Raw genomic sequence first — 56,069 nt, 5'->3', positions numbered from 1 at the left:
TCAGTTTCCCCGAGGTCATCTCGAAGCCTCGCGTCACTCGTACCGCCTCCAGCATCCGCCGGTCATGCGTGACCAACAGCAACGTGCCCTCGTAGGAGTCCAGCGCGGACTCCAGTTGTTCGATGGCGGGCAGGTCGAGATGGTTCGTGGGTTCGTCGAGGACCAGGAGGTTGGTGCCTCGGCCCTGAAGGAGGGCGAGCGCGGCGCGGGTGCGTTCGCCCGGGGAGAGGGTGATCGCGGGGCGTAGGACATGGTCGGACTTGAGGCCGAACTTGGCGAGGAGGGTGCGGACCTCGACCGGCTCGGTGTCGGGGACGGCCGCCCGGAAGGCGTCGAGCAGGGACTCGGAGCCGTGGAAGAGCCCCCGCGCCTGGTCGACCTCGCCGACGAGGACACCGGAACCGAGGGAGGCATGGCCCGCGTCCAGGGCGATCCGGCCGAGCAGGGCGCCCAGCAGGGTCGACTTGCCCGCACCGTTCGCACCGGTGATGGCGATGCGGTCCGCCCAGTCGATCTGCAGCGACACCGGTCCGAAGACGAAGTCGCCCCGCCTGACCTCCGCGTCACGCAAGGTGGCGACCACGGCACCGGAGCGCGGGGCCGCCGCGATCTCCATGTGCAGCTCCCACTCCTTGCGCGGCTCCTCGACGACCTCCAGCCGTTCGATCATGCGCTGCGTCTGCCGGGCCTTGGCGGCCTGCTTCTCGCTGGCCTCGCTGCGGAACTTGCGGCCGATCTTGTCGTTGTCGTTGCCCGCCTTGCGCCGCGCGTTCTTGACGCCCTTGTCCATCCAGGAGCGCTGCATCTGGGCGCGGTCCTGGAGGGCGGCCTTCTTGTCGGCGTACTCCTCGTAGTCCTCGCGGGCGTGGCGGCGCGCGGTCTCGCGTTCCTCCAGGTAGGCCTCGTAGCCACCGCCGTAGAGGCTGATCTGTTGCTGCGCGAGGTCGAGTTCGAGGACCTTGGTGACCGTGCGGCTGAGGAATTCGCGGTCGTGGCTGACGACGACCGTGCCGGCGCGCAGGCCGCTCACAAAGCGTTCGAGCCGTTCCAGGCCGTCCAGGTCGAGGTCGTTGGTGGGCTCGTCGAGGAGGAAGACGTCGTAGCGGGAGAGGAGGAGGGAGGCGAGGCCGGCGCGAGCCGCCTGGCCGCCGGAGAGGCCCGTCATCGGCTGGTCCAGGTCGACGCCGAGGCCCAGCGTGTCGGCGACCTCCGCCGCCCGTTCGTCGAGATCGGCGCCGCCCAGGTCGAGCCACCGCTCCAGACTGGTCGCGTACGCGTCGTCCGCGCCCGGCGCCCCGTCGACGAGTGCCTGGGTGGCCTCGTCCATCGCCCGCTGGGCCTCGGCCACGCCCGTGCGTCGGGCCAGGAAGTCCCGTACGGTCTCGCCCTCCCGCCGCTCCGGCTCCTGCGGCAGATGGCCGACGGTCGCCGTGGGCGGGGAGAGCCGTAGCTCCCCCTGCTCCGGCGGGAGCAGCCCCGCGAGCAGCCGCAGCAGCGTGGACTTGCCCGCGCCATTGGCGCCGACCAGCCCGATCACATCGCCGGGGGCGACAACGAGGTCCAGCCCGGAGAAGAGCGAGCGGTCGCCGTGGCCGGCGGCGAGATTCTTGACGACGAGGGTGGCGGTCACAGGGGGCGATCCTAACGACCGGCGGCGGGGCAGCGCCCCTCCAGGGGCGCGGCGCCGGTGAGGGCGGCGCCCCGTACGGGGCGCGGGGCTGCATCGATGTGCGGCTCCGCCGCGATGGGGCCCTCCCACTCAGTGGGGCCCCACCCTTGGGGCCCCTCCCGCCTATGGGCCCCTCCCGCTCAAGCGAAGCCGAGAGCGGAGGCGAAGCCGAGAACGGGAGCGAAACCCAAAGCGGAGGCGAAACCCAGAACGGGAGCGGAGCCCAAAGCGGAGGCGAAACCCAGAGCGGGGAGCGGAGCCCAAAGCGGGAGCGGAGCCCAAAGCGGGAGCGGAGCCCAGAACGGGAGCGGAGCCCAGAACGGGAGCGGAGCCCAAAGCGGGGGGCGATCAGCCCTCACCGACCAGCCCCCCCTCGACCCGCAGTCACCCGACCACCTGCCAGCCCCCACCCCTCAGGTCACCGGCCCATCGGCTCCACCAAGACCGTCCCCGACGTCCGAGCCACAATGAACGATTCGCCCTTCGCGGCCTTCGGGTCCAGCCCGATCCGGTGCTGCCCCGCCGGAAGGATGCCGTCGAAGAACCTGTAGGTGTGGGGACGGGAGAACCGGTCCAGGCGGTACGCGGTCAACTCCACACGACACGTGGAGGTGATCTCGATCCCGGCCTGCCCGCTCGCGGCGACGAGGCGGGTGAGGCGGCGCTGCCGGGCGGGACTGCGGTCGAGGGCGTGCTCGATCTGGGCGACGAGGAGCGGGATGATCGGCGCCAGCCCGTCGACGTACGCGACCTCGACCCCGGCGCGGTCGAAGGCCCGCCGTACGGCTTCGCGGTCCGCCTGCCCCACGGCCCGGCCGAAGGCCACGGCGCCGTAGGTGCGCAGTTCCTCGGCGGGCACGCCGTCGGCGCCGTGCGCTATGTCGGCGCCGATGCCGATCGCCCGCAGCGCGGCGGCGAGTTTGGCGAGCACCGCGACACGGGCACCGATGAGGAGGACCCTGCGGCGGGGCGACACCTCGTCGGCGGACTCCCGCAGCAGGGACTGCAGTGCGCTCCGGTACTCGGGGCCGTGGAACCGGAAGGGACCGATGCCCGTGTAGCCGTTCAGCCTGAGGTCGGCCTCCTCCTCCGTCTGCCAGGCGAAGTCACGCCACACATAGTCGTCACCGACCCGCTCTATCACCGCCGTCACGGCGCCACAGGCGAGGTCGGCGCACTCCGGGCAGCCGTAGATGACGTAGCGATCGCCCCTCAGCGGTGCCTCGGCCTCCAGCAGCAGGCTGCGCACCTGGGCGCCGAAGATCGACGGCGGGACGTCGGAGGCGAGGGGAGAGACGGCGTCGAGGTCGGAGAGCTGGTACAGCAGCGGGCGTCCGTCGACGATGAAGTCCACGAAGTCCCGGTGCGCTTGGTAGGCGCCGTTGGCGAGGACGCCACCGGCTCGCATCGCCGGTGCCAGGCCGAAGGTCGCGTACTCGGCAGACATGTTGTGAGTATCCCCACAAATTCCGACTTCTGAGCACGGCATGACATATTCCGCTAACGTCCCTTCGTGACCAGGAATTCGAACAGTGATGTGATCGTCGTCGGTGGTGGAGTCGTCGGGCTGACGACGGCCGTCGTCCTCGCGGAGCGCGGCAGACATGTACGGGTCTGGGCACGGGAGCCGGTGGAGCGCACCACGTCCGCCGTCGCGGGCGGGCTGTGGTGGCCGTACCGGATCGAACCGGAAGCTCTCGCCGGTGACTGGGCGCTCGAATCGCTCGCCGTGTACGAGGAGTTGGCGGCACGCTCCGACGAGACAGGCGTACGCATGGTCGAAGGCGTACATGGCGAGACCGCGCTGGACAGGCTCGGCGAGTGGGCCTCACGCGTGCCGGGGCTGCGGGCCGCCACCGCCGAGGAGTACCCCGGGACGGGGCTGTGGGCACGGCTGCCGGTCATCGACATGCCGGTCCATCTGCGGTGGCTGCGCGACCGGTTCGTCGCGGCGGGCGGGACGGTCGAGGAGCGTACGGTCACCGACCTCGCGGCGGTCGACGCGCCGGTCGTGGTCAACTGCACGGGGCTCGGTGCGCGGGAGTTGGTGCCGGATCCGGCCGTACGGCCGATTCGGGGGCAGTTGGTCGTCGTGGAGAACCCCGGGGTCACCACATGGCTCACGTCGGTGGATCACGGGGACGGCAAGAGTACGTATTTCATACCGCAGCCGGGTCGGTTGATCCTCGGGGGTACAGCGGAGGAGGACGACTGGTCGCTGACGCCGGATCCGGTGATCGCCGAGGAGATCGTGGCGCGGTGTGGGGAGATTCGGCCGGAGATCACCGGGGCGCGGGTGCTGGAGCATCGCGTGGGCCTGCGCCCGGCTCGTGAGGCCGTACGGCTGGAGCGAGTGCCTTCGGCGGATGGCCGCGTGGTGGTGCACAACTATGGGCATGGTGGGGCCGGAGTCACCGTGGCCTGGGGTTGTGCGCGGGTCGCCGCGGGGCTGGCCGAGTAGGTTCGGGGCCCGACAGGTAGTCGGCGGGCTGCGGGTCGTGGGGGCTGGTCGCGCGGTTCCCCGCGCCCCTTACGGGGCGCGGTCCCGCCCCCGAGCTGGATTCCTACTCGGTGCGATGGCCGACCGGGTCGCCCTCCACCTCCGTTCCCCGGCCCGGCCCCACCCTGATCTCGAACTCGCCGTCGTAGCGCGTGTGACCCTGGACGACGGCGAGTTCGACGGCCGCGGAGGCCATCTCCTCACGGACGATGATCGGGTCGCGCCGCAGGTCCCGCATCAGCGCCACGCACATGCCGATCATGACCAGTACGAACGGGGCGGCGGCCAGGATCGTGAGGTTCTGCAGGCCCGTGAGGGCGTCGCCCCGGCCGCTGCCGACCAGGAGCATGATCGCGGCGACGGCTCCGGTGACCACGCCCCAGAAGACGACGACGAGGCGGCCGGGTTCGAGGGCGCCGCGTTGGGAGAGCGTGCCCATGACGATGGAGGCGGCGTCGGCGCCGGAGACGAAGAAGATGCCGACGAGGATCATCACGAGCAGGCTGGTGACGGTGGCGGCGGGGAACTCGTGGAGGACGGCGAAGAGTTGACCCTCGGCGGTCGATTCGTCGCCGAGCCGGCCCTGCTCCTGGAGCTTCATCGCCGTACCGCCGAAGACCGCGAACCAGACGAGGCTGACCGTGCTGGGGACGAGGATGACGCCGCCGATGAACTGGCGGATGGTGCGGCCACGGCTGATGCGGGCGATGAACATGCCGACGAAGGGCGTCCAGGAGATCCACCATGCCCAGTAGAAGACGGTCCAGCTGCCGAGCCAGTCGGCCACCTTCCCGCCGCCGGACGCCTCGGTGCGGCCCGCGAGCTGGGTGAGGTCGCCGAGGAAGGAGAAGACGGAGGTGGGGAGGAGGTCAAGGACCAGGATCGTGGGGCCCACGACGAACACGAAGACGGCGAGCAGCAGGGCCAGCACCATGTTGATGTTGGACAGCCACTGGATGCCCTTCTCCACACCGGACACGGCGGAGGCCACGAACGCCAGGGTCAGTACGGCGATGACGGCGACGAGCAGCCCGGTGCTCACCTTCTCCATCCAGCCCAACTCCCGGGCGCCCGAGCCGATCTGGAGCGCGCCGAGGCCGAGGGAGGCCGCCGAGCCGAAGACGGTGGCGACGATCGCGAGGATGTCGATGATCCGGCCACCGGTGCCGTTCGCGTGTTTCTCGCCGATCAGCGGGGTGAAGACGGCGCTGATGGTCTGGCGGCGGCGTTTGCGGAAGGTGCTGTAGGCGATGGCGAGGCCGACCACCGCGTAGATCGCCCAGGGGTGCAGCGTCCAGTGGAAGAGGGTGGTCGCCATCGCGGTCTCCATGCGCTCGCCGGAGCCCTCGGGGTTCGTGCCGGGCGGTGGCGAGGTGTAGTGCGCGAGGGGCTCGCTGACGCCGTAGAACATCAGGCCTATGCCCATGCCCGCGCTGAACATCATCGCGACCCAGGACACCGTGCGGAACTCGGGCTTCTCCCCCTCGACACCGAGGTGGATCCGGCCGTAGCGGCTGACCGCGAGCCACAGGGCGAAGACCACGAAACAGGAGGCGGCCAGGATGAAGGCCCAGCCACCGTCGCGGATCAGGCCGCTCAGCATCTTGCCGGAGACGTCTTCGAGCGAGTCCGTCGCGATGGCGCCCCAGAGCACGAAAGCCAGGGTGAGCGCGGCCGTCACGCCGAACACGGCACGGTCCGTCCGGGGCCGCCCGCCGCCGGGGAGACCCGCCTCCGAACCCGGAAGCGCGCCTCCCCCATGGTGGGTGGTTTGGTGATCGTGCGTCACTGGTGCAACCTTTCAGCAGTGGCTGGAACTGAGCTACTCCTGCCCGCTGAGCCCTACCCCATGTGACGCAGATCCTTTCTTGTTCAAGTTGTGTTCAACAGCCGGTGTCGGGCTCCCCCACCGTCAGGTGGTACGGCGCCCGCTCGTCGAGCAGCAGCGGCACGAGGGCGCGCAGTTGCTGGCGCAACGGGACGAGTACGCCGTCGCCGTCCCCGGCGGAGCGCGTGCGGACGCCGTGCAGGGTCAGCTCGTCCGCGAACTCCTCGTACTGCTGTGCGGTGAGCCGATAGCCGCAGGGCGGGTCCTGGATCACCTCGGCGGGTTCGGCGGGGTCGTTGTCGGCGCCCCCGACGTAGACCGGGCCGGTGTCGCGCAGTCCGGCGAGCCGGGCCGCGCCGGTCGCCGCGTCGACCTGTCGGCCGCGTTCACCGGCGAAGCCGAACAGACCCTTCAGCGCGGCGAGTTGGGAGTTCACCCGGCGCAGGTTGTTGTCCTGCTCCGTGGTGTCGTCCGTCAGCGGTTCCACTCGGCTCTCGATGAGCAGGCCCACCGCGTGCTTGACGCCGGTCATGTTCCGCAGGATCCGTTCCTGTCCGTCGCCCGCGACCTGGCGGATCGGGTCGCCGGTGACGGGGTCGGTCCAGATGCCGTACGTGCCCGTCGAGTACCCCGCCGCCCGCGCGGCCGGACGCACGTAGTCCTGGGACAGCTTCGTCGCCTCCGCGTGCACGGCCGCGTCGGTGTTGAGGTTGCGCGGCCAGAGGTCGAACAGGTCCTTGTCGTAGTACTGGGGCGTGGCGCCGTACTCGTGCAGGTCGTAGACGACATCGGGCCCGCGGTCGCGGACGACCGCGGCGAGCGCCCGGGCCTCGGCGGTCTTGAGGGCCAGGTGGTCGCGGTTGATGTCGACGCCGTCGCTGTTGCCCCGGGTGTCGGCCGCCCGGCCGTCGGGGTTGGCGGTGGGCACGACGAGGACGGTGGTGTTCTTCAGCAGCCGCTCGGTCCGCTCGTCCTTGGCGTGGGCGAGGTCGCGGATCGTGGTCAGGCAGGCCTCGCGGCCGGCGGGCTCGTCGCCGTGCTGGCTGCAGACGAGGAGGACCGTGCGCGAGGTGGGGCGGATGCCGATGCGTACGAGTTGCAGCGGGCGGTCCTGCTTGGTCGTGCCGATCCGGGTGATCGACACCCGGGCGCTCGCCCGGTCCACGGCGGCCAGGAAGTCCTGCTCCTCGGGCTGACCGGTCCAGCGGGCGCCGCCTGACTGCTCGAATCCGGTACGCGGCGGGGTGGTGGTGGCGTCCGCCGCGTACGCGGGTGCCGAGAGCAGGGGCGCGGCGATGGCGACGCCGGCGATCAGCGTCGCGATACGGGCCCTCACGCACCGCTCCCCGGGACACGGGCGGCCCTGCTCGGGTCGCGTACACCGTCGAGGACGGCGGCCCCGGGTGTCCTGTCCCCGGCGGCCGAGGTCGCCTTCTTGAAGGCGGTGGCGCCGCCGACCAGGGGTATCTGCGCGGAGGTGCGCTCGAGGTCGATGGTCAGGGTGGAGGTGGTCGACGGCGGGTCGATGAGGTCCTTGTCGGTGCCCGCGAGGATCAGCGCCAGGCGGTGGCCCGCCGGGACGACGTGATCGGTGGCGTGCAGATCGAGGGTGATGGTGTACGGCGTGCCGGGCGTGAGCGGGGCTCCCGTGGCGGAGGAGTGGTTGCCGAGGTCGGCCCAGCCGCGGCTGACGATCGTGTAGTCGACGTCGGCGGTCTTGGCCCGGGTCTCCCGGAAGCAGGAGCTGTCACCGGTGGTGCTCGGACCCCAGCAGGTGCGCTCGGTGAGGGTGGTGATGCCCTCGCCGGCGGTGGAGTAGTCGCGGATGGTGTCCGGGCCGAGGTCCACGAGGACCGCCGAGAGGTGGGCGGTCGAGGTGGTGGGCGTGGCGGTGACGGTCACCTTGGACGAGCCGGACACCCGCAGGTCCTCGGTCAGGGGCGGGGTGACGAAACCGGCCTTGTCGGGGGTGGACCGGTCGACGTACGCGGCCCAGTCGGTCTCGCTCAGCGCGGGGTTGTCGGTGAAGGTCTCGGTGCCGGACCGCTTGCGCAGGCCGAGGGTGCCGACGCCGGGCAGACTGCCGCCTTCGGGGCGGAGAGTCGTGGCCTGGGTGCCGCGCGGGGGCCAGACCTTGGAGGTCTCCCACTGGTCGGGGTGGCGTTCGATATCGGCCATGGGCTCGTCGTCGATGCCGTTGTCGTAGCCGAGGAGTTCGTGGTCGAACCAGCGGTGCAGGGTGTCGACCCACTCCGCGCGGCGGAAGTCGAAGGGGTCGACGTGGCCGGTCTGGGAGAGCCAGATCTTGCGCTCGACGCCGTGCTTCGCGAGGGCGTCCCACCACTGGCCGAAGTGCTTGGGGCGGACGTTGAGGTCCTGTTGGCCGTGGATGACGAAGACGCTGGCGTCGATCTTCCCGACGTCCTTGACGTAGTCGCGTTCGGTCCACAGCCGGGTCCAGTCACCGGTGCGCGGGGCGCCGTCGACGAGTTCGCGCTGGACCGCGGCGCACTTGGCGCGGGCATCGGGGCTCTCGACATAGTCGGACAGCCAGTCGGGGCCGGAGTCGTAGAGCGGGGCGCCCTTGGCGAAGTAGTAGTCGTACCAGGAGGAGATGGCGCCGATCGGGACGATGGTCTTCAGGCCCTCGACCCCGGTGGCGGCCACGCCGTTGGCGATCGTGCCGTCGTAGCTCTTGCCGATCATGCCGGTCCTGCCGTTGGTCCAGCCGGCCTTGGCCTTCGTCGAGCCCGTGCGGGTGGTGTACGCCGTGCCACGGCCGTTGAGCCAGTCGACGACCGCCTTCGCCGACTGGATGTCGGAACGGCCGCCGACGTCGACGCAGCCGTCGGAGCGGTTGGTTCCGGCGAGGTCGACGGCGACGAAGGCATAGCCCCGGGGCACGAAGTAGTTGTCGTAGAACAGCGGCATCTGGACGACGTTCCCGTTCGCGTCGTACGTCTTGCGCTGCCCCTCGTTGCCACGTCCACAGCAGGAGTAGTACGGGCTGGCGTCCATGATCACGGGGACTTCGCGGCCCCGCTGGGCGGGTTCACTCGGGCGGACGATGTCGACGGCGACGCGGTCCGCCCTGCCGTCGCGGTCGCCGTCGAGACCGGTGTCCACCCACACCGCTTCGCGGATGGCGTTGTCGTACGAGTAGACGGGTTCGCTCTTCCGAGGCGTCGTCGCGGTGTCTGCGACCGCCGGGGTGAGGAAACCGGCCGTGAGGGCCGCGGTCGTGGCCACGGTCGCGAGCGATCTCCAGGTCGTGAAGCACATGCGTCGCACAGGTATCGGCATGCGCGGACGGTACTGCGGTCAACTCCCGTGCAAAAGAGGGCACTTCGGGGCTCGCGAGGGCTTCGGCCATGGTGTGGCCGGAAAGGAGCGCCCACGCGGCGGAGCCCCCTGTCGATGCAGCCCCGCGCCCCTGAAAGCAGGGACTGCGCCCCGTTTCAGTGGCGCGGCTGCGGCTGAGTCCTCGCTTCGATTCGTTCTCCCAGGACCTTGCTCGCCAGGTTCGAGGCCAACTCCGAGGCATAGGTGCGGAGTTCGGCCTCTGCTGTCGTGCGGTCCGAGGCGATGCGGGCATGGCCCTCGGTGAGGATTCTCTGTTGTTCGCGCAGGCCTTCGGCGCGGGCGGCGGAGATGAGGGCGGTGCCCTCCTCGAAGGCCTGTTGGCGGATGCGGGCGGCGTCGTGGCGGGCCTCGGCGAGGGCCGCGGCCAGCTCCGCCCGCTTGGTCTCCGCCTCCTCCCGTACGGCTTCGGCCTGTGCCTCGACCCCCTTGGTCGCGGTTTCCCGCTCGTCGAGGACGCGCTGGACCCGGGGCAGCAGTCGGACGAAGAAGAGGAACAGCAGCGCGAACAGCAGCGCCGCGACGACGAGTTCCTGAACCTTGGGGTTCAACGGGCCGATGTCCATCGGGATGAGGTCCATACCGGTGACTTACCCGTTCACCCGCGCGAGGCATCGCACATGTGCGCCAGAGTTGACCGATAATCGACCGCCGTTCACTCCGGCGGCCGTCACTCGGTTCCCGTCAGTCCCCGTGGTCGTACACCGTCACGGATATGCCGCGTTGAATGAGCCGGTCGGTTATCAGCGGTTCGACGCGGGACCACTTGCCGCCGGCCAGGCCGCAGCCGATGCGGGGCATGTGGACCGAGGCCTCCAGCTCCAGCGCCTTGTCGGCGAGGAGGCCGAGGGCCGTGTCGATGGCCTCGTAGCGGACGGGGACTCCCTTGCTGCCCGTGCGTGTGCCCCGCTGGCCGATCAGGTTGGCGACCCACGTGTACGGGCCCACCTGGACGAACTGGGCGGCGCCGAGCCCGAAGTCGTTGTGGGCCCGGTCGCGGTGCCAGGCGCGGTAGGCCGCCTCCGGTTCCGGCCAGCGGCGGGACAGGGCGAGGACGAAGCCCTTGCCCCAGCCGCCGCTGTCGTTGCTGACATGCGCGATGATCTTGACGCCCTTGCCCAACGGCACGGTGGCGTCCCCCCGGACGTAAGTGATCCCCGACATGCCCCCACCGTACGGGCCACCACTGACAACGCCCCCTGAGCCGGGGGCCGCCGAGGGGCGCAGGAGGTGTCACAGTACTGGTGGGACAGTGATACTGCTGTGCATGACGACCGAGAACGGGGACAGCGCGGCGGCAGGCACCGGAGAGAACGTCCTCACCGTCGACGAGCTGGCGGCGCGGGCCGGTGTCACGGTGCGCACGGTCCGCTTCTACGGCACCAAGGGCCTGCTGCCGCCGCCGGTGATCGGTCCGCGGCGGGTCGGGCACTACGGGCGGGACCACCTCGCGCGTCTCGCGCTGATCGAGGAGCTTCAGCGGCAGGGCATGACCCTGGCCGCCATCGAGCGGTATCTGCGGCAGCTGCCGCCGGATCTCACCCCACGCGATCTCGCCCTGCAACGGGCGGTGGTCGCCTCCTGGGCGCCGGACGCGGTGGCGGCGGTGACACGGGAGGAGCTGGACCGGCGGGCGGGGCGGCCCCTGGCCGGGGGCGAGGTGGACCGGCTGGTGGCCATGGGTGTGGTGGAGCGGGACGGTGACGGGTTCCACGTCGACCCCGGTCTGCTGCGGCTCGGGGTCGAGCTCCTCGACGTACCGCTGTCCGAGGAGTCGATCCTCGCCGCCCGGAATGTACTGATCGAGCACTCGCGCACGGCGGCCCACGAGTTGTCCCGCCTCTTCCACGACGCGGTGGCGGAACGCGACCCGCAGGCGGTCAAGTCCCTGTCGGCCCGTATGCAGCCGCTGGTCGTCCAGGCCCTGTTGACGACCTTCCAGCGGTCGTTGCGGGAGGAACTGCGGAAGTGGCCGACAGAGTCGGACTGAGGAAGGCGGGGCAGTGGGGTGTGTGCGGTGCGTTGACGGGTGCGGCTGAGTGGGGGCTGTTCGCTCCCCCACTCTCGGCTTCGCTCGGGCGGGAGGGGCCCGCAGGGCCGTGTCTTCAGGGGCGCGGGGAACTGCGCGATCAACCACACACCACCCGCACCCGCCGACCCACCCCCTCCCCCCGAGCTGGAAGGCGAAGCGGGGGCGAAGGGGCAGCCGCCCCTGAGGGATGGGACGGGTAGGGGCGGCGGGGGCGAGGAAAAGGCCCGCCCCCCGGCGTCACTCGTCCCCGAAACGCTCGCCCCTCTCCGCCTTCTCCACCAGCAGCGCCGGAGGCATGAAGCGGTCGCCGTAGCGGTCGGCCAGTTCCCTCGCCCGCGCCACGAAGCCCGACAGGCCGCCCTCGTAACCGTTGATGTACTGAAGGACGCCACCGGTCCAGCCGGGGAAGCCGATGCCGAAGATCGAGCCGATGTTGGCGTCGGCCACGGAGGTCAGGACGCCCTCCTCCAGGAGGCGGACCGTGTCCAGGGCCTCGGAGAAGAGCATGCGTTCCTGCATGTCCTCGAACGGGATCCGATAGCCGGGCTTGGTGAAGTGTTCCCGCAGGCCGGGCCAGAGCTTGGCGCGGCGGCCGTCGGGGCCGTAGTCGTAGAAGCCGGCGCCGCCGCTGCGGCCGGGGCGCCCGAACTCGTCGACCATGCGGTCGATGACGGCCTCGGCGGGGTGCTCCTCCCAGGTGCCGCCCGCTTCCTCGACGGCCCGCCGGGACTCGGCGCGGATCTTGCGGGGGAGGGTCAGGGTCAGCTCGTCCATCAGGGAGAGGACCTTCGCCGGGTAGCCCGCCTGGGCCGCCGCCTGTTCGATCGACGCGGGTTCGATGCCCTCGCCGACCATCGCCACGCCCTCGTTGATGAAGTGGCCGATCACCCGGGAGGTGAAGAAGCCGCGGGAGTCGTTGACGACGATCGGGGTCTTCTTGATCTGCCGGACGAGGTCGAAGGCGCGGGCCAGGGCCTCGTCGCCCGTCCGTTCGCCCTTGATGATCTCGACGAGGGGCATCTTGTCGACGGGCGAGAAGAAGTGCAGGCCGATGAAGTCGGACTGGCGCTGCACGCCCTCGGCGAGTGCCGTGATGGGGAGGGTGGAGGTGTTGCTGCACAGCAGCGCGTCCGGTGCCACCACCGACTCGATCTCCTGGAAGACCTTGTGCTTGAGCGCGGTGTCCTCGAAGACCGCCTCGATGACCGCGTCGCAGCCGGCGAGATCCGTCACGTCGGCGGTGGGGGTGATACGGGCGAGGAGCGCGTCGGCCTTCTGCTGGGTCGTACGGCCCTTCGACACGGCCTTGGCGCAGAGTTTCTCCGAGTAGCCCTTGCCCTTCGCGGCCGCTTCGAGCGACACGTCCTTCAGTACAACCTCGATGCCGGCTCGGGCACACGAGTACGCGATACCCGCCCCCATCATCCCGGCGCCGAGGACGGCCACCTTGCGGACCTGGCGCGGCTCCACGCCCTTGGGGCGGTTCGCGCCGGAGTTGACGGCCTGGAGGTCGAAGAAGAACGCCTGGATCATGTTCTTCGAGGTCTGTCCGGCGGCCAGCTCCACGAAGTAGCGGGCCTCGATGACCTGGGCGGTCTCGAAGTCGACCTGGGCGCCCTCGACGGCGGCGGCGAGGATGCGGCGCGGGGCCGGGTAGGGCGCGCCGCCCGTCTGCTTGCGCAGGGTGGCCGGGAAGGCGGGCAAGTTCGCCGCGAACTTGGGGTTGGCGGGGGTGCCGCCGGGGATGCGGTAGCCCGGCTTGTCCCAGGGCTGCTGGGACTCCGGGTTGGCGTCGATGAAGGCGCGGGCCTTCGCCATCAACTCGTCCCGGGTGGTGGCCACTTCGTGGATCAGGCCGTTCTGGAGGGCGCGTTGCGGGCTGTACTGGGTGCCCTGGAGCAGCACCTTCAGCAGGGCGTCGGCGATGCCCATCAGCCGTACGGTGCGGACGACACCGCCGCCTCCGGGCAGCAGGCCGAGGGTGACCTCGGGGCAGCCGATCTTGGTGCCGGGGGCGTCGAGGGCGATGCGGTGGTGGCAGGCGAGGGCGAGTTCGTAGCCGCCGCCGAGGGCCGCGCCGTTCATCGCGGCGACGACCGGCTTGCCCAGGGTCTCGATGCGGCGGAGGTTGCGCTTGATCTCCATGCCGCCGTCGAACAGTTCCTGTGCGTTCTCGGGGGTGACCCGGATGAGGTCGCGCAGATCGCCGCCGGCGAAGAAGGTCTTCTTCGCGGAGGTGATGATGACGCCCCGGATGGTGTCCTTCTCGGCCTCCAGGCGGTCGGCGATCACCGCGAGGGATTCGCGGAACGCCTGGTTCATGGTGTTCGCGGACTGGTTCGGGTCGTCGAGGACGAGGGTGACGAGGCCGGTGCGGTCCTGTTCCCAGCGGATGGTGGTGCTCTCGGTCATGACGGGGCTCTCCGTAGAAGTCTCTTGGTTCCGCCGGGGTTCAGACGCGCTCGACGATCGTCGCGATGCCCATGCCGCCGCCCACGCACAGGGTGGCCAGGCCGTAGCGCTTGTCCTGCCGCTCCAGTTCGTCGATGAGCGTGCCGAGGATCATCGCGCCGGTCGCGCCCAGCGGGTGGCCGAGGGCGATCGCGCCGCCGTTGACGTTGATCTTGTCCAGCGAGAGCCCCATGTCCTTCGCGAAGCGCAGGACGACGGCCGCGAAGGCCTCGTTGATCTCGACGAGGTCGATGTCGTCGATGGTCAGGCCGGCCTTGGCGAGGGCCTTGCGGGTGGCGGGGGCGGGGCCGGTGAGCATGATGGTGGGCTCGGAGCCGGAGACGGCGGCGGAGACGATCCGGGCGCGCGGGCGCAGACCGTGGCGCTCGCCGATCTCCTTGGAGCCGATGGCGACCAGCGCCGCGCCGTCCACGATGCCGGAGGAGTTGCCCGCGTGGTGGACGTGGTCGATCTCCTCGACCCAGTGGTACTCCTGCAAGGCCACCGCGTCGAAGCCGCCCAGCTCGCCGATGTCCGCGAAGGACGGCTTCAGCTTCGCGAGCGAGTCGGCGGTGGTGCCGGGCCGCATGTGCTCGTCGTGGTCGAGGACCACGAGGCCCGCACGGTCCTTGACGGGCACGACGGACCTGTCGAACCGGCCGTCCTTCCAGGCCGTCGCCGCCCGCTCCTGGGACAGCGCCGCGAACTCGTCGACGTCCCGCCGCGAGAATCCCTCGATCGTGGCGATGAGATCCGCGCCGATGCCCTGCGGTACGAAGTTGACGGCCAGGTTGGTCATCGGGTCGTTGAACCAGGCGCCGCCGTCCGAGGCCATCGGCACGCGTGACATCGACTCGACGCCGCCCGCGAGCACCAGGTCCTCCCAGCCGGAGCGGACCTTCGCGGCGGCCATGTTGACGGCCTCCAGGCCCGAGGCACAGAAGCGGTTCTCCTGGACGCCGGCCACCGTGTCCGGCAGTCCGGCGGCGATGGCGGCGATCCGGGCGATGTCGGAGCCCTGGTCACCCACCGGGCCGACGACACCGAGCACGATGTCGTCGACGGCGGCCGGGTCGAGGCCGGGGAAGCGCCGCCGGATCTCGTGGATCAGCCCGACGACCAGGTCGACGGGTTTGGTGCCGTGCAGGGCGCCGTTCGCCTTGCCGCGTCCGCGCGGGGTGCGGATCGCGTCGTACACGTACGCTTCGGTGCTCACGGGTCTTGCCTTTCACGTCGCGGGAGGGTGGGGCCCGGGGGCCGGTGTCAGTCGGTGTGCCTCAAGGAGAAGTCCTTCGCGGGAGCGCCCTTCGCGTGGGCGCCCTCTGGAGAAGTGCCTTCCGGTGAGACGTCCTGCGAAGAGGCGTCCTCGAGGAGGCCGGGTATGCCCCAGTCGTGGGCCACGTCCGTCGTGTCGGCGCCCGGCTGGGCGGGGCCGCCGCGGACCGAGGTGTGGGTGGCGGAGAAGCGGGGCGCGGGGGCGGGCTGGGTGATGCCGCCGAAGTCGGTGAAGGTACCCCGGGCCGCGAGATGCGGGTGGTGCGGAGCCTCGCGCAGCGACAGGACGGGGGCCACACAGGCGTCGGAGCCCTCGAAGACGGCCGTCCACTCGTCCCTCGTACGGGTCTTGAAGCGGGCCGCGACCGTTTCGCGCAGTTCGCCCCAGGCGGCCGTGTCCTTGCGGGCCGGCGCCCGGCCCTTGATGCCGAGGAGGTCGACGAACTCGTCGTAGAACTGCTGCTCGAGGGCGCCCACGGCGACGTACTGGCCGTCGGCGGTCTCGTAGGTGCCGTAGAAGGGGCAGCCGCCGTCGAGGAGGTTGGCGGCGCGGCGGTCCTGCCAGCCGCCGGCGGCGAGCATGCCGTGGATCATCGCGGAGAGGTGCGCGGTGCCGTCGACGATGGCCGCGTCGACGACCTGTCCGGCGCCGGTGGCGCGGGCGTGGTGCAGGGCGGCGAGAACGCCGACGACGAGGTAGAGCGAGCCGCCCGCGTAGTCGCCGAGGAGGTTGGCGGGGGCCATGGGCGGGGTGCCCGGGGTGCCGATCATGCCGAGGGTGCCGGTCAGGGCGATGTACGCGATGTCGTGTCCGGCGCGCGGGGCGAGCGGGCCCTGCTGGCCCCAGCCGGTCATGCGCCCGTAGACGAGCCCGGGGTTGCGCGCGTGGCAGGTCTCCGGGCCGACCCCGAGGCGCTCGGCGACGCCCGGGCGGTAGCCCTCGATGAGCACGTCGGCACGTTCGACGAGGTCGAGGACGGTGTCGGGGCCCTTCGGGGACTTCAGGTCGACGATCACCGACCTCTTGTTGCGGTTGGTGACGTCGTACAGGGGGTTGACGGCGAGTCCCGCGCCGCCCGGCCGGTCGACGCGGACGACATCGGCTCCGAGGTCACCGAGGAGCATGGCGGCGAACGGTCCGGGGCCGATGCCCGCGAGTTCGACCACGCGGACACCGGCGAGCGGACCGTGTCCGGGCGTCTTCGCCACTGCCATCGAGCCCCCAGCCTTTGTGACACCAATGCTGTAACACCAGTGATGCTAAGAACGCGTTCCACCCCGCACAAGCCTGGGTGAGCAAACGCTTAGTCATTGTGCCCAATGTCTCGGCACACGTCAGCCCTCCCTCGCCCGACCCGCGGCACGGACTCAGCCCGGCGGAATGGTCACGCCCCGCAGCTTCTCCCACCTTTCCGGGCGTTTTCGGATTCCGCCACGGCCACCTCCGGATCCCACGCGTTCGGCTGCTCGTTCCTCACGCTAGCCTCAGCCACCGACAACGGCGCGCGGACGGGTCGCGGGCGAGTGCTGAGGGGTGCCATGGGCAGACAGGACAAGGCGGATCGGGCGTACGACATCGTGCTCTTCGGAGCCACGGGGTTCGTCGGGGAGCTCACCGCGGAGTATCTCGCCGCACACGCGCCCGAGGGGCTGCGCTGGGCGATCGCGGGGCGCAGCGAGGAGAAGCTGAGGGCGCTGCGCGAGCGGCTGCCCGGCGGCGCGGAGATCGACGTCCTGCGGGCGGACGTGTCCGACCCGGAGGCCTTGCGCGAACTCGCCCTCCACGCGCGCGTGGTGGCCACGACGGTCGGCCCGTACATCACGTACGGCGAGGAGTTGGTGGCCGCCTGCGCCGACGCGGGCACCGACTATCTGGACCTCACCGGTGAGCCGGAGTTCGTCGATCTGACGTTCGTCAGGCACGACGCACGCGCGCGGGAGACCGGCGCGCGCCTCGTGCACGCGGCGGGCTTCGACTCGATACCGCACGACCTCGGGGTGTACTTCACGGTGCGACAGCTCCCGGAGGACGTGCCGATCACCGTGGACGGGTTCGTACGGGCCTCGGGCATGTTCTCGGGCGGTACGTTCAACTCCGCGCTCACGGGCTTCTCACGCACCCGGCAGACCCTGGCCGCCGCACAGGACCGCAAGCGGCACGAGCCACGCACCGTCGGCCGGCGAGCACACGCGCCGGTGAGCGCGCCCCGGTTCGCCAAGGAGGTCGGCGCCTGGGCGATTCCGCTGCCGACCATCGACGCGCAGGTGGTGCAGCGCTCGGCGCGCGCCCTGCACCGGTACGGGCCGGACTTCCGCTACCGCCACTACGCGGCCGTCAGAACCCTGCCGTTCGCGGTGGGCGGGGTCGCGTTCGTCGGCGCGCTCTTCGCCGCAGCCCAAGTGCCGCCCGCGCGGCGCTGGTTGGGCGACCGGCTCAAGCCGGGTGAGGGGCCGAGCGCGGAGAAGCGGGCGAAGAGCTGGTTCTCGGTGCGGTTCGTCGGCGAGGGCGGCGGGCGGCGCGTCTTCACGGAGGTCGCGGGCGGCGACCCCGGTTACGGCGAGACGGCGAAGATGTTCGCGGAGTCCGCGCTGTGCCTGGCCTTCGACGACCTCCCGGCCACGGCGGGCCAGGTCACCACGGCGGTCGCGATGGGCGACGCGCTGATCGAACGGCTGCGCGCGGCGGGGATCACGTTCCGGGTGGCGGCCTCGCGGTAGGAGGCGCGGCAGGAGCTACTGCGCCCATCCCGTCAGCGTGTAGATCATCCCGCCTATCCAGGCGAGTCCGGCGATCAGGGCGAGCAGCAGTCCAGCCGTGACAGCACGCTCGATGGACTGGGTGGGGCCGGCGGTGGACTTCGGAGCTCGGTGCGTCGTCATGCGGCCAGCCTGCCGATCATGACGGCGCACCGGTATCCGTACAGATACTCAGTTCGTACTCACGTTTGGTGGCGTACCCCGACCCCCGAAGTCGCTACTCGGTCAGCCAGCCGGGGGTGACCATGCCCGACTCGTAGGCGAGGACGACGAGTTGGGAACGGTCGCGGACGTCCAGCTTGGTCATGATGCGGCTGACGTGGGTCTTGACGGTGGCGGGGCTGAGGACCAGCCGGGCGGCGATCTCGTCGTTCGTGAGCCCGCCGGCCACCAGCCGCATCACCTCGCGCTCCCGGTCGGTGAGGGCGTTGAGGCGCGGGCCGGGGTCGGGGCGGGCGAGCCGGCCGGCGAACTCGGCGATCAGGCGGCGGGTGACGCCGGGGCTGATCAGCGCGTCCCCGCGCGCGGCGACCCGGACGGCGTGGACGAGTTCCTCGGGCTCGGTGTCCTTGACCAGGAAGCCGCTCGCTCCGGCGCGCAGGGCGCCGTACACGTAGTCGTCGAGGTCGAAGGTGGTCAGGATGACGACCTTGACGGCGTCGAGGCGTTCGTCGACGGCGATGCGGCGGGCGGCCTCCAGGCCGTCGGTGCCGGGCATGCGGATGTCCATGAGGACGACGTCGGGGCGCAGGTCGCGGCAGACGTCCACGGCCGCGTCGCCGTCGCCCGCCTCGCCGACCACCCGTATGTCGTCCTCGTCCTCCAGGATCGACCGGAACCCGGCCCGCACGAGCCGCTGGTCGTCCGCCAGTACGACGTCGATCATGACCGCGTGATCACTCCGTTCTCGTGCTGCCTCGTCCCACTCCCGCCCGCCTGCCGCCCGTTGCCGTAGGGCAGCCGCGCGCGTACGGCGAAGCCGCCGCCCTCCCGGGGGCCGGCCGCGAGATCGCCGCCCAGTGCGCGGGCACGTTCGCGCATGCCGCCGATGCCGCTGCCCGGGGTGCCTCCGGGGGCCGGGCCCTGGCCGTCGTCGGTGACCTCGACGGTGACCTCGCCGGGCGTGCGGCCGACGTGGATGGTGACCGCCGAGGCGCGGGCATGGCGGGTGACGTTCGTCAGGGCCTCCTGGACGATGCGGTACGCCGCCCGGTCCACCTCGGTGGGCAGCGGCCCGGTGTCGCCGCTGACTCGGATGCGTACGTCGAGGCCGGTGCGGCGTGCGGAGGCGGCCAGGTCGGTGAGGCGGTCCAGGCCCGGCAGGGGTCCTGTGGGCGCGCTCTCGTCGGCCTGACGCAGGACACCCAGGGTCGCCCTCAGCTCCCGCAACGCCTCGCGGCTGGACTCCTTGATCGCGGCCAGCGCCTCCTCGGCCTGCTCGGCGCCGCTCGCGGGGTTCTTCCTCAGTCGGCGCAGGGCGGCGGCGGACTGGACGTTGACGAGGGAGATGTGGTGCCCGATGACGTCGTGCAACTCGCGGGCGATGCGCAGCCGTTCCTCCGTGGCCGCGCGCCGTTCGACCTCGCGGGCGTGGGCCAGTCGGCTGTGCCGGAGCCGGCCGAGCGCCACCATGGCGACGAGCCAGCCGGTCAGCATGAACACGGAGAGCCCGTTGACGTCCCGGTTCCCGGCCAGGGTGCCGAGCCCGGTGCCGATGACGGCGACCGAGGCCAGGGCGACCGCCGCCCGGAGGTGCCCCTCGGCGGCGACCGTGTACAGCGCCACCACGACGGCGATCATGAGCGGGCCGTCGTAGGTGCTGGTGAGGTAGTACGCGGCGCTGCCGGCCAGCACGGCCGCGGCGACGGCCACCGGATGCCGGCGGCGGACGGAGAGCGCGCCGCAGACGACCGCCATCAGCGTCCAGCTCAGCGCGGTGGCCTGCCAGGGCTCCTCCCAGGTGCCCCTGGCGAGGGGCAGGCTGCCGACGCCGGACAGCGCGAACACGCCCACGGCCAGGGCACCGTCGGCCACCCGCCCGCGCGGCAGCCGCGCCCTGCCGACAGCACCTCGCCCCATGCGCTCAGCGTAAGTCGACCGCCCCTCCCCCGCCGTCGTCCCGACGAAGGAACCCGCATCGGATCCACCGCAACTCCTGGGGTACGCCCGGCCGGAGACCCGCAACCCCTGGGGTAGGCCAACTGCCCGCCACGGGCCGACGCCCCGACGGCTCCCACCGGTCCACGCTGACGCCATGAACGCGAAGCGCCCCACGCCGGGCCCCTTCGAACCCGCACGCCCCGCCCCGGGGCAAGCCGACCCCGACCCCGGCCGGGCACCCGGTGCACCCCCGGCCCCCGGCCTCCGTACCCGCCTGCGCGCTCTGCGTCTGCCCCTGATCGGCGGCCTCACCGCCATCGCCCTCGTCCGGCCCCTGTTCTCCGTCGTCGGTCTCTCGGACGCCCTCGGCAAGCCCGTCACCCCGCTGGTCCTCACGGCCGTGATCTCGCTGGCGTGGATCGTGCTGGTCGGTCTGCGGCGGGTCCCCGAGCCGGTGCTGACGCTCGTGGCCGCCGGGGTGGCCTACTCGCTCGCGGCGGTCGTGCTCAGCGGCATCCTGTCGCCGATCCTGCTCGGACGGCTGGAGGGGCCGTTGGCGAGGCCGTACGCGATCGTGCCGATGACCGTGTTCAACGCGGTGTGGGGCGCCGTCTGCGGGCTGCTCGCGCTGGCGGTTCAGTCGGTGGTGTCGCGCAGGGCCCGGCGGCAGAGGGCGTCCGCGCGGCGGGTGGACTCCGGGAGGCGGTAGTCGGGGGTGAGGGCGAGGGTGTGGGCGCACGCGTTGTCGAGGCTCACCCGGTGGCCGACGGAGACGAAGACCGGTTTGACGCCGGCGCGGGTGCGCAGGGCGCGCCCCACCTCCTCGGTGCCGGAGAGCAGCGGCGAGGCGCTGCCGCGCGGGGCGTCGGGGTCGTCGTACGTGAAGGTGAAGGGATTCTTGGCGACGCCGATCGTGGGGAGCCCGGTGAGGACGCCGAGGTGGCTGGCGAGGCCGAAGCGGCGCGGGTGGGCGAGGCCGTAGCCGTCGCACACCACGAGGCCGGGGTCGCACGGCAGGGCGTCGAGGGCGGCCAGCACGGTCGGGATCTCGCGGAAGGCGAGCAGTCCGGGGACGTAGGGGAACGAGACCTGACCGATCGCCGTGGCCTCGGCGACCACGTCCAGCGTCGCCGCGTCCAGGACCACGGCCGCCGCCGCGACCACGTCCCGCTCGTCGTCATACGCGACGTCCACGCCGGTGACGTGACCGGTCCCGGGCGGCGGCCCCGTCTCGTCGCGGACCACCTTCCCCCGCAACTCGTCCTGCACGGCTCGGGCTTCGTCCTCGGTGGCGGGCCGGCGCGTTCCCGGGCCGGGTTACTTGCCGAGCGCCTGCTTGAGCTGGCTCTTGTTCATGTCGGAACGGCCATGGATGTTGCGTCGCTTGGCCTCCTCGTAGAGCTGGTCGTACGTAGGCCCCTGGGCCCCCTTCCCGGAGCGCTGCCCGCCGCGCTTGCCGGAGGACATGTCCTGCGTGGAAACACGGCTCGCGGACTTGGACTCGCCGGACCGGGCGCGTTCCTTGTTGACGGTGCGGCCGGCGATCTCCTTGGCGCGGGACTCGCTCTCACCGCGGTCCTCGGCGCTCTTCTTGATGTGCTCGTACTGGCGTTCCCGCTTGGGGCTCGAACCGCGTGGCATGGTCGATCACTTCCCTTCGCGACCGCTCGTCGCGCACACCGACCGGGGCGCCCCGCATGCGTCGATGCGCGAACGAACACAGTCCAAGTATCCCCTTCGGGACGAGCAGTCCTGAGGGCCGTCACTTCTCCAGCCGGGCCACCCGCCCCTGTTCGCCGGAGGCCCAGCAGCTCAGGTCGGGTGCGCAGTCGACCGTGTCGTACGAGCCGGTGTCGACCGTGCGCCAGGTGCGGCCTGCGTCGGTGGTGAGGTCGGTGCCGGTGGGGCCGACGGCGAGGGCGGTGGTGCGGCTGTACGGCAGCCAGGTGACGCCTGAGCGGTAGGCGGGCGGCGGCTGCGCGGCGGAGGCCCAGGTCCGGCCGGCGTTCCCGGTGGTCGCCGCGGCCCGCGGGGACGGCTGATCGGCGCGGTAGTCGCCGCCGACCGCGATGCCGTGCGCCCGGTCGCGGAAGGCGAGGGCGAAGACACCGCGGGCCGGGTCGCCTGGAGGCCCGCTGCCGCTATCTGGACCTGCCGAAGCCTGCCGTGTTGGAGGCGAGCGCCGAGCGACCGCGGGCGCTGAGTCCGGACCTGCCGCTGGACACCGTGGCCGAGCGCGAGCTGGCCGCCGTACTGTTGTACGAGGCCGTGTTGACCGGCCGGACGACCGCGCGGGAGGCGGCGCGGCTGAGCGAGCGCATCCTGGAACGCGAACCGGCCACGCCGAACCATGTGCACTCGACGCTTCCCCTCGTGGTGTTCACGTTGGCCGCGGCCGACGCACCGGACCGGGCGGCACCCTGGCTGGAGCTGGCGGGCGGACGCGGTCAAGGCCCGACCACGCCGTCGGCCCACCCGTTGGTGCTCGTCGAGGAGGCGTGGCTACTGAAAGCGTCGGGGAAACCGGCACTGGCGCAGGCCCGCGCCCGGGAGGCGGTCGAGGCGGGCGGTATCTGCCCGGAGCACTGCGGTCCCACCGCGCTGATCGCGATGGGCGATCTGGCTCTGGAGACCAACGACAACGGGCTCGCAGGGCATCTGCGGCAGGGCGTCCCCTTCCCCAGCCGCCAACTGTCCGTCACGACGCCCGTCGAACGGTTCCTGTCCGGTGTGGAGACAGCCGTCGGCGACGACCCGCGGACCGGCGTCCAGCAGATCGTGAGTTTCGGCCGACTGCTGGAGCGGGTGGGGTGGCACAATCCCGCGCTGGTTCCTTGGCGAAGCATCGCGGCCGACTTGCACTGGCGGCTGGGGGAACGGGAGCAGGCCCAGGACCTGATCGAGGAGGCGTACGAATCCGCGCTGGCCTGGGGGGCACCCGCCGCCCTCGGCCGGGTACTGCGGATCCGGGGCGGTCTACGCGAGGGCGAGGAGGGAGTGGCGCTGCTGCACGAGTCGGCACGGGTGCTGGAGGACTCCGCGGACCGGTGGGAACTCTCCAAAGCGCACCACGCGTTGGGCAAGCGGCTCCGTGCCCTCTCCCACCCCATGGCGGAAGAGCATGTGCGGTACGCGCGCGAACTCGCCGACGAGTGCGGCATGAGCCGACCGGCCAGGCGTGTCAGGACCGGCCCCGAGCCGCAGTCGCCCGCACCGGCGACAGGGAAGGGGACGGGGACGGCGGTGCTGACCGCCACCGAACTGCGAGTCGCGCGGCTGGCCGCACGGGGCCGGACGAACCAGGAGATCGCCCGGGACGCCGGGGTGACCTCGCGGGCGGTGGAAAAGGCGCTGACGAAGGTGTACCGCAAGCTGGGCATCCAGGGCAGAGCCGGGCTGGCCGAGGCGTTGGGGCCGCTGGCGGACGGCCCTGGCTGAGCAGCGCCGGGAACCCTGCCGATTTCTTCTCAATTCTGATGCGACATCAGATTTCATTCTCCGTGAAAAACTTGGCTATCACCTCGTTCCAGGGTTCGGTGTGCGCGATGTTGATGAGATGACCGGCCGCGACCTCCGTGTACGCCGCCCCCGGAATGCCGTCGGCGAGGAAGCGCGAGTTGGCCGGAGAGACGAAGGTGTCCTCCGTCGTCGCGATGACCAGCGTGGGTACGTCGATCCTGGCCAAGTCCTCCGTGACGTCCACGGTCCGCACCAGGGCGAACTGCTCCTCGGCCCCGGGCCAGACCAGCTCCGCCACCTCACCGAGGGCGCGGTACACCTCACCGACCGGCAGCACGTTCACCAGGCTCTCCCCGACGCAGGTCGAGACCATGATGCGAGCGTAACCGCGGAAGTCGCGGCGGGCGAGGCAGTCGAGGATCATCGCGGTGGTGATCTTCAAGCGTTGGTCGGCAGTAGCGAAGCCCGCCGTCAGGACCAGCCCCCTGACCCGCTCGGGGTGCCGGACCGCGGCTCGCACCGCCACCGCGGCACCGAGCGAGTGGCCGACGACCGTGAAGGACTCCTGACCTGCGGCGACGGCCGCCGCCACATACGCGTCCGCGAGGTTGTCGAGGGTCAGTGGACGGTCGACGCCCGGCGCGTCGGCGCAACCCGGGTACTCCGGGGCGACGACCGTACGGGTCTCGGACAGCAGCGTGGGCAGCGGATCGAAACTGTCCTCGATACTGGCACCGGCGGCGGGTACGAGCAGGACGGCGGGGCCACTGCCGAAGACCGCCATGGTGAGGGAATAGGGCGCATGCAGTTCATCTGACATGCCAACGACTTTAGGGACTGAGATCGAGAAGAATTTCTAGTGTGCTCCAGGGGGTTGAGCACCGTAGCATTCCCCGCCGCGCGTGGCGGGCCGGGATTAGGCACACCCCACGTCTGGGATTTCATACAGAAGATAATCAATAAAGTGACCGGCATGATTTCTCCCTCACCTGCTCTTGCCACCACCGTCACTGGTTCCGGTCCCGCTCTGCTCCTCGCACACGACGTAGGTACACACACGGAGAACGACTTCGGCACGATCGTCCCCGCGCTGTCGGCCGAACACACTGTCGTCGCACCGGACTACCCCGGCTCCGCCGGCACCCCGCGCGCCGAGGGGCGGCTCACGCTCGACGGGTTGGCAGACGCGATAGTAGCGGCGGCCGACCAGGACACCTTCACGGTGCTCGGCAACTCGCTCGGTGCCGCGGTGGCGGTGCGGGCCGCGGTCCGGCACCCCGAGCGGGTCCGGGGGCTGGTCCTGACGGCGGGCTTCGCCACTCCCGACCAACGCTTGAAGATCACCATCGCCATGTTTCTGGACTGCCTTGCCCGACATGACCACATGGGATACGCACGGCTCGCCGCCCTGGCGGTCTTCGGTGACACCATGCTGTCCGCGCTCTCACCGGACCAGATCGAGTACGCGCTGGAGAAGATCGCGGGATCTGTCGAAGCCGGCGCAGAGGAGCAGTTCACGCTGATGCGGACGGTGGACGTGACCGCCGACCTGGAACGGATCGCCGTCCCGACGCTGGTCGTCGCGCCCGTGGAGGACACCTTCGTCGCCCCGACCGGCTCACGCTCCCTGGCCGACGGCATCGCAGGCGCCGAGTACGCGGAGATCCAGGCGGGCCACCTGGTCGCCGAGGCCGGGCCCGTATGGCTGGCACACGTGGACAAGTTCCTGGCCCGCCACGGCCTTTGACGGCCCGGGGTATCCCCGGGGACTGCTCGGAGAGGCCTCACGGCGGCGACGGTCACTACCGGAGCCGCCGTGGCTGGCGCACATCAAGGAGTTCCTGGCCCGCAGGGCCTGTGAGGCACGCTCCGGAAGCACTGTCGCCACCCCTGTCGGGGCCTCCCGGCATCAGCGCCGTGCGCACACCCCCTACGTGCGCACTGTCACCGTTGTCGCCCGCGCGGCGATCGCGTCGACCAGCCCGGCCTGCCGGAGCGAGAGATCGGCGTATGTGTCGCGCCCCGTTCCGTGCCGCACTGCGGCGGTGAACGCCCGTACCACGTTGGCGAACTGGTGGTCCGGTTCAAGGGGGAGCTCCCGACTCCCGTCCGGCCCCTCGATCCGCACCACGGGACGGTGGTCGGCGGGCGGGGTGAAGGCTCGGTCCAGGATCAGCCGTCCCGTGGCGCCGTGCAGCTCGTACGCGCAGGCGTAGGCGTGTTCCATGCCGAAGGCGATCCTGCCCACCACCCCCTCGGGGGTGTGCAGCAGTGCGTTGCCCGACAGCACGGCACCACCGCGGGCGTCCCGGCGCAACACAGCGCCCGCCACCTCCAGATCTGGGCCCAGGAAGGACAGGGCCGCGCGCACGGGGTGAACGCCGACGTCCAGGAGCGCGCCGCCGCCGGTCGCCGGGTCGTAGCGAATGTCGTCCGCGGGCCGCGGCGGGATGGTGAACGTGGCGGAGAAGGCGCGTAATTCACCGATCTCGCCACCGTCCAGCAACGCCCTGACCCGCGCGTGCTGGGAGTGGTGCGTGAACATGAAGTTCTCGAACAGCACCAGCCTTTGGGCGCGGGCCCGCGCGACGAGCGCGGCCGTCTGCGCGTGGCTCGCGGTCAGCGGCTTCTCCACCAGCACGTGGTGTCCCGACGCGAGCGCCCGGTCCACCCACTCGGCGTGCAGCATCGCGGGCAGCGGAATGTACACCGCGTCGATGTCGGACCGGGCGAGGAGTCGTTCGTAGCCGCGGACGGGTGCGCAGCCGAAACGCTCGGCGAAGCTCGCCGCTTTGGCTGCACTCCTGCTCGCCACAGCCACCAGCGCGATATCCCCGTCGGCCACGAGAGCCGGCAACATGTGGCGCCGGGCGATATCGGCACAGCCCAGGACACCTAGGCGCAGGGGGCGCGGATGCCTCATGATCGTCGCTCCGGAGGTCACTGCGTGCGGGAGGGTGTGGACGGGGCCGGCGGACGAAGCCGGCGGATCACCGGTCACAGGGTGTGCAGACAGGTGATGAGGGTGCGCAGCTCGACGTTGAGGTAGTTGCTGTGTCGCAGCAGCGCGGAAAGCTGTCCCAGCGTCACCCACAGGAAGTCCGGGGGCAGGTGGGGCAGGTCGCTGTCCAGCACCTCGACGACACGGTAGCGATTGAGGGCGTGGTGGAACCGGCCGCCCTCCTCCGAGTGCACGGCGTCGTAACGGGTCAGCCCCCCACCGGGGACGAGTTGATCGAAGCCGGGCGGACGGCCAGATCTGCTTCGCCCCGGCCGCGACGGTTCATCAAGGGCGGCGGCTGCTGGCCGTCACCGTCGGCCCGGCCGCCGACCGCGCCTTCGTGCCGCGTCAGCTGCCCGAGCGGGCACCGGAGCCCTGGTACACCGGCGGCCGCAATCAAATCCGTATCTACCGCAGTCCGCAGCGCGGCCCGGTCCGGCTCGACGACGGGCACCTGGTGCCCATGCCCGCGGGCACCATCGACGCGACGGGCGCCTGCCTGGTCTCCGACGGGACCAAGCTGAGGCTGTGGTTCAGTGCCCGGGCCCAGGACGGGCCCTGGCAGATCTGCCAGACCGTCAGCTGTGACGGCGGATGCACCTGGCGTGAGCCCACCCTCGCCCTGGCCCCCGACCCCGCGCACGGCAGCACCCAGGGCATCCACGTGCTTTTGCCCGCGGTGCTGCGCCGCCGGGACGGCTGGTGGATGTGGTACGCCGGGCACGACGGCCAGCACCGGCGCATTCACCTTGCCCGCTCCGACGACGGCGTCACCTGGCAGCGCCACCAACTCGCCCTCGGTCTCGGCTCCACCGGATCCTGCGACGCGTACGCCGCGGACTGCCCTGCCGTCACCGAACTGCCCGGCGGGGGCCTGCTGATGGTCTATGGGGCCGGTACCTCCCGCTCGCTCGCCGCCGCCGTCTCCGACGACGGGCTGCGCTGGCACAAGCTCGGCCCGGTCCTGCATCGCGGCACCGCTGACGCCCCGGACACCCGCTACGCCTTCTACCCGGCCCTCCTGCCCACCGGTCACGGCACAGCGGAGCTGTACTACGCCGGCGAGGACGACACCGGCCGCTGGCAGGTCATGACCGCCGGCAGCGTGGACCTAGTAGGGCTTGGTTAGGTTGGGACCGGCGTGTCGTATCGGGTCCAGGGTCTTCGGCAGGTGGGGCATGTTCCTGCCCAGCAGACGAGGAGGACTTGGAGCTCGGCCACAACCTGGTAGGTCGTCAGGCCGTGGCCGCTGCTGGCGGGCACAGCCGCTCCAGGGTGCAGAACGCCTGCGCCACCGAGGCCAGGGTGACGTGCCGCAGGAAGCCGTTGAAGGTGCGGCCTTCGAAGTGGCCCAGTCCCAGGGCGGTCTTCAGTTCCCGGTAGTCGTGCTCCACCCGCCAGCGGATCTTCGCCGCACGCACCAGGTGCCGCAGCGGGGTGTCAGCCGGCAGGGTGGACAGCCAGTACTTCACCGGCTGTTCCTCCCCGGCGGGCCACTCGGCCAGCAGCCAGCACACCGGAAGGTCCGCGCCCCGGTGCGCCCGGCGCAGGCGGACCCCGGCCGGGCGCACCCGCAGTGCGGCGAACCGCGAGCGCAGCGGCCCCTTGGAGCCCTGGCGCCAGGTCACCCGGTGCAGGGCGCCGCGCCCGATGCCCAGGACCAGCTCGCGCACCGCGACGGGCTGGTCCCGGTAGCGCACAACGGGCTTGCGGCCGGTGCCCGACCAGGCAGGGGCGGTGCGCGTGACGGTCTCGGGCAGGACCGCGGTGTCCGAGCGCGCCCCGACCACGTAGGCGATGCCGCGCTCGGTCAGCGCCTCGCGGAAGGCCCCGTCCTGCCCGTAGCCCTCGTCGGCCACCACCAGCGGCGGCTCCAGGCCCCAGCAGCGCAGCTCGTCGACCATGTCGACGGCCAGCTGCCACTTCTCGGCATGCCCCACGCCGGCGGGGATCCGGGCCCGGCGCCGCCTGTGCTCCGCCCGGCCGGCCTCCTCGGCGGCCGCGGCGGCCGCATCCCACGCGGCCGGCAGGAACAGCCGCCGGTTCACCGGGCAGGAGGCGGCATCGGTGACCAGGTGCACGCTCGGCGCGACCTGGCAGTTCGCGGTTTTGCCCAACGCCCCGCAGTACTGCGCGGCCACGCCCGGGGAGGCGTGCCCGTCCTTGGGGAAGGACACGTCATCGACCACCCAGGCATCCGGGCGGATGACCGGCTCCATCCTCCAGGCCACCTCGGCCAGCACCATCTGGTGCGACCACGGGGAGTCGGCCAGGAACTGCTGCAGCCCCTGCCGGTCCACCCCCAGCCGGGCCGCCATCGGCTCCATCGACTTGCGCCGCCCCTCGCCGAGCAGCCCCCGCACATACCGCTCGCCCCACCGCCGCTGGTCAACCCGCCCCAGCGGGGCGAACACCTCGGCCGCGAACGCCGCCAGCCGGTCCTGGGCCTCCACCAGCTCCTGCGGGGTCATGGCCCTCACCCCCGCGAGGCCGACACGCTATTCCCCATCCAAGATAACCAAGCCCTACTAGCACTTGCCGTCCGACACCAGCAGACCCTTGCCGGCACCCGCTGTCCGGCTCACGATGTTCGGCACGCAGCCGGTCGCATCGGGGGTGTAGGAGTACGGGATGCTGACCGTGGTGTTGGACTGCGGGTTCGGGCCGGCCGGGTGATTCTCGCTGCCGGGGCTGGACCAGGTCACGTTGTCGAAGGTGTTGCCGCTGACCTGCCAGTAGCCGGCCGCGTCGGTGTAGAAGGTGCCCAGGACGTCCTTGGAGTCCTTGAAGTAGTTGTTGTCCACCTTGGCGCGCGCTCCGGCCCGGGAGTTGATACCGGACTCGTTGAGGCGCAGGTAGTGGTTGTTGTACATGTGGGCCGTACCGCCACGCAGCAGGGGTGCGCGGGAGTCGATGTTCTCGTACAGGTTGTGGTGGTACGTGATGAAGCCGTTCGAGAGGTCGCTCTCGCTGGACCCGACGAGGCCACCGCGGCCGGAGTTGCGCAGGGTGCTGTAGGACAGGGTCACGTACTGGGTGTTGTCCTTCATGTCGAAGAGGCCGTCGAACCCCTCCGACTCCCCACCCGACGCTTCCAGGGTGACGTGATCGACCCAGACGTTGCGGACGTTGCGCTCCATGCCGATGGCGTCACCGCCGTTGGACGTGGGGGAGCCCGACTTCTTGACGTTCCGGACGGTCACGTTCTGGATGATGATGTTGCGGGAGTCGCGGATGTGGATGCCCAGCTGGTCGAAGACGGCGCCGCTCCCCACTCCGATGATCGTGACGTTGCTGATCTCCTTGAGCTCGATCACTCCGGCGGCGGTGTTGCAGCTGGCACCCGACACCTTGCTGGTGTTGCCGTGGTTGATGGTCCCCTCGACCTGGATGGTGATCGGGGTGCTGCTGCTGGCCCGGCCGCACAGGGCCGCGTGGATCGCGGTTCCCGTGGTGGCCCGCACCGTCTGGCCGCCCGCGCCGCCGGTGGTCCCGCCGTTCTGGGTCGCGTAGCCGGTGACGCCACCGGTCGCCGCCGACGCCTCGGGCATCGACAGAACCGCACCGGTCGCGGCAGCCAGGGCCACCGTGGCCAGCGCCGCATGGAGTCGCAGCGCGACTGGTCTTTTCATCCTCGCCTCCCCATTCGGTTCATTCGTCTTCCGTCTTCGTTCGTCCTCGAAGGCCGGGTGTTGCCGCTCGATGCCGTGGCCGTTCCGGCAGACCGTCGAGGCCTTCAGCGCCAACCGCGAGCACCGCGGTGCCGCACACTGCAACGCGTTCAAGAACATGAATGGTCCGGACGACCCGGTACGGCATCAGAGCCCGAAGAAAGCGCTTTCCCGAAAGGTAGGTTCCTGCCGTGAGCACGTCAACATACGTGCACTTGATCGTTGTTCACCGACATGAACCACTTCGCGGTGAGGATGAGGGCGACGGTCAGTTCTCCGCGAAGGCCCGGACTCCCTTACGGAGTGCGGGCCTTCAGCATGCTGGGCCGACGTCGGCCGGTGATGGAGACCGACGTCGGCGTGTGCTGGAGCCGTGCCAGGCGCCGGGGTGCAGGCCCTGCCGGCCGGGGTCGGCTCGCCCCGGGGTGGTCCCTTCCACCGGCGGCATGTGGCCGGTGACGGCTGGGACACTGGTGCCGGCCCTCGGGCTCGTCGATGGCCCGGGCGGTCCGGGCACCGTCCGGCAGCGGAACATCCGCACGACAAGGCGTTTCCGCTGCCCTGAGTCACGGGGCTGTCCGGACGGCGGACGCCCTCACGATGGCACGATCACAGGGCTGGGCCGCCCGCCGTGTCTTCGTTCGGTCCCTACTTGTCCGCGGCTCATCTCACGCATGGGCGCATACGCGTCCGGAGCGCGAGCGCCGTCACGGGCGCCGACGGCGCACGGCCTGCTGGAGCGCTGGGAAAGCCCGGCTCACCGGGGGCGAATCCGGACAAGCGGCGCACGGTTGGACACGGCCGCGTTCGCAAGGTCGGCTCTCGACGGGCACCTCACTCCTGCTGGTGACGCCGACCGTGTGACTCCGGTCCGGCCGACCGAGGTTCCGCGACCGCGCGGAGATGGCCGCGCGAGCCTCCTGGCCCGCGCGGAGTCCCGCTGGGGCCTCCGCCACGACCGCCTCGACCACCCGCAGCGCGACGACGCGTCCTGGTTCCACCACCTCGATCCGCACAAGTCCCGCACCGGCGCGATGAAGTTCACGGCGGGCGGCCCTGGCCGCCGCGACGACGGACTTCGACGCGGACGTCAGGGCCTGTGCGGCGCGGGCGCTGTGACCGCGTCCTACCGTGCCGTGGGTCCTACCGTGACGCCGGTCCTACCGTGAGCCGAGGAGACGGCCCGCGTTGCGCAGGACGTACCGGGCGACGTTCTTGCCGAGCGTGATCCCCGCCTCGTCGGCCGAGCGGGTGTGGATGCCCGAGAAGACCCGGGCGTCCACGTTCTCGTCCGAGAGCTGCCTCCACGTGGTGTACGTCCTGGTCACGCCGGGGGCGGTGGGGCTGGTCAGGTCGAACGGGGCGGTACGCGGCCCCACGAGCGCCGACAGCACGGTCTGAGCCGCGCCCGAGTAGGTGTTGTGGCCGCTCGGGTAGTCCGGGTGCGCGGGGGTGGTGTGCAGCGGTGTCCAGCCCGGGTCGGGGTCGATGGTGCCGGTGCGGATCGCCGTCACGGGACGCCACCGCTCGTAGGCGTATTTGCTGTCGGAGGTCGCGATCTGCGTGTCCACCAGCGCCACGTGGAACAGCGCGACCAGCCGCGCCTGCCCGGCGATCCCCTGGTCCGTGCGCGAGAGCGCCACGCGCAGCGGCTCGGTGTAGAGGGTGAGGGAGGAGCCGAGCCAGAAGGTGGCGGTCTCGGTCTGGTGGGTGCTGCGTGCCGTGCTGTCGACGGCGCCGTACGCCCGCACCTCCGCGAGGTCGGCGGCGTAGCGGCGGGAGTCGAGGGCGGGCGGCGGGCCGAGCCGGAACTGGCTCTGTGTCCTGAGCAGGAACGGCTTGGCGAGGCGGTTGCCGTACTGGGCCGCCGGAGCGTAGGTGGGTGGCGTCGGCTGCCACACGCCGGGCGCCGCCGGTCGTACGGGATAGGGCGCGTTGACGGAGGCGGGGTCGAGGCCGTCGCCTTCCCTCGATGCGAGGACGAGGTCCGCCTGCCGCTCCCCCGCCGCGACGCCGCGCTCCTCCGCCGGGCCGTCGGGGATCGCGTCGAGGCTCTCCCTGTACGTCGCGTCGAGCTGCTCGGTACGGCTCGGGACCAGTGTCACCAGTGCGCGGTGTACGGCCGCCGCGAGCGCCGCCTCCTGGTACGGGCCGCGCTCCACGCCCGCCGGTACGCCGCGGGTGGCTCGGGCTGCGGCGAGCCAACTGATGGCCCAGGTACGGCTGTTGGTGATCTGGGTCGACGCCCCGGCGGTCGCGATGGTCTCGGCCGTGGCGTCGTACCAGGTGAGCGCCGTGGCGGTGCGGTCGGCCGCGGTGGCCTGGGGTACGGCGACGGACGCGGTCAGCAGCGCCGTCGCACCCAGGGCGACGAGGGCGGGGCGGGTTCTGAGCGGACTCACACGTTCTCCTTCGGTTTCGGTGAGGTCAGCGAGAGCGGTGTGGAGCAGGCCCCGCGCGCACGCAGGATCGGCACCACGGTCGCTCACGGCGGGGACGGTCGCTCACGGCATAGTGCCGGGTCGCCCGCATGAAAACCCGGGACGCGGAGATCACACGGCCTCCGCGTCCCGGGTCGGCTACTTGTTGGTCTTGGGCAGGCCGGGCGGGTTGATCTCCGACTTGGTCACGGCCTCGTCGGACAGACCCCAGCGCTGCAGCACCTTCGCGTACGTGCCGTTCTCGATGACATGGTTGAGCGCGTCGGCGAGCGGCTTGACCAGGCCGCTGTCCTTCTTGGTGGTGGCCGCGATGAGGCCCTGGAGGGTGGCGCCGGCTCCGGAGTAGGTGCCGACGACTTCCGTCTTGCCGGTGGTGGCCGCGTGGTAGGCGGCGGTCGGGTTGGGGCCGAGGTAGAGGTCGATGCGGCCGGACTGGAGGGCGAGGTAGGTGTCGCTGTCGTTCTGGTAGTACTTGATGTTCACCGGCTTGCGGCCGGCCTTCTCGTTCTCCTTGCTCCACTCGATCAGCAGCTTCTCCTGGTTGGTGCCGCTGCCCACGGCGACCGTCCTGCCCGCCACGTCCTCGGGCCCGGTGATCTTCAGGCCGCTGCCCTTCTTCGCCTCGAAGCCCAGGTTGTCCTCGCGGTAGGGGGCGAAGTCGTACTTCTCCTTGCGTTCCTCGGTGACGGTGATGTTGCTGAAGCCGACGTCGTACTTGGCGCTGTCGAGGCCGACGAAGATGTTCTCCCAGGAGACGGTGTTGATGTGCGGCTTGAGGCCGAGAACGTCGGCGACCAGGTAGGCGATGTCGGGCTCGACGCCGATGACGGTCTTGTTGTCGGTGGCGTAGAAGGTCAGCGGCGCGGCGGAGCCGGAGGAGTCGACGATCTCCAGGGTGCCTCTCTTGCGGATCCTCTCGGGGACCTCGGCGGCTATGGAGTCGACCTTGTCCGTGGTGACGCGGTGCTGGTCGGGGCTGATGTTGATCTTCGTCGTCTTGCCGCCCGATGTGGCCGCGACCTCGGTCGTGCCGCCGTCGGAGGGGTTGCCGCAGGCGGCGAGGACGAGGGCGGTGGCGAGTCCGAGTGCGGCTGCGGTGGTGCGGCGGGTGATCGAGGTGGACATGGTCGTGCTCCTTGCGACGGGAATGGGGTGAGGGTTGGTCAGAGGACCTTGGAGAGAAAGGCGCGGGTGCGCTCGTGGCGAGGATGGTCCAGGACGGCCGCGGGCGGCCCCTGTTCCACGACGACTCCGCCGTCCATGAACACCACGGTGTCGGCGACCTCACGCGCGAAGCCGATCTCGTGGGTCACGACGATCATGGTGGTTCCGGTGCGGGCGAGGTCCTTGATGACGTCGAGGACCTCGCCGACCAGTTCCGGATCGAGCGCCGAGGTGGGCTCGTCGAAGAGGAGCACCTTGGGGTCGAGGGCGAGTGCGCGGGCGATGGCCACGCGCTGCTGCTGGCCGCCGGAGAGCTGCCGTGGGTAGGCGTCGGCCTTGTCGGCGAGGCCGACCCGGTCGAGGAGCCGACGGGCTGTCTCCTCCGCCTCCTTGCGCGGACGGCGCAGAGCGGAGACCGGGGCCTCGATCAGGTTCTCCAGCACGGTCAGATGCGGGAAGAGGTTGAAGTTCTGGAAGACGAACCCGATGTGGGTGCGCTGCTTGAGAACGTCCTTCTCCTTCAGCTCGTGCAGCTTTCCCGCCCGTCGCCCACCGCCACCCTCAACCGAGGCCCTTCGGGCCGCCCTTCTGTCTTCGGAGCGGCGGTAGCCGATGAGTTCGCCGTCGATGCTGATCCAGCCGCGGTTGACCTTCTCCAGGTGGTTGATGGTGCGCAGCAGCGTGGACTTCCCGGAGCCGGACGGGCCGAGGATCACGGTGACCTCGCCGGCGCGGACCTGCAGGTCGACGCCCCGCAGCACCTCCAGCGGGCCGAAGCTCTTGTGGACGCCGCGGACGTCCACCATCACGTCACTCATCGGCTTTCTCCCACAGGTCCCAGGGTCTTCAGGGGTACGACGGGCCGGTTCCGCTGGACAGCCGCCGCGCGAAGGGTGCGTACGGAGCGCCGGGCGCGCTGGAGCGGGGTGGGCGGCGGGGTGCGGTTGGCGCCCCGGGCGTAGCGGCGCTCCACGTAGTACTGGGCGACCGACAGGACGGAGGTCAGCACCACGTACCAGGCGGTGGCGACCAGCAGCAGCGGGATCACCCGGCCGTTGCGCCCGTAGATGACCTGTACCTGGTAGAACAGCTCACCGATGGACATGACGTAGACCACCGAGGTGCCCTTGAGCAGGCCGATGATCTCGTTGCCGGCCGTGGGCAGGATGGCGCGCATGGCCTGCGGCAGCACGATCCGGCGGATCTGGCGCAGGCGCGGGATGCCGAGTGCCGCGGCGGCCTCCAGCTGTCCGTGGTCGACGGCGATGACGCCGCCGCGCACGATCTCGGCGGCGTAGGCGGCCTGATGCAGCGTCAGCCCGATGACAGCGGCGCCCATGGTGCCGATGACGCTGTTGCTGTCGACGGACCAGAACACCGGCCCGAAGGGAATGCCGAAGCCCAACCTCTCGTACAGCGCGCTCAGGTTGAACCAGAACACCAGCTGGACGATCATCGGGATGGACCGGAAGATCCAGATGTAGGTCCAGGCGACGGTCTGCAGCAGCGGGCTGCGCGACAGTCTCATGAAGGCCAGCACGGTGCCGAGGAGGAAGCCCAGCACGGTGGCGTAGGCGGTGAGTTGGAGGGTGACCCACACCGCCTGGACGATCGTCTCGGACAGGACGTAGTCGCTGAAGACGCCCCACTCCCAGACCGGGTTGGTGACCAGACCATGCGCAAACTGGGCGACCAGCACGGTCACGGCGACGGCTGCCGCCCACCGGGCGTAATGGCGGGCGGGAACGACCTTGAGTGTTGTCGGGTCGTCCGGGGCGGGTGGAGCTTTGGGCCCGGTGTCCGGGGAGGCCGCGCCGGGTGGCGCGGAGGCGGAGTCGGTGGTGAGTCCCATCGTGGCGTTCCTGCTCGCTGGTTACTTGTGCTCGGGCGGGTTGATCCGCGACGCGTCGATCGCGGAGGCGGTGGTACTCACCGAGGAAGGTGGTCCGGGAGGCTGGCTGGGCCGTCCGGTGGCACAGGCCGTTGATGGTCGACATGATCACGTCGATGCGGCCCGGCTGGAGCGCGGTGAGCGTCGCCCCGCTCGGCGTCGCGCTTGGCGACCTCCTCGCGGACGAGCGGGATCACGTACCGGCCGAAGTCGATGGCGTCGCCCAGCAGGTCGTAGCCGCGGGCGGAGAGGATGTCGACGCCGAGGTCGTAGTAGTCCAGCAGCGCCTGGGCGACCGTCTCGGGGGTGCCGACCAGGGCGTTGGAGTTGCCCGCGCCGCCCGTCGCGGCGGCGGTCGGCGTCCACAGGGCGCGGTCGTAGCGCTCCCCCGCCTCGGCGATGGCGATCAGCCGCTGAGAGCCGGTGTTCTCCGGGGCGCCGCTGCGGTGGTGTCGTACGAGTCCGGCTTCGCGCCGCTCCCGGATGGCGCCGACCGTGCGGTGGGCCTTCTCCCAGGCCAGCTCCTCGGTCGGGGCGATGATCGGGCGGAACGCGACCTGGATGCGCGGCACGTCGGTGCGGCCCGCGGCCTTCGCGGCGGCCTTCACGTTCTCGATCTGCTCGGCGGTCTTCGCCAGGGGCTCGCCCCACAGGCAGTAGATGTCGGCCTCGGTGCCCCCGGCGGCGTACGCGGCGGGCGACGAGCCGCCGAACGAGACGTTCGGGCGGGGCTGTTGGACGGGGAAGACGTCGCTGACGAAGTCGTGGAAGCGGTAGTGCTCGCCCTCGTGGTCGAAGGGCTCGTGGGTGGTCCAGATCTTCTTTACCAGCTGGATGTACTCGCGGGTGCGGGCGTAGCGCTCGTCCTTGGTGAGGGTGTCGCCCTCGCGACCCTGCTCGTGATCGTTGCCACCGGTGATGAAGTGCACGGTCAGCCGGCCCTCGCTGATCTGGTCGAGGGTGGCGAAGGTCTTCGCGGCGAAGGTCGGGTAGGAGACGTTGGGCCGGTGGGCGAGCAGGATCTGCAGACGGTCCAGCCGGCTAGCGATGTACGCGGCGGCCGGCGCGGGATCCGGGGATCCGGAACCGTAGGCGAACAGCACCCGGTCCCAGCCGTGGTCCTCGTGGGCCCGGGCGAGCCGGAGCGTGTACTCCTTGTCGAAGGCGGCGCCGGAGCGCGGGGTGGTTTCGGAGCCGTCGTTGGTGGCGGCGATGCCGAGGAATTCCACGGGCATGGGAGTGGCCTTTCGGAAACGACCGCACGCGGGCATGGCGGAATGGCCGTGCGTGCGGGCAGGAGTGACGGTCCGTCAGAGAGACGGGGCGGTGCGGGCGTGACGACGCCGGGCGTCGAGAGAAGCAGAGTTGCGGCAGCGCGCGTGTTGAAGAGAGAGCTCGGCCCGCGACGGGGTCACCGAGGGAGGGAAGGGCCGGTCAGACGGCCCGCTGCCGAGTCAGGCGCGACACGCGGCGGACCACACCCGACCGAAGTCGATGTGGTCGCGCGAGACCAAGCGCTGCTGGGCATTCATACGATCAATTGAGCAGTACATCGTGCTCCTCGTCAAGCAGCGCCCGGATGCCGGACCGTCTCGGCCGACCCTCCCAACGCCTTGTTGACACCTCCGCGTTGTGAGCACCCTCGATCGATGACGGACCGGCTCCGCCCCGCGCGACAGCCCCTCCGGACGCGTTGAGGGACGCGGCGAATGTGACGACACCGGGCCCCGGCCGCGACGCACCCGTGTAGCGCCTGTCACGAAGCCCCCGGAGCCGGCGGGCGCGGTGCCGCGCACGCCGAGTTGGGGTTATGTGTGGATCCTCCGGTCCACGCCGCTGCTGATGCAGCTGCTGTTCCGGTTCAACATCGGCGCCCTCTGCCCGACGCTCGGCCTCGGTCTCCCATTCGGCCCGCAGTTCATCACCGTCAAGGTCAAGACGGTCAACCGTCTCCGTCGACTCCGGCCAGACCGAGCCGGCGTCACGCTCTGGTACATCGAGGTGACCGGTGAGCGGCGCCCCCGCCAGTCGGGCGCCGGCCGAACCGTAAACTGTTCCCTACTTTCCCTATTGAATTACTAGGAAAGCCTTGACGGTGGTCGGCACGGATGCGCAGGATGATGCACATGTCCCGTACGCAGCAGCGACTCGTTCGTCGTCGGCATGTCGACTTTGGTCACGTCGTCAGCGCCGCCTGCTGTCGCGCGTAAGGCACGCGGCTCACACATCCGCCCGTGCCGCTCCGCTCCTCCTTTCCCCGGCGATCAGGCGCCTTCACCCACCGCGCCCGACGGCCCGACACCTCTGAGGGACAACCGCCATGACCACGGCACTTCCGGCCCAGGCCACTCCACACGATCCGCCGCACTTCGAAACCCGCCACCTTCGCCTGGTGGGCGACACCGCGCAGAGCGGTGCCGGGGGACACGCTTCCTCGCCACTCGTCGGTTATCTCGTGCTCGTCCCCGAGGGCACCGATCTCGCCGAGCTCTTCGTCAAGGACAGGCCCCGACCTGAGATCCGACCTGTCGTCACCACGGGCTCGGCTCATCCCCGGCAGAGGGGAGACGACGTCGTCCGCATCGATCCCGCGCGCCATGTCGCCGAGGTGGACGGACGCGAACTCGACCTCACCTACCTGGAGTTCGAGCTGCTGGCCCATCTCGTTCTGCATCCCCACCACGTGCACTCGCGCGATCGGCTGGTGGCCGCCGTCTGGGGCTACGACCACATCGGCGACGGCCGAACCGTGGATGTCCACATCGCCCGTCTGCGCCGCAAGCTGGGCAAGGCTCACCGGCACCGCATCGTCACCGTACGACGCGTGGGCTACAAGTACGTGCCCGACCAGCAAGAAGGCCCCAACACCACGCCTTGCCACCGACCTTGAGGAGACCATCGCCATGGGCGTTGCCACTGCGCCGTCCGGCCCCGCCTCGGAATCCGACCGGACCGGGCCCGGCCGGGCGCACTGGCTGCGCGTGGCCCGCGAGGCGGCGGACGACCTGGCCACGGACGCGGTGGCGCGGGAGCAGGCAGGCAAGGCCCCGTTCGACGAGGTGTCCCGGCTGCGTGAGGCAGGGCTGCTGACGCTCCTGGTACCGGCCGAGTCCGGAGGAGGCGGCGCGGACTGGTCCACGGCCTACGCCGTTGTCCGGGAGATCGGCGCGGCCGACGGCGCGATCGGTCAACTGCTCGGCTGTCACTACTTCCTGTCGTGGAGCGCCCGCTTCTTCACGGAGCCCTCTCTCGCCGCCGAGGCCGAGCGGCAGTCGGCGGCGGGGCAGTGGTTGTGGGGTGGCGGTTTCGCCCGTCAGGAACCGCCTCTGACAGTGACCAGGACAGCCGCCGGCCAGGTACTCGACGGCCGGCAGAGCTACGCCACCGGGGTCCTGGTCGCCGACCGCATCGCCGTGCGGGCCGTGCGAGCCGACACCGGCGAACCACTCGCCGTCGTCGTCGATCCCTCCCATCACGGCGTGCGCGTCGACGGCGACGCCGACGCCTTCGGCCAGCGGCTCGCGGCCGGCGGAAGTGTGGAGTTCGACGCCGTGCCGGTGGCCGCCGACGACGTACTCGGCTCCCTGTCCGCGGACGAGGACGTCCTGTCGCCCCTGGCCGCCCTGGCCTCTCCGGTCGGGCGTCTCGTCTCCGTCCAGCTCCTTCTCGGCATGGCCGAGGGAGTGCTCGCCGAAGCCCGTGAGTACAGCAGGACGGGCCACACGCCCTGGCCCCCCGCCTGGCCGGTCGGCACTCCCCACGACCCGCAGGTGCTGACCGCCTACGGAGAACTCACCGTCCTCACCCGCTCCGCGTCCGCACTCACCGATCAAGCACTGGAAGCCGTGTCCGGCGGGCTGACACGCGGCGAAGACCTCACCTACGACGAGTACGCGGACATCTCCGTCCTGGTGGCCATGGCCGAAGCCGCCGCGTCCAGGGCCGCGCAGGAGTCCACCACCCGCGCCCTCGACATCATCGGCACCCGCTCCACCTCCTCGCGGCTGGGCTTCGACCGCTTCTGGCGCAATGCCCGGACCCACACCTTGTACGAGCCCGTCGCCCACCGGCTCCGCGATGTCGGGGACTACTTCCTCAACGGTGCCCACCCTCCCTTCGCCCTGCCCGCCTGACCGAAGCCGGTGATGTGTCCGCGTTGACCCACTCCCCGGATGCCTGGGTCAACCCGTGACGTAAACCAGTGACACGCTGGGCCACTCGCCTCCGATCCCGAGAAGTGAGATGACGGCGTCCATCATGTGAACACCCTCTTGGGGTGGGCGCCGCCTTCTGCCACGATCCCTATCAACCGGGTAGGAAAACTAGGGAACTGTGGGGTGTGGCCATGCGAACGCTCGACCGCACAGTCCGGTTGCTGCCCCTCCTGACCTGGCGTCGTCACATCGACTTCGGCCGTACGTCCAGTGCCATCTGTCGGCCCGTCTGAGATCTCGCCAGAACCGACACCCTTCGGCTGACGCGCCGCCCGCACCCGCCGTCCGCATGCCTCAGGCGCGGCTCGGCGGTGACAGACAGGCGCGACATCCGCTCCCCCCACGATCCACTCCTCAGCCCGAGACGGCATCGCTGCTGCCGAGGGCCGGCGAGTGGAGTGTTGGTGCGTGCCCATGGGACTCACATCTCGCTTTCCATCCCTCCCTGATCACCCATCCCCTGAGAGGACACCTCCGTGTCTGCCGCAAGACCGCTCACCACCCTGCGCACCATCGCCGTCATAGCGGCGCTCCCCCTCCTGCTGACCGCCTGCGGTTACGGTTCCGAGTCCACCGACAACAGCAAGCAGACGAAGGTCGCGGCGGGTGCCAAGAAGCTCTCCGCCGACGAAGTGAACATCGGCTACTTCCCCAACCTCACGCATGCCACCGCTCTCGTGGGCGTCCAGGAGGGCCTGTTCCAGAAGGAGCTCGGCGGCACCACGATCAAGACCTCCACCTTCAACGCCGGCCCCTCCGAGATCGAGGCCCTCAACGGCGGCTCCATCGACATCGGCTGGATCGGCCCCTCCCCCGCCATCAACGGCTACACCAAGTCGAACGGCGAGAACCTGCGCATCATCGGCGGTTCGGCGTCCGGCGGTGTGAAGCTCGTCGTCAACCCGGACAAGATCAAGTCCATCAAGGACGTCAAGGGCAAGAAGATCGCCACCCCCCAGCTCGGCAACACCCAGGACGTGGCGTTCCTCAACTGGATCGCGGACCAGGGCTGGAAGGTCGACGCGCAGAGCGGCAAGGGCGACGTCTCCGTGATCCGCACGGACAACTCGGTCGCCCCGGACGCCTACAAGTCCGGTGCCATCGACGGTGCCTGGGTCCCGGAGCCGACCGCGTCCAAGCTGGTCGCCGAGGGCGCGAAGGTGCTGCTCGACGAGGCCGACCTGTGGCCCGACAAGAAGTTCGTCATCACGAACATCATCGTGCGCCAGGAGTTCCTGAAGGAGCACCCGGACGTCGTCGAGGCCGTACTGCGCGCCTCGGTGAAGACCAATGAGTGGATCAACGCCAACCCGGAGAAGGCGAAGGCGTCCGCCAACGCGGCGCTGAAGGGGCTGTCGGGCAAGGAGCTGCCCGCCGAGGTCATCGACCCGGCCTGGAAGTCCATCACCTTCCTCGACGACCCGCTCGCCGCCACTCTCAACACCGAGGCGGAGCACGCGGTCAAGGCCGGTCTGCTGGACAAGCCGGACCTGAAGGGCATCTACGACCTCACGCTCCTCAACAAGGTCCTCAAGGCCGAAGGCAAGGACGAGGTCGACGACGCGGGCCTCGGCGCCGAGTAACGGCAACCGGAGCCGATGAGCTCCCGGGAGGTGACGACCATGGCCACCACGATCGCCAGGGCCCCCGAGGACACCACGGCGGTGACACACGCCGCCCGTATCGAGCACGTCTCGAAGTCCTTCCCCGCTCCGGGCACGCCCGGCGGACAGCGGCTCGCGCCGGACGACATCACGCTCGATGTCGCGCCCGGCGAGTTCGTCACCCTCCTGGGAGCTTCCGGTTGCGGCAAGTCCACCCTGCTCAACCCGGTCGCGGGGCCGGAGCGCCGCGCCGAGGCGGAACGGCTGCTGGAACTCGTACGGCTGCGGGGCGCGTACCGCAAGCGGGTGCACGAGCTGTCGGGTGGCATGCGGCAGCGCGTCGCGCCGGCCCGGACGCCGGCCCAGGACAGCCGACTGCTGCTGACGGACGAGCCGTTCGCCGGATGCCGCTGATGCACCGGGCGCCGCGGCGGTCCTGGGGCAGGACGAGCTGGGGGCGGCGCGGTCGAGCGAGGTGTCGTCGATGGTGACCGCGAGCAGGACGGGGGCGCGGCCGAAGCCGGGGCCGGCCGCCGACAGGACGTCGTGCAGGAGCGGCCCGGTGAAGCGGTGGTGCCGGCTGCCGCTGGTGGCGCACTCGAAGCTGACGTCGGCCTCGTGCTGTGGCCAGGCCGGCGGATCGGGCCCGTCAGCCGGGCCGGACGGGTCGGATCGCCGGTGAGGGCGAGTTCCGCCGCCGGTCCGGCGGTCGTACGGGCAGCTACGAGGGGCTGACTCACGGGCTACCACCTCCTGGATGACCGTACCCGGACCCTCGTCCCGCACAAACGCATATACCAGCTTCAACAGTAAGCATCCCTGCTCATGCGATGAGACGGGATGCTTTCCCCTTGCGTTTGCGGCAGTATCATCGGCGCATGCACAGCTACCGGATCGGTGACGCGGCTGCCTTACTCGGTGTCAGCGCCGACACCGCCGGACCGGGCCGCCGGATCATCCCGGTTCAAGTCGACCGACGGGGTCGTCGAAAGACCGTGGACGGTCCGCCGGGGCCAAGGTGATGTGTCCGTCAGGACCAAGGTGAGGGTGTCCGTCAGGACCTTGAGGGAGTGGACCCGTGATGACCCGTTCCGCGCGCCGGACCCGCCGGATGTCGAAGGTGACCGGCGCAGGCGCCGCAGCCCTGCTGGCCCTGAGTGCTTGCTCCTCCTCCGACTCGGATTCCTCGTCGGCCGGGTCGGACTCCCCCGCGTCGGTCTCCGCCTCGGACAAGCTGTCCGGCGAGGTGACGGTCTTTGCCGCGGCCTCGCTGAAGGAGAGCTTCACGACCCTGGGCAAGGAGTTCGAGAAGGCCCACCCCGGGACGAAGGTCACCTTCAACTTCGGCGGCAGCGACACCCTCGCCGCGAGCATCACCAGCGGCGCGCCGGCCGACGTGTTCGCCTCCGCCAGCCCCAAGACGATGAAGATCGTCACGGATGCGGGGGGCGCCTCCGGCACACCGGCCACCTTCGTCCGCAACCAGCTGGAGATCGCCACCCTGCCCGGCAACCCGCACACGATCTCCTCCCTCAAGGACCTCACCGACTCGGATCTGAAGGTCGTGCTGTGCGACACGACGGTGCCGTGCGGCGCCGCCGCCCAGAAGGCCCTCGACGCGAGCAGGCTGAAGCTCACCCCCGTCTCCTACGAGGAGGACGTCAAGGCGGCCCTGAACAAGGTGGTGCTGAAGGAGGCCGACGCCGCGGTCGTCTACAAGACCGATGTGAGGGCCGCGGGTGGCAAGGTGGAGGGCGTGGAGTTCCCCGAGTCGGCCGACGCCATCAACGACTACCCGATCACCCTGCTCAAGGGCTCCGAGAACGCCGATACCGCCACGGCGTTCATCGCACTCGTGCGGTCCGCCGAGGGCCAGAAGGTCCTGACCGAAGCCGGGTTCCTGAAGCCGTGACGTCTCCCTCCTCGGACAGGGCCGGAGCCGCGGACACCCTGGCCGGTGGCCCGCGGCGCCGCCGCGTCGGCGGGGGCGCCCCGCTGCCGCTTCTGCTGCCCGCGCTGATCGGCCTCGCGTTCCTGGTCCTCCCGCTCGTCGCCCTGCTGATCCGTGCCCCGTGGCGGAGCATGCCCGACCTGCTGACCAGCGCCGAGGTGTGGCAGGCGCTTCAGCTCTCCCTCGTCTGCGCGACGGCGGCAACCGTGATCAGCCTGGTGATCGGCGTGCCTCTCGCCTGGCTGCTGGCCCGGGTCGAGTTCCCGGGGCGTGGTCTCGTACGGGCCCTCGTCACGCTCCCTCTCGTCCTGCCGCCGGTCGTCGGCGGTGTCGCGCTGCTCATGGCGCTCGGCCGCAACGGCGTCGTGGGGCGGTGGCTGGACGACTGGTTCGGCGTCACACTGCCGTTCACCACCGCCGGGGTCGTGGTCGCCGAGGCGTTCGTCGCCATGCCGTTCCTCGTCATCAGCGTCGAGGGCACCCTGCGGGCCGCCGACCCGCGCTACGAGGAGGCCGCCACCACCCTGGGCGCCTCCCGCTTCACCGCGTTCCGCCGGGTCACGCTGCCGCTCATCGCGCCCGGCATCGCGGCGGGCGCGGTCCTGGCCTGGGCGCGGGCGCTCGGCGAGTTCGGCGCGACCATCACCTTCGCCGGCAACTTCCCCGGCCGTACGCAGACGATGCCCCTCGCCGTCTACCTCGCCCTGCAGAGCGACCCGGAGGCCGCGATCGCCCTCAGCCTGGTCCTGCTGGCCGTGTCGATCGCGGTCCTGGCGGGACTACGTGATCGCTGGATGACCGCCTCATGACCGACACCGAGAAGACCCCTCAGGACGCCGTCCGCGCCCCCGACCCCGCGCGGGAGGGACTCGACGCCCGGCTCGTGGTCGAGCGCGGTTCCTTCCGCCTCGACGTGAGACTGACCGCGGCGCCCGGTGACGTCGTCGCGCTCCTCGGCCCCAACGGCGCCGGCAAGACGACCGCCCTGCGCGCGCTCGCCGGCCTGGTCCCGCTCTCCGGCGGTCACCTCCGGCTGGACGGGGCGGAGTTGGACCGTACCCCACCGGAGTCCCGCCCGGTCGGCGTCGTCTTCCAGGACTACCTGCTCTTCCCCCACCTCACCGCGCTCGACAACGTGGCCTTCGGCCCCCGCTGCCACGGCGCCACCAAGGCGCAGGCCCGCGCCCAGGCCGCCGAGTGGCTGGAGCGCATGGACCTCGCCGCCCACGCCGGGGCCAAGCCCCGCCGCCTCTCCGGCGGCCAGGCCCAGCGCGTCGCCCTCGCCCGCGCCCTGGCCACCCACCCGCGCCTGCTCCTCCTCGACGAGCCGCTCGCCGCCCTCGACGCCCGCACCCGCCTCGACGTCCGCGCCCAGCTCCGCCACCACCTGGCCGACTTCGAGGCCGTCGCCGTACTCGTCACACACGACCCGCTCGACGCGATGGTGCTGGCCGACCGTCTCGTCGTCGTCGAGGACGGCCGTATCGTCCAGGAGGGCACGCCGTCCGACATCGCCCGCCACCCGCGCACCGACTACATCGCCCACCTGGTCGGTCTCAACCTCTACCGGGGACAGGCCGAGGGACACACGGTCCACGTCGACGCAGAACCCACGATCACGACCACCGAAGACCTCACCGGGCCGGTCTTCGTCGCCTTCCCGCCCAGCGCGGTGACCCTGCACCGGGACCGGCCCACCGGTTCCAGCGCCCGCAACCTCTGGCGCTGTGAGGTGGCCGGCCTGGAGATCCACGGCGACCAGATCCGCGCCGACCTCACCGGCGAACTCCCCCTGGCCGCCGACCTCACCACGGTCGCAGCCGCCGAACTCGACCTCCGCCCCGGAGCCACGGTGTGGGCGACCGTCAAGGCCGCCCAGACACACGCCTACCCCGCCTGAGGAGACGCGCGCCGAACCCCGCGGCCCGGAACAGCCGACCCCCACCGGTCCACGGTGGACCACAGAGCAACCCCAAATAGCGACAAATCACCCCTGCGCTGCGAGGCGCCCGCCATGAGCCTGAGCATCCGCAACCAGATCCCCGGCACCGTCACCTCAGTCACCCCGGGCGAAGCCATGGCAACGGTCGAAGTCCGGCTCGACGGCGGTCAGGATGTCACCGCCGCCATCACCCTCGACGCCGTCAAGGACCTCGGCCTCGCCGAAGGCTCCACACCCTGATCAAGGCGACGGAGGTCGCGCCGGCCACCGGTCCGGTGGAGGGCCTTTCCATCCGCAACCGGTTGCCCGGCACCGTGCGCGAGGTCGCGACGGGCGCCGCCATGCTCGGCGACCTCACCGGCCGCTACGCCACCGGCAGTTACAGCCGACTCGCCACTGACGGCCGGACCGTGCCGCGCGGCGTGCGGACCGTCAGGGCGCGGCCGAGCACGGTCACCGGATCACCGCGGCCACGGCCTGCCATGTGGCCCGCGCCGGCGGCACCACCGACCAGCTGACCCGCCTGCTGTCGCACCCCGAGCACGAAGGCGGTCGGCACGCCCGGAACATCGCGCCGCGTTCCGGGCAGTCCCGCGCTCTGGACCACATCCGCCGGGTGTGTGCCAGCGCTACAGGAGCGGTCAGCACCACCATGGCGCCGGACTCCCGGCACCACGCGCACGGAGTCCTCGCCGCGCTGCGCGATCGGATCGAGACGACGCCCTGGCGCCGGGAGCGGGGGCGGACCGCGCCGCGGGTGCTGCGGGCGCGTCTGACCATCGCCGAGATCGCGGGCGGCCCCCTGCACCACGCCGGCGCGCGGCAGACCTCGGACGGCACGCCCCGAATTCAGAGGTGGATCACCAGGGCATCTCACCGTGACGGTCACGGAAGGTTCCGGTCGGTCCGTCCGCCCCGATGGTGGCGAGTTCGACGATCGCGTCGGTCCCCTCGGTCACTGTCTGCGGGCCGCTGTGCCCGTTGAAGTCGGTCGCGGTGTAGCCCGGGTCGGCCGCGTTCACCTTCACGTCCGGCCAGGACTTCGCGTACTGCGTGGTCAGCATGGTCACGGCGGCCTTCGACGCCGTGTAGAGCGGCGCGAGGTTCCTCGACTCGACGCGCCCGGCGTCATGGGTGGCCGCGAACGACCCCATGCCGCTGGACACATTGACGATGACCGGGTTCGCCGACTTGCGCAGCAGAGGCAGGAACGCGTGCGTCACCCGGACGATCCCCACGACATTGACCTCGAACACCGTGCTCGCGTCAGCGGCCGTGAGCTGATCGGCGGGGATGTGCGGCCCGAAGACACCGGCGTTGTTGATCAGGACGTCGATGCCCCCCCTCGCGAGCCCCGATGTCGGCGGCGGCCTCGGCCACCGACGCGTCGTCCGTCACATCGATCTGGATAAAACGGGCACCGAGGGCGTCGGCAGCCGCCCGGCCGCGCTCCGGATCACGAGCACCGACGAGGACGGTGTGGCCGGCCTCGATCAAGCGGCGGGCGGTCTCGTATCCGAGGGATTTGTTGGCTCCTGTGATGAATGTTGTCGTCATGCGTCCACTCTCGGCCCGTGACGAGAGGACAACCAGTGCTCTCCGAGACGGTAGGACAGCCAGTACCAGGCACAACGGCGGCCCGGCGGACACAATGGCCGAGTGGACGAGACCCTGGGCACGGCATTGCGCCGCTGGCGCGACCGGCTTTCTCCCACCGACGTCGGGCGGACCTCGCGGCCCGGACGACGCGCGGTGGGGCTGCGACGCGAGGAACTGGCCGAGCTCGCGGGGCTGTCGGTCGACTACGTGGTGCGGCTGGAGCAGGGCCGCGCCACGAGCCCTTCGGCGCAGGTCGTCGCGAGCCTGGCCAGGGCACTGCAACTGCAGCCCATGGAGCGCGATCACGCCTACCGGCTGGCCGGCCTCCTCCCGCCCCAGGAGGGGACGGTCTCCACGCATGTGCCGGCCGGGGTCCAACGGATGCTGGCCCGCCTCGGGGAGTTCCCCGTGGGCGTGTTCAGCGCCGACTGGACCTTGCTGTCCTGGACCCCCGCATGGGCAGTACTGATGGGCGACCCCAGCGCACGGACACACGACGAGCGCAACCTGGCACGGGCGGTCTTCGCCACAGGGCCCAGCCGGCTCGCGTCCTGGCCCGTGCTCCAGGACGGCGACGCCCTGAAAACCGCCCTCGTCGCCGACCTGCGCACGGCTCTCATCGACTACCCCCGTGACCGTGGCCTGACCGACCTCGTCGAGGAACTGCGGTCCACCAGCGCGGAGTTCGCCCGGCTGTGGGACGAGGGCGCGGTCGGTCCGCACGTCTCGGCCCGCAAGACCGTCGTACACCCCCAGGTGGGTGAGGTGATCTGCGACTGCGACGTGCTCACCGTCCCGGGCTGCGACATCCGACTCGTCGTCTACACGGTGGCCGCGGGTTCCGCCGACGCGGAGAAGCTGGAGTTCCTGCGGGTCACGAACGGCGTCCGCGCCGACGGCCCCTCGCCTCCGGGTCCCGGCCGGTTCTCCACGCCGTAACGGTGGAGGAGCGGATGAACCTCGCGATGCATGCCGTCGCACTGTACTTGCGGATCACCGCCAAGCCCGGTCCAGGGTCGGCCCCTCGAAGCTGTCGTAGACGATCTCGTGTCCGGTGTCGGTGCTCGTCATGGTTGCGTCTTTCCTTTTGCGCTGATGGTCTGGCCGGGATGGAGGTCGAAGCGGCCGATCCGTATGAGCCGCCCGAGGCCACGGTTCACTCTCGGCCAGTGACGAGAAGGGAACCAGTGCCCTCTGTGACGGTGGGACGGCCAGGACCAGGCACAACGGCTGCCCGGCGGACACACTGCATTGCGACGCGAGGAACCGGCCCAGCTCACAGTGCATCGCCGCGCACGCCGACGTCCCGGCCATCGAGGCGTACTGGCTGGACGACGAGGACCCCGACGACCCCGTCGGCGTCAGGGGCATCGGCGAGGTCGGCAACGTCGGCGCCGCGGCGGCCATCGCCAACGCGGTCTGGCACGCGACCGGCGTACGTCACCGCGACCTGCCCATCCGACCCGACCGGGTCCTGACCGCGGGGGTTCCAGGTGCTTGACATCGCCGAGGAGTTGAGCCGTTGGATCGAAGAGGCCCGGACCTTCGCCGTCGCCACCGTCGTGGCGGTGAGCGGCAGCAGCCCGCGCGCACCCGGCGCCGCCCTCGCCGTGGACGCCGAGGGGACGGTGATCGGCTCGGTCTCCGGCGGCTGCGTGGAAGGAGCGGTCTATGAGCTGTGCCAACAGGCGCTGGCCGACGGCGAGCCAGTCGTCGCGCGCTTCGGGTACAGCGACGAAGACGCCTTCGCGGTCGGCCTGACCTGCGGCGGGATCATCGACATCCTGGTCATCCCCCTACGCGCCGGGACGCCTGTCGGGACGGTGTTCCGGTCCGCCGTGATGGCAGCCGTCCGCGATGAACCGGCGGCGCTCGCCCGGGTGGTGCGCGGCCCTGCCGACAAGCTCGGCGCCGCCCTCCTCGTGCGCCCCGACGGCTCCTACGAGGGAGGGCTCGGCGGTCCCCCGGAGCTGGACCGGACGGCGGCAGCCGAGGCACACGCCCTGCTGGACGCCGGTCGCAGCGGCACGTTCGACCTGCCGGCGAGCGCGGCGGGATGGGGGTCCCTCCGGACGGAGTCCGGGGGAGGCTCGCCCAGCCCCGGCAGCCTCACTCTGCTCGTCGAGTCCCATGTGCCACCACCTCGCATGATCGTCTTCGGGGCGATCGACCACGCGGCCGCACTCGTCCGCGTCGGCAGGTTCCTGGGCTACCACGTGACGGTCTGCGATGCGCGCCCCGTCTTCGCCACCCGGGCCCGTTTCCCCGACGCCGACGACATCGTCGTCGACTGGCCGCACCGCTATCTGCGGCGCACGCCGGCCGACGCGCGCACGGTGCTGTGCGTTCTCACCCACGACGCCAAGTTCGACGTACCCCTGCTGACGGAAGCCCTGCGGATGCCGGTCGCGTACGTCGGCGCGATGGGCTCGCGCCGCACCCATGCCGACCGCGCGCGACGGCTGCGTGCAGCAGGCCTGACCGAACGGGAGTTGGCGCGGCTGCGCTCCCCGATCGGCCTCGACCTCGGTGCCCGTACACCCGAGGAGACCGCCGTCTCCATCGCGGCGGAGATCATCGCGGCCCGTCATGACGGGACAGGCGCCCCGCTGACCGGCTCCAGCACGCCCATACACCGCGTCACGCCTGTGTCGTACTCGATGTGCTCCCACCTGGTGGAAGCCGGGGAACCCGACGAGGAGCAGGAAACAGAATGAACGAACATCCCGTGCAGGTCATAGGGGCCGCGCACGACGCGGACGCCGACTACGTGCTCGGAAGCTCGGACTTGGAGCACCGGCGTCTCATGCTGCGGGGACGGATCCTGCGTTCCTCGACGGATCGGTTCCTTCGCCTGGGTGGTCTGAGGCCCGGGATGTCCGTCCTCGATCTCGGTTCGGGGATGGGTGATGTCTCGATGCTGGCCGGCGAGATCGTGGGGCCGCGCGGCCGGGTCCTGGGCATCGACCGCGACCCCGCGGCCACGGACAAGGCCCGCCGCAGGGCGCGGAACGAAGGCTTCGACGCGAGCCTCGACTTCGAGGTCACCGAGCTCGACGACTTCGACACCACGGAGCGCTTCGACGCCGTGGTGGGCCGCTACGTCCTGCTGTACCAGAAGGACCCCGCCGACTTGCTCCGACGGTTCACGCGGTTTCTGCGGCCTGGGGGGATCCTGGTGTTCCACGAGGTCGACTTCACCGTGCAGAACCCCAGTTGGCCACCGAGCCCCCTGTGGGACGAGTGCTACCGGCTGCTCTCGGAGGTGTACCGGGCCACCGGCACGCCGCCGGACTTCGGTCGCCGGCTGAACCGCACCTTCCTCGATGCCGGACTGCCCGCTCCGGAGGTCGAGTGCGAGGCCCCGGTCGCAGCGGGCGGGGACTCACCCATCATCCCGTGGCTGGCGTACACGCTGCGCAGCATCGCACCGGCGCTGGCGAAGGCGGGGCTGTCCCTGCCGGCGGGCCTCGTCGCCGACGACACCCTGCCGGACCAGTTGGAGAAGGCCCTGCTGGAACAGGGCAGCCAGGTCCTGGGGGCGTTGCAGTACGGCGCCTGGACCCGAGTGCCGTGAGCACTGCCGGTCGGACGCGGAACCATCGGGCGCGAACTCGCCCGGCATCAATACGGCAGCTGCGCCCCGGGAGGTGGGTTGCTTGAGCGGGCCGCCGCCGTGCCCTGGGGGAGAGGGACGTGACTCCACCCGCGCGTAAACGCGCGGGCTTCCTGCGTCGGTGGCTAGGCCGCCGCGCAGAGGACCAGCCCGGCCCTGCTGAGGACGTTCGTCGCGCCGACGTGGTCCGCGTTCGCCGTGAACCCGCACGCCGTGCACTGGAACTTCGCTTGGGTGAGGCGGTTCTCCTTCGCTACGTGCCCGCAGTCGGGGCACGTGCGGGAGGTGTTGCGCGCGTCCACCGGGACCACCAGGCGACCGGCACTCTCAGCCTTGTTCGCCAGGATTCCGAGGAACTGCGCCCAACCCGCGTCGAGGATGCTGCGGTTGAGTCCGGCCTTCGCGGCAGCACCGTTGGGCAGGAAGCCGCCGGGCTGCTCGGGGTCGGCCTTGGGTGCGGGGCTCTTGGTCATGCCCGCCGTGTTCAGCCGCTCGTGTGCGATCACGTCGTGGTCGGTGATGAGCGCGCGGGCGGTCTTGTGATGGAAGTCGGCGCGCTGCCGCCGGATCTTGGCGTGCAGCTTGGCGACCTTCCGGGCTGCGGCGCGGTGGCGCTTGGTGCGCTGCCGGGTGCGCTTGGGGAACGTCGCGAGGTGCCGCTGTGCTTCGGCCAGTTCGTCGGCCCCCGCTTGAAGGAAGCGGGGGTTGGCGACGTGTTCGCCGTCCGAGGTGGTCAGGAAGTGAGCGATGCCCATGTCGATACCGGCGATCGCTCCGGTGGGCGGCAGCTCCTCGGCGGGCACGTTGTCGCAGGCGAGGACGACGTACCAGCGGGCCCCCTCCCGCTTCACCGAGACCGTCTTGACGCGGCCCTGTACGGGCCGGTGCCGGTGCACGCGGATGTGGCCGACGCCCTGGATCCGTACGCGGGTCTGCGCATCGTGGGGGGTGGAGTCCCAGCGGCAGCCGTCTCCGTCCTTGGGGAAGGTGACGGTGCCGAAGTGCCCGACGCCTTTGAAGCGCGGGTAACCGGGGGTCTGTCCGGCCTTGACTCGGCGGAAGAACGCGGCGAACGCCTTGTCGAGGCGGCGCAGGGTGGCTTGCTGACTGGAGAACGACCATCGGCCTTGGCGCTCGGGGTCGAACGCGCGGATCTCTTTGAGCTGGGCGGACTGGTCGCCGTAGCGGACGGCGGTCTTCGAGGCGTGCTGGTAGGCGTCCCGACGCTCTTGGAGGGCGCCGTTGTAGAGGGAGCAGTGGTCCCGCAGCATCTCGCCCAGCGCGGCCGTCTGACGGGCCGTGGGGCGCAGGAGGAACTTGTACGCGCGGATCACGAGCCGTCCCCCTTCCTCCACGGGCGTTCCCATTGGGTGTCGATGTACCGGCGCACGGTGTCCGCCGAGACGGCTCCGACCGATGCCGCGAAGTACGACGACGACCACAGGGTGGGCATCCGTGACTTCAGGTGCGGGAACTCCTCGCGCAGCACGCGGGAGGTGAAGCCCTTGAACTGGTTGGCCACGTATGAGGCCGACGACTTCGGGTCGTGCTTGACGAACAGGTGGACGTGGTCGGGCATGACTTCGAGCGCCACGATCTCCCACCCCCGTTCGTCGGCCTTCTGCCGGATCAGTTCCTCCAGTCGTTCCGCGACCCGGCCGCCGAGGACCGGACGGCGGTACTTCGGGCACCACACCACGTGGAGTCCGAGGTCGTACACGCCGCCGGAGAACCGGCGAACCTTCCTGGTCACGGCCATGCGATCACTATACACACGCCGCAGGTATAGTGCGGCAGAGAGACGGGCTCAGGTGAACAGTGCAGATCCGTGCACTCAGTTGAGGTCAGAGCAGCCCAGAGAAGCCATTCCCCACCCCGCTAAAGCGGGGCGTCCCCTGGCTAGGTCCTGATGGATCTCGGTCTTCCCACCCTTGCTGCTTCGCTGCTCCTGGAGGCTGACGGTTTCGACGCATGGCCAAGACTGAAGAGGCTGATCGATACATCCGACCGCTTCAGCCGGGCTCTCGCGCTGAGATGCGGCGCGCGCTCCGCGCGCGACCATGTCGAGGGCTGGGCGGACGAAAGGGGACTGAGCACGCTGTACCGGTGGCTCAGCACGGTCTTCTCCCAGGAAGGGAGCAGTCGTCCGCTCGGCGTGTATACCATGACTCCGGAAATGGAGGCCCTGGACTGGCGTGAGTCACTGCCCGCAACCCTGAGCCGTCGCGGTACTCCTGAGGCGGTCGGCCAACTCAAGGTCCTCGCAGCCGCTTTCCCCACCCGCTTGAATCTGCGGGCCGCACAGGTCGCGGCCCGCGCCCACTGCCTGGCCGCGACGTGGACGCCGGCCGACCTCGATGAGGTCGTCGGCATCCTCGCCGGGGTGGCTGTGACTTCCGATCCCGCCCGCCTCGCGGCGGAGCTGGAACTGACCGAGGCGCTGGAAGCCCTCCAGGACATGAGCAGCCACGCTTTCCGCGAAGGGATCCTCCAGGACATGCGCCGGCGTGTGGATACGACCCGGCTGCTGCCCATCGCGGATTCCAACGTGGCGCGCGACCATCTGAGGGAGATCGCCCGCTACGTCTACGGCGAGGGCGGCCCGGCAGCCCAGCGGGCCCTGCTCGCGGCCTTGGAAGACGCCCGTCCCGACGACAGAGCCCTGGAACGCCTTGGAGAACTCCTTGCGCCCCGCTCCGACAAGCGCGCCAGTTGAGGAGTGCCCACTCTCCACCCACACCCCTCAGTGCTCGCCGGGCTGCTCGCCTCGACCCCCACGGTGTATGCCGCTGTGAGGGGCAGCATTATGGACACCGCGAAACGGCCGACGCAGTCGCCCGACGGGTCGGCAAGCGCCATGGCGGTCCAGTTGTCGGGGTGGCCCACCCAGCGGTCTGGACATAGCTGCGGTTCAGGGCCGGTCATGCCGTGCCGAAGGTGAGAGCCCGCTGGTCGGCGGGGGCTGTCCCGCCGGTCGGCGGGGCCGATACCGAAGCCTGTCGGATGGTCGGCCGACTTCGGAGCAGCGACATTCTCTGTATGACACAGATCGAGCCGGGCAGGGAGCGTCACCGCCGCAGCCCCGCCCCTGCCCGAGCCCGCTGCGCCGGTCGAACCGGTCCCGTCGGTTGCCGGATGGGCGAAGCACAACCGCCGTTCCCGGCTGGAGGCATGGCACACCACGTGTACGCCACGGAGTTCGGCACCTACCCGGGACATCGGCCTGCGCCGACGTGCCCGGCCGTGACGTCATGCCGCGCGGAGGCGAGCGCCTGGAGTTCCTCGGTCTGACGCCGGTAGCAGGGGTCGCATTCGTGGCCATCTGGAGCCTCGACTCTACGAAGCCCGCCCTCGCTCTCCCTTTCGCCACGAGGGCAGCCGCATTGATCCACTGAGCCGACGGCGGGGAGCCGTGCGGCGCGCATCATCGGCCGCGAGTGCCCTTGGGCCCAACTGCGGTCACGTCCTCGCGCGTTCATCACGCGCGGTCGGACGGACTGTTGGTCCCCGAGCACGGGGCAGTGCAGAACGCCCACCGACGTACGTACCGACGGATCGACAACGCCGCCGGGCACCCCGGCACACGACGCAGTGCGTCTCGCGTGTCGAGCGTTCGGAGCGCGGGGCCGGGCGCCGCGCTGTCGCTGTGTCCTGAACCGACACGTGACCTCGCCCCGGTGTTCAGAACCGCGGACGCGGTGCTCGGCAACCCATAGAGAGAGGAAATTCGTGAAGACCGCATCCGACCTGTCGACGACAGGCGCTGCGTCCCTGTCCGCCCGCGACACGCTCAAGGCGCTGTACGCGCATGTCCGGCCGCACCGGTGGGTCATCGCCCTGGGTCTGCTCTGCGCGCTGGTCGGGGCCGCCGGCGGGCTGCTCCAGCCGCTGGCCACGAAGGCGCTGCTGGACAGGCTCGCGTCCGGCGGGACCATCACCGGGATCCTGCTGGGCCTCACCGTGCTCGTGGTGGTGAGCACGACCGTCGAGGCATTCGGTGCCTACGCGCTCGAACGGACAGCGGAGTCAGTCGTCCTGGCCGCGCGGCGCAGCCTCATCGGACGGTTGCTGCGGCTGCGGCTCGCGGAGGTGGAACGGATCCCGCCGGGCGACCTGATGTCCCGGGTCACCTCCGACACGACGCTGCTGCACGCGGTCACCACCCAGGCGGTTGTCTCCGCGGCCACCGGCGCGGTGGCCTTCGCCGCGACGATCGTGGTGATGGCGTTTCTGGACGCCGTGCTGCTGGGCGTGACGCTCGGCGTGCTCATCTTGATGGCCGGGTCCGTCGCGCTCGTGATGCCCAAGATCGCGCAGGCCACGGAGCGCTACCAGGAGGCGGTCGGGGAGATCTCCACCGCGTTGGAGCGCGTCTTCGGGGCGTTCCGTACGGTGAAGGCGTCCGGCGCCGAGGAGCGGGAGACCGCCCGGGTGGAGGCGGTGACACGGCGGGCGTGGCAGCACGGCGTGAGGAGCGCGAAGTGGGAGGCCGTGGCGGGATCCGCGGACGAACTCGGGGTGCAGCTGGCGTTCCTGGCGGTGCTCGGCGTCGGCGGGGCGCGGGTGGCGTCCGGGGAAATCCCCGTGTCCACCCTCATCGCCTTCCTGCTCTACCTCTTCTACCTGATCGAGCCGGTGTCCAGGCTGGTCGACGCCGTGTCCCAGTACCAGGAGGGAGCCGTCGCGATCTCCCGGATCACCCAGGCGGAACGTCTGTCGGTAGAACCACTGACGCCCCGGCAGCTCTCCCCGCTCAGCGAGGCGGACGCGGAGCCGGGCCCGGCGTCGGTCCGCTTCGAGGACGTGTCCTTCCGCTATCGTCCGGACCTGCCGCACATCCACCACCAGGTGAGCTTCGACATACCGGGTGGCGGGATGACAGCCTTCGTCGGCCCCTCGGGTGCGGGCAAGTCGACGGTCTTCGCGCTCCTCGAGCGGTTCTACGAGGCGACCGGCGGCCGGGTCCTGGTCGACGGCAAGGACGTACAGGACTGGTCCCTGCCCCAGCTGCGGTCCGCCATCGGGTACGTCGAGCAGGAAGCTCCCGTACTGGCCGGCACGCTCCGGGAGAACCTGCTCTTCGCGGCGCCCGACGCGACGGACCACGACATCCATGACGTCCTGGCACGGGCCAGACTCGACACCCTCGTCGACCGCCTCCCCGACGGTCTTCAGACACCGGTCGGACACCGGGGCTCCAAGCTGTCGGGCGGTGAGCGGCAGCGCATCGCGATCGCCCGCGCACTGCTGCGCAGACCCCGGCTGCTGCTCCTGGACGAGGCGACCTCGCAGCTCGACGCCGTCAACGAGCAGGCGCTGCGGGACGTCATCGCGGACGTGGCCCGCGACACCACCGTGCTGGTGGTCGCCCACCGCCTGTCGACGGTGACAAGCGCCGACCGGATCGTCGTGATGGAGACGGGACGGGTACGGTCGGCGGGCACCCACGCGGAACTGGTGGCCAAGGACGAGCTGTACGCACAGTTGGCGGCCACACAGCTCCTTGCGCCCGCCAGGTGACCTGCCCCACCCGCTCGACCGGTT

General features: G+C 70.8%; 45 protein-coding genes and 8 pseudogenes. 23 read left to right on the top strand and 30 right to left on the bottom strand.

The window, feature by feature from the left end:
• Together STRIP9103_RS23505 and STRIP9103_RS23500 are read right to left on the bottom strand one after the other, a co-directional pair.
• On the bottom strand, positions 1-1,630 hold a 1,630-nt coding region (locus tag STRIP9103_RS23505; RefSeq protein WP_009320512.1), incomplete at its 3' end, for an ABC-F family ATP-binding cassette domain-containing protein.
• A 457-nt stretch (positions 1,631-2,087) separates the two neighbouring features.
• Positions 2,088-3,116: a hypothetical protein gene (locus STRIP9103_RS23500; protein ID WP_009320490.1), complete on the bottom strand. Its 1,029-nt coding sequence runs from the start codon at positions 3,114-3,116 to the stop codon at positions 2,088-2,090.
• A gap of 66 nt (positions 3,117-3,182) precedes the next feature.
• On the opposite strand from STRIP9103_RS23500, the gene STRIP9103_RS23495 reads away from it, so the two are divergent.
• Positions 3,183-4,130, top strand: coding sequence for an FAD-dependent oxidoreductase (locus tag STRIP9103_RS23495; RefSeq protein WP_234022274.1), 948 nt, complete (start codon positions 3,183-3,185; stop codon positions 4,128-4,130).
• Positions 4,131-4,233: 103 nt separating this feature from the next.
• Here STRIP9103_RS23495 and STRIP9103_RS23490 read toward each other — a convergent pair whose 3' ends face one another.
• The 5 genes from STRIP9103_RS23490 to STRIP9103_RS23470 form a co-directional block, all read right to left on the bottom strand.
• A complete protein-coding gene (locus tag STRIP9103_RS23490) occupies positions 4,234-5,958 on the bottom strand; it encodes a BCCT family transporter (protein WP_048820825.1) in 1,725 nt (574 codons plus the stop codon).
• A 94-nt stretch (positions 5,959-6,052) separates the two neighbouring features.
• A complete protein-coding gene (locus tag STRIP9103_RS23485) occupies positions 6,053-7,333 on the bottom strand; it encodes a M14 family metallopeptidase (protein WP_009320480.1) in 1,281 nt (426 codons plus the stop codon).
• Positions 7,330-9,300: a Xaa-Pro dipeptidyl-peptidase gene (locus tag STRIP9103_RS23480; RefSeq protein WP_048820824.1), complete on the bottom strand. Its 1,971-nt coding sequence runs from the start codon at positions 9,298-9,300 to the stop codon at positions 7,330-7,332. The genes STRIP9103_RS23485 and STRIP9103_RS23480 overlap by 4 nt, the downstream gene beginning before the upstream one ends.
• 155 nt (positions 9,301-9,455) lie before the next feature.
• Positions 9,456-9,938, bottom strand: coding sequence for a F0F1 ATP synthase subunit B family protein (locus tag STRIP9103_RS23475; RefSeq protein ID WP_009320543.1), 483 nt, complete (start codon positions 9,936-9,938; stop codon positions 9,456-9,458).
• Between the two features lie 103 nt (positions 9,939-10,041).
• Positions 10,042-10,521, bottom strand: coding sequence for a macro domain-containing protein (locus STRIP9103_RS23470; protein ID WP_009320476.1), 480 nt, complete (start codon positions 10,519-10,521; stop codon positions 10,042-10,044).
• A gap of 103 nt (positions 10,522-10,624) precedes the next feature.
• Here STRIP9103_RS23470 and STRIP9103_RS23465 point away from each other — a divergent pair, with 103 nt between their 5' ends.
• Positions 10,625-11,347: a MerR family transcriptional regulator gene (locus STRIP9103_RS23465; protein WP_048820830.1), complete on the top strand. Its 723-nt coding sequence runs from the start codon at positions 10,625-10,627 to the stop codon at positions 11,345-11,347.
• 279 nt (positions 11,348-11,626) lie between these two features.
• On the opposite strand, the gene STRIP9103_RS23460 is transcribed toward STRIP9103_RS23465, so the two are convergent.
• Genes STRIP9103_RS23460 through STRIP9103_RS23450 form a run of 3 tightly spaced genes read right to left on the bottom strand, consistent with a single transcriptional unit; the run spans position 11,627 to position 16,330 of the window.
• Positions 11,627-13,801: a 3-hydroxyacyl-CoA dehydrogenase NAD-binding domain-containing protein gene (locus STRIP9103_RS23460; RefSeq protein WP_009320516.1), complete on the bottom strand. Its 2,175-nt coding sequence runs from the start codon at positions 13,799-13,801 to the stop codon at positions 11,627-11,629.
• 40 nt (positions 13,802-13,841) lie between these two features.
• The gene (locus tag STRIP9103_RS23455; RefSeq protein ID WP_009320462.1) at positions 13,842-15,056 is read right to left on the bottom strand and encodes an acetyl-CoA C-acetyltransferase; all 1,215 of its coding nucleotides are present in this window, start codon (positions 15,054-15,056) and stop codon (positions 13,842-13,844) included.
• 47 nt (positions 15,057-15,103) lie between these two features.
• On the bottom strand, positions 15,104-16,330 hold the full coding sequence (locus STRIP9103_RS23450) for a CaiB/BaiF CoA transferase family protein (RefSeq protein ID WP_234022273.1): 1,227 nt from the start codon (positions 16,328-16,330) through the stop codon (positions 15,104-15,106).
• A gap of 324 nt (positions 16,331-16,654) precedes the next feature.
• On the opposite strand from STRIP9103_RS23450, the gene STRIP9103_RS23445 reads away from it, so the two are divergent.
• Positions 16,655-17,833 carry a saccharopine dehydrogenase family protein gene (locus STRIP9103_RS23445; protein ID WP_009320468.1) on the top strand — a complete coding sequence of 393 codons (1,179 nt, stop codon included), beginning with the start codon at positions 16,655-16,657 and terminating at the stop codon, positions 17,831-17,833.
• Between the two features lie 15 nt (positions 17,834-17,848).
• Here the strand turns inward: STRIP9103_RS23445 and mmpA are convergent, their stop codons facing one another.
• The 3 genes from mmpA to STRIP9103_RS23435 all read right to left on the bottom strand — a co-directional run bounded on the left by mmpA (position 17,849) and on the right by STRIP9103_RS23435 (position 19,951).
• Positions 17,849-17,995, bottom strand: coding sequence for a morphogenic membrane protein MmpA (gene mmpA, locus STRIP9103_RS50765; protein WP_086019298.1), 147 nt, complete (start codon positions 17,993-17,995; stop codon positions 17,849-17,851).
• A gap of 94 nt (positions 17,996-18,089) precedes the next feature.
• Positions 18,090-18,758, bottom strand: a complete 669-nt coding sequence (locus tag STRIP9103_RS23440; RefSeq protein ID WP_009320527.1) for a response regulator — start codon at positions 18,756-18,758, stop codon at positions 18,090-18,092.
• Positions 18,755-19,951 carry a sensor histidine kinase gene (locus tag STRIP9103_RS23435; RefSeq protein WP_009320509.1) on the bottom strand — a complete coding sequence of 399 codons (1,197 nt, stop codon included), beginning with the start codon at positions 19,949-19,951 and terminating at the stop codon, positions 18,755-18,757. The genes STRIP9103_RS23440 and STRIP9103_RS23435 overlap by 4 nt, the downstream gene beginning before the upstream one ends.
• Before the next feature lie 175 nt (positions 19,952-20,126).
• Here STRIP9103_RS23435 and STRIP9103_RS23430 point away from each other — a divergent pair, with 175 nt between their 5' ends.
• A complete protein-coding gene (locus STRIP9103_RS23430) occupies positions 20,127-20,681 on the top strand; it encodes a hypothetical protein (protein WP_199790566.1) in 555 nt (184 codons plus the stop codon).
• Here STRIP9103_RS23430 and STRIP9103_RS23425 read toward each other — a convergent pair.
• The 3 genes and pseudogenes from STRIP9103_RS23425 to STRIP9103_RS51805 all read right to left on the bottom strand — a co-directional run.
• Positions 20,609-21,241, bottom strand: coding sequence for an endonuclease V (locus STRIP9103_RS23425; protein WP_009320464.1), 633 nt, complete (start codon positions 21,239-21,241; stop codon positions 20,609-20,611). The genes STRIP9103_RS23430 and STRIP9103_RS23425 overlap by 73 nt on opposite strands.
• 48 nt (positions 21,242-21,289) lie before the next feature.
• Positions 21,290-21,613 carry a hypothetical protein gene (locus tag STRIP9103_RS23420; protein ID WP_009320485.1) on the bottom strand — a complete coding sequence of 108 codons (324 nt, stop codon included), beginning with the start codon at positions 21,611-21,613 and terminating at the stop codon, positions 21,290-21,292.
• 121 nt (positions 21,614-21,734) lie between these two features.
• A pseudogene (locus STRIP9103_RS51805) lies at positions 21,735-22,103 on the bottom strand (oxidoreductase); the annotation flags it as partial.
• 35 nt (positions 22,104-22,138) lie between these two features.
• Here STRIP9103_RS51805 and STRIP9103_RS23415 point away from each other — a divergent pair.
• Positions 22,139-23,410, top strand: coding sequence for a helix-turn-helix transcriptional regulator (locus tag STRIP9103_RS23415; RefSeq protein WP_009320528.1), 1,272 nt, complete (start codon positions 22,139-22,141; stop codon positions 23,408-23,410).
• Between the two features lie 46 nt (positions 23,411-23,456).
• On the opposite strand, the gene STRIP9103_RS23410 is transcribed toward STRIP9103_RS23415, so the two are convergent.
• Positions 23,457-24,251, bottom strand: coding sequence for an alpha/beta fold hydrolase (locus STRIP9103_RS23410; RefSeq protein WP_009320491.1), 795 nt, complete (start codon positions 24,249-24,251; stop codon positions 23,457-23,459).
• A 153-nt stretch (positions 24,252-24,404) separates the two neighbouring features.
• Between STRIP9103_RS23410 and STRIP9103_RS23405 the strand changes: the two genes are divergently transcribed.
• A complete protein-coding gene (locus STRIP9103_RS23405; protein WP_009320465.1) occupies positions 24,405-25,178 on the top strand; it encodes an alpha/beta fold hydrolase in 774 nt (257 codons plus the stop codon).
• A 183-nt stretch (positions 25,179-25,361) separates the two neighbouring features.
• Here STRIP9103_RS23405 and STRIP9103_RS23400 read toward each other — a convergent pair whose 3' ends face one another.
• Positions 25,362-26,354, bottom strand: a complete 993-nt coding sequence (locus tag STRIP9103_RS23400) for a Gfo/Idh/MocA family protein (protein WP_048820827.1) — start codon at positions 26,352-26,354, stop codon at positions 25,362-25,364.
• A gap of 74 nt (positions 26,355-26,428) precedes the next feature.
• Positions 26,429-26,644, bottom strand: coding sequence for an NDP-hexose 2,3-dehydratase family protein (locus STRIP9103_RS23395; protein WP_078614021.1), 216 nt, complete (start codon positions 26,642-26,644; stop codon positions 26,429-26,431).
• Positions 26,645-26,772: 128 nt separating this feature from the next.
• On the opposite strand from STRIP9103_RS23395, the gene STRIP9103_RS23390 reads away from it, so the two are divergent.
• Positions 26,773-27,561 (top strand): sialidase family protein, encoded by a 789-nt coding sequence (locus tag STRIP9103_RS23390; protein WP_009320475.1) that lies wholly within the window; start codon positions 26,773-26,775, stop codon positions 27,559-27,561.
• 106 nt (positions 27,562-27,667) lie between these two features.
• On the opposite strand, the gene STRIP9103_RS23385 is transcribed toward STRIP9103_RS23390, so the two are convergent.
• Together STRIP9103_RS23385 and STRIP9103_RS23380 are read right to left on the bottom strand one after the other, a co-directional pair.
• Positions 27,668-28,903 (bottom strand): IS701 family transposase, encoded by a 1,236-nt coding sequence (locus tag STRIP9103_RS23385; protein WP_009320523.1) that lies wholly within the window; start codon positions 28,901-28,903, stop codon positions 27,668-27,670.
• Between the two features lie 60 nt (positions 28,904-28,963).
• Positions 28,964-30,064 (bottom strand): annotated as a pseudogene (locus STRIP9103_RS23380) (pectate lyase family protein); the annotation flags it as partial.
• A gap of 899 nt (positions 30,065-30,963) precedes the next feature.
• Between STRIP9103_RS23380 and STRIP9103_RS46970 the strand changes: the two are divergent.
• Positions 30,964-31,272, top strand: a complete 309-nt coding sequence (locus STRIP9103_RS46970) for a hypothetical protein (RefSeq protein ID WP_078614020.1) — start codon at positions 30,964-30,966, stop codon at positions 31,270-31,272.
• On the opposite strand, the gene STRIP9103_RS23375 is transcribed toward STRIP9103_RS46970, so the two are convergent.
• The 5 genes from STRIP9103_RS23375 to STRIP9103_RS23355 all read right to left on the bottom strand — a co-directional run bounded on the left by STRIP9103_RS23375 (position 31,264) and on the right by STRIP9103_RS23355 (position 36,834).
• Complete coding sequence (locus STRIP9103_RS23375) at positions 31,264-32,505, bottom strand: vanadium-dependent haloperoxidase (protein ID WP_009320492.1); 1,242 nt, start codon at positions 32,503-32,505, stop codon at positions 31,264-31,266. The two genes, STRIP9103_RS46970 and STRIP9103_RS23375, sit on opposite strands and share 9 nt — an antisense overlap.
• Positions 32,506-32,682: 177 nt before the next feature.
• Positions 32,683-33,669 (bottom strand): ABC transporter substrate-binding protein, encoded by a 987-nt coding sequence (locus STRIP9103_RS23370; RefSeq protein WP_009320493.1) that lies wholly within the window; start codon positions 33,667-33,669, stop codon positions 32,683-32,685.
• A 38-nt stretch (positions 33,670-33,707) separates the two neighbouring features.
• Entirely contained in the window at positions 33,708-34,514 is an 807-nt protein-coding gene (locus STRIP9103_RS23365; protein WP_181810972.1) for an amino acid ABC transporter ATP-binding protein, read from the bottom strand.
• 8 nt (positions 34,515-34,522) lie between these two features.
• Positions 34,523-35,560, bottom strand: a complete 1,038-nt coding sequence (locus tag STRIP9103_RS23360) for an amino acid ABC transporter permease (RefSeq protein ID WP_009320545.1) — start codon at positions 35,558-35,560, stop codon at positions 34,523-34,525.
• Positions 35,561-35,637: 77 nt separating this feature from the next.
• A complete protein-coding gene (locus STRIP9103_RS23355) occupies positions 35,638-36,834 on the bottom strand; it encodes an LLM class flavin-dependent oxidoreductase (protein ID WP_234022271.1) in 1,197 nt (398 codons plus the stop codon).
• 541 nt (positions 36,835-37,375) lie between these two features.
• Between STRIP9103_RS23355 and STRIP9103_RS49120 the strand changes: the two are divergent.
• The 5 genes and pseudogenes from STRIP9103_RS49120 to STRIP9103_RS53170 all read left to right on the top strand — a co-directional run.
• Positions 37,376-37,588, top strand: a pseudogene (locus STRIP9103_RS49120) (amino acid ABC transporter permease); the annotation flags it as partial.
• A 331-nt stretch (positions 37,589-37,919) separates the two neighbouring features.
• Complete coding sequence (locus STRIP9103_RS23345; protein ID WP_009320541.1) at positions 37,920-38,489, top strand: winged helix-turn-helix domain-containing protein; 570 nt, start codon at positions 37,920-37,922, stop codon at positions 38,487-38,489.
• Between the two features lie 13 nt (positions 38,490-38,502).
• Entirely contained in the window at positions 38,503-39,732 is a 1,230-nt protein-coding gene (locus STRIP9103_RS23340; RefSeq protein ID WP_009320488.1) for an acyl-CoA dehydrogenase family protein, read from the top strand.
• A 557-nt stretch (positions 39,733-40,289) separates the two neighbouring features.
• Positions 40,290-41,396 (top strand): aliphatic sulfonate ABC transporter substrate-binding protein, encoded by a 1,107-nt coding sequence (locus STRIP9103_RS23335; protein ID WP_009320469.1) that lies wholly within the window; start codon positions 40,290-40,292, stop codon positions 41,394-41,396.
• A 15-nt stretch (positions 41,397-41,411) separates the two neighbouring features.
• Positions 41,412-41,819 (top strand): annotated as a pseudogene (locus tag STRIP9103_RS53170) (ATP-binding cassette domain-containing protein); the annotation flags it as partial.
• Between the two features lies 1 nt (position 41,820).
• Here STRIP9103_RS53170 and STRIP9103_RS51795 read toward each other — a convergent pair.
• Positions 41,821-42,157: pseudogene (locus tag STRIP9103_RS51795) on the bottom strand (molybdopterin-binding protein); the annotation flags it as partial.
• A gap of 341 nt (positions 42,158-42,498) precedes the next feature.
• Between STRIP9103_RS51795 and modA the strand changes: the two are divergent.
• From modA to STRIP9103_RS53515, 4 genes and pseudogenes are all read left to right on the top strand, one after another.
• Positions 42,499-43,329: a molybdate ABC transporter substrate-binding protein gene (gene modA / locus STRIP9103_RS23325; protein WP_048820821.1), complete on the top strand. Its 831-nt coding sequence runs from the start codon at positions 42,499-42,501 to the stop codon at positions 43,327-43,329.
• Positions 43,326-44,177, top strand: coding sequence for a molybdate ABC transporter permease subunit (gene modB / locus STRIP9103_RS23320; protein WP_009320530.1), 852 nt, complete (start codon positions 43,326-43,328; stop codon positions 44,175-44,177). Before modA ends, modB begins: the two co-directional genes overlap by 4 nt.
• On the top strand, positions 44,174-45,268 hold the full coding sequence (locus STRIP9103_RS23315) for an ABC transporter ATP-binding protein (RefSeq protein WP_009320538.1): 1,095 nt from the start codon (positions 44,174-44,176) through the stop codon (positions 45,266-45,268). Before modB ends, STRIP9103_RS23315 begins: the two co-directional genes overlap by 4 nt.
• A gap of 114 nt (positions 45,269-45,382) precedes the next feature.
• Positions 45,383-45,828 (top strand): annotated as a pseudogene (locus tag STRIP9103_RS53515) (TOBE domain-containing protein).
• A gap of 342 nt (positions 45,829-46,170) precedes the next feature.
• Here STRIP9103_RS53515 and STRIP9103_RS23305 read toward each other — a convergent pair.
• Positions 46,171-46,867: pseudogene (locus STRIP9103_RS23305) on the bottom strand (SDR family NAD(P)-dependent oxidoreductase).
• Positions 46,868-46,969: 102 nt separating this feature from the next.
• On the opposite strand from STRIP9103_RS23305, the gene STRIP9103_RS23300 reads away from it, so the two are divergent.
• The 4 genes and pseudogenes from STRIP9103_RS23300 (at position 46,970) to STRIP9103_RS23290 (ending at position 50,486) form a co-directional block, all read left to right on the top strand.
• Positions 46,970-47,848: a helix-turn-helix transcriptional regulator gene (locus tag STRIP9103_RS23300; RefSeq protein WP_009320532.1), complete on the top strand. Its 879-nt coding sequence runs from the start codon at positions 46,970-46,972 to the stop codon at positions 47,846-47,848.
• A 346-nt stretch (positions 47,849-48,194) separates the two neighbouring features.
• Positions 48,195-48,410 (top strand): annotated as a pseudogene (locus STRIP9103_RS51785) (hypothetical protein); the annotation flags it as partial.
• Positions 48,403-49,626 carry an XdhC family protein gene (locus STRIP9103_RS23295; RefSeq protein ID WP_009320534.1) on the top strand — a complete coding sequence of 408 codons (1,224 nt, stop codon included), beginning with the start codon at positions 48,403-48,405 and terminating at the stop codon, positions 49,624-49,626. The pseudogene STRIP9103_RS51785 and the gene STRIP9103_RS23295, both read left to right, overlap by 8 nt.
• On the top strand, positions 49,623-50,486 hold the full coding sequence (locus STRIP9103_RS23290; RefSeq protein ID WP_048820820.1) for an SAM-dependent methyltransferase: 864 nt from the start codon (positions 49,623-49,625) through the stop codon (positions 50,484-50,486). The genes STRIP9103_RS23295 and STRIP9103_RS23290 overlap by 4 nt, the downstream gene beginning before the upstream one ends.
• Positions 50,487-50,650: 164 nt before the next feature.
• Here the strand turns inward: STRIP9103_RS23290 and STRIP9103_RS23285 are convergent, their stop codons facing one another.
• Together STRIP9103_RS23285 and tnpA are read right to left on the bottom strand one after the other, a co-directional pair.
• A complete protein-coding gene (locus STRIP9103_RS23285) occupies positions 50,651-51,859 on the bottom strand; it encodes an RNA-guided endonuclease InsQ/TnpB family protein (protein WP_009320481.1) in 1,209 nt (402 codons plus the stop codon).
• The gene (tnpA, locus tag STRIP9103_RS23280; RefSeq protein WP_009320499.1) at positions 51,856-52,284 is read right to left on the bottom strand and encodes an IS200/IS605 family transposase; all 429 of its coding nucleotides are present in this window, start codon (positions 52,282-52,284) and stop codon (positions 51,856-51,858) included. The genes STRIP9103_RS23285 and tnpA overlap by 4 nt, the downstream gene beginning before the upstream one ends.
• Before the next feature lie 150 nt (positions 52,285-52,434).
• Between tnpA and STRIP9103_RS23275 the strand changes: the two genes are divergently transcribed.
• Together STRIP9103_RS23275 and STRIP9103_RS23270 are read left to right on the top strand one after the other, a co-directional pair.
• Positions 52,435-53,241, top strand: coding sequence for an effector-associated domain 2-containing protein (locus STRIP9103_RS23275; protein WP_009320473.1), 807 nt, complete (start codon positions 52,435-52,437; stop codon positions 53,239-53,241).
• A gap of 1,013 nt (positions 53,242-54,254) precedes the next feature.
• Positions 54,255-56,045 (top strand): ABC transporter ATP-binding protein, encoded by a 1,791-nt coding sequence (locus tag STRIP9103_RS23270; protein WP_009320518.1) that lies wholly within the window; start codon positions 54,255-54,257, stop codon positions 56,043-56,045.
• Positions 56,046-56,069 lie beyond the last annotated feature (24 nt).

Source organism: Streptomyces ipomoeae 91-03 (assembly GCF_000317595.1).
In the GTDB taxonomy this organism is placed as follows: Bacteria; Actinomycetota; Actinomycetes; order Streptomycetales; family Streptomycetaceae; genus Streptomyces; species Streptomyces ipomoeae.
Note: the sequence above shows the minus strand (reverse complement) of the source record. Positions and strands in the feature narration are given on the sequence as shown.

What these genes read in the sequence shown, in the direction of transcription:
- STRIP9103_RS23450 (WP_234022273.1), bottom strand. Translation starts at nt 16,330, where the DNA reads ATGGCAGTGGCGAAGACGCCCGGACACGGTCCGCTCGCCGGTGTCCGC.
- STRIP9103_RS23430 (WP_199790566.1), top strand. Translation starts at nt 20,127, where the DNA reads ATGAACGCGAAGCGCCCCACGCCGGGCCCCTTCGAACCCGCACGCCCC.
- STRIP9103_RS23275 (WP_009320473.1), top strand. Translation starts at nt 52,435, where the DNA reads ATGGATCTCGGTCTTCCCACCCTTGCTGCTTCGCTGCTCCTGGAGGCT.
- STRIP9103_RS23385 (WP_009320523.1), bottom strand. Translation starts at nt 28,903, where the DNA reads ATGACCCCGCAGGAGCTGGTGGAGGCCCAGGACCGGCTGGCGGCGTTC.
- STRIP9103_RS23445 (WP_009320468.1), top strand. Translation starts at nt 16,655, where the DNA reads ATGGGCAGACAGGACAAGGCGGATCGGGCGTACGACATCGTGCTCTTC.
- STRIP9103_RS23500 (WP_009320490.1), bottom strand. Translation starts at nt 3,116, where the DNA reads ATGTCTGCCGAGTACGCGACCTTCGGCCTGGCACCGGCGATGCGAGCC.
- STRIP9103_RS23420 (WP_009320485.1), bottom strand. Translation starts at nt 21,613, where the DNA reads ATGCCACGCGGTTCGAGCCCCAAGCGGGAACGCCAGTACGAGCACATC.
- STRIP9103_RS23410 (WP_009320491.1), bottom strand. Translation starts at nt 24,251, where the DNA reads ATGTCAGATGAACTGCATGCGCCCTATTCCCTCACCATGGCGGTCTTC.
- STRIP9103_RS23475 (WP_009320543.1), bottom strand. Translation starts at nt 9,938, where the DNA reads ATGGACCTCATCCCGATGGACATCGGCCCGTTGAACCCCAAGGTTCAG.
- STRIP9103_RS23405 (WP_009320465.1), top strand. Translation starts at nt 24,405, where the DNA reads ATGATTTCTCCCTCACCTGCTCTTGCCACCACCGTCACTGGTTCCGGT.
- STRIP9103_RS23470 (WP_009320476.1), bottom strand. Translation starts at nt 10,521, where the DNA reads ATGTCGGGGATCACTTACGTCCGGGGGGACGCCACCGTGCCGTTGGGC.
- STRIP9103_RS23340 (WP_009320488.1), top strand. Translation starts at nt 38,503, where the DNA reads ATGGGCGTTGCCACTGCGCCGTCCGGCCCCGCCTCGGAATCCGACCGG.
- STRIP9103_RS23435 (WP_009320509.1), bottom strand. Translation starts at nt 19,951, where the DNA reads ATGGGGCGAGGTGCTGTCGGCAGGGCGCGGCTGCCGCGCGGGCGGGTG.
- STRIP9103_RS23440 (WP_009320527.1), bottom strand. Translation starts at nt 18,758, where the DNA reads ATGATCGACGTCGTACTGGCGGACGACCAGCGGCTCGTGCGGGCCGGG.
- tnpA (WP_009320499.1), bottom strand. Translation starts at nt 52,284, where the DNA reads ATGGCCGTGACCAGGAAGGTTCGCCGGTTCTCCGGCGGCGTGTACGAC.
- mmpA (WP_086019298.1), bottom strand. Translation starts at nt 17,995, where the DNA reads ATGACGACGCACCGAGCTCCGAAGTCCACCGCCGGCCCCACCCAGTCC.
- STRIP9103_RS23400 (WP_048820827.1), bottom strand. Translation starts at nt 26,354, where the DNA reads ATGAGGCATCCGCGCCCCCTGCGCCTAGGTGTCCTGGGCTGTGCCGAT.
- STRIP9103_RS23290 (WP_048820820.1), top strand. Translation starts at nt 49,623, where the DNA reads ATGAACGAACATCCCGTGCAGGTCATAGGGGCCGCGCACGACGCGGAC.
- STRIP9103_RS23355 (WP_234022271.1), bottom strand. Translation starts at nt 36,834, where the DNA reads ATGCCCGTGGAATTCCTCGGCATCGCCGCCACCAACGACGGCTCCGAA.
- STRIP9103_RS23315 (WP_009320538.1), top strand. Translation starts at nt 44,174, where the DNA reads ATGACCGACACCGAGAAGACCCCTCAGGACGCCGTCCGCGCCCCCGAC.
- STRIP9103_RS23460 (WP_009320516.1), bottom strand. Translation starts at nt 13,801, where the DNA reads ATGACCGAGAGCACCACCATCCGCTGGGAACAGGACCGCACCGGCCTC.
- STRIP9103_RS23360 (WP_009320545.1), bottom strand. Translation starts at nt 35,560, where the DNA reads ATGGGACTCACCACCGACTCCGCCTCCGCGCCACCCGGCGCGGCCTCC.
- STRIP9103_RS23465 (WP_048820830.1), top strand. Translation starts at nt 10,625, where the DNA reads ATGACGACCGAGAACGGGGACAGCGCGGCGGCAGGCACCGGAGAGAAC.
- STRIP9103_RS23370 (WP_009320493.1), bottom strand. Translation starts at nt 33,669, where the DNA reads ATGTCCACCTCGATCACCCGCCGCACCACCGCAGCCGCACTCGGACTC.
- modA (WP_048820821.1), top strand. Translation starts at nt 42,499, where the DNA reads ATGACCCGTTCCGCGCGCCGGACCCGCCGGATGTCGAAGGTGACCGGC.
- STRIP9103_RS23365 (WP_181810972.1), bottom strand. Translation starts at nt 34,514, where the DNA reads ATGGTGGACGTCCGCGGCGTCCACAAGAGCTTCGGCCCGCTGGAGGTG.
- STRIP9103_RS23480 (WP_048820824.1), bottom strand. Translation starts at nt 9,300, where the DNA reads ATGCCGATACCTGTGCGACGCATGTGCTTCACGACCTGGAGATCGCTC.
- STRIP9103_RS23345 (WP_009320541.1), top strand. Translation starts at nt 37,920, where the DNA reads ATGACCACGGCACTTCCGGCCCAGGCCACTCCACACGATCCGCCGCAC.